The organism is Corynebacterium glyciniphilum AJ 3170, assembly GCF_007673095.1.
Taxonomy (GTDB): domain Bacteria; phylum Actinomycetota; class Actinomycetes; order Mycobacteriales; family Mycobacteriaceae; genus Corynebacterium.
Genome location: NZ_VDYZ01000002.1, coordinates 230,687 through 287,596 on the forward strand (window position 1 = coordinate 230,687; position 56,910 = coordinate 287,596).

General features: G+C 66.4%; 58 protein-coding genes and 1 tRNA gene (2 of these 59 only partly in view). 28 read left to right on the plus strand and 31 right to left on the minus strand.

Annotation, left to right across the window (positions count from 1 at the left end):
• On the plus strand, positions 1-481 hold the 3' portion of the coding sequence (locus FS507_RS03025; protein WP_145941344.1) for a lipase family protein. 827 nt of this gene lie to the left of the window's left edge; 481 of the gene's 1,308 nt are visible here — the last part of the coding sequence; its start codon lies off the left edge, out of view; the stop codon is at positions 479-481.
• Positions 482-488: 7 nt separating this feature from the next.
• Here FS507_RS03025 and FS507_RS03030 read toward each other — a convergent pair whose 3' ends face one another.
• The 7 genes from FS507_RS03030 to FS507_RS03060 form a co-directional block, all read right to left on the minus strand.
• Positions 489-1,400, minus strand: coding sequence for a DUF4352 domain-containing protein (locus tag FS507_RS03030; RefSeq protein ID WP_222121380.1), 912 nt, complete (start codon positions 1,398-1,400; stop codon positions 489-491).
• Between the two features lie 144 nt (positions 1,401-1,544).
• Positions 1,545-1,913, minus strand: coding sequence for an Rv3654c family TadE-like protein (locus tag FS507_RS03035; RefSeq protein ID WP_260853128.1), 369 nt, complete (start codon positions 1,911-1,913; stop codon positions 1,545-1,547).
• Positions 1,888-2,256 (minus strand): TadE family type IV pilus minor pilin, encoded by a 369-nt coding sequence (locus FS507_RS03040; protein WP_145941345.1) that lies wholly within the window; start codon positions 2,254-2,256, stop codon positions 1,888-1,890. The genes FS507_RS03035 and FS507_RS03040 overlap by 26 nt, the downstream gene beginning before the upstream one ends.
• Before the next feature lie 14 nt (positions 2,257-2,270).
• The gene (locus FS507_RS03045) at positions 2,271-2,405 is read right to left on the minus strand and encodes a DUF4244 domain-containing protein (RefSeq protein WP_145941346.1); all 135 of its coding nucleotides are present in this window, start codon (positions 2,403-2,405) and stop codon (positions 2,271-2,273) included.
• Positions 2,406-2,578: 173 nt separating this feature from the next.
• A complete protein-coding gene (locus FS507_RS03050) occupies positions 2,579-3,736 on the minus strand; it encodes a type II secretion system F family protein (protein WP_260853129.1) in 1,158 nt (385 codons plus the stop codon).
• Positions 3,737-3,741: 5 nt separating this feature from the next.
• On the minus strand, positions 3,742-4,911 hold the full coding sequence (locus FS507_RS03055) for a TadA family conjugal transfer-associated ATPase (protein ID WP_145941347.1): 1,170 nt from the start codon (positions 4,909-4,911) through the stop codon (positions 3,742-3,744).
• On the minus strand, positions 4,908-5,891 hold the full coding sequence (locus tag FS507_RS03060; RefSeq protein ID WP_145941348.1) for a hypothetical protein: 984 nt from the start codon (positions 5,889-5,891) through the stop codon (positions 4,908-4,910). The genes FS507_RS03055 and FS507_RS03060 overlap by 4 nt, the downstream gene beginning before the upstream one ends.
• Before the next feature lie 186 nt (positions 5,892-6,077).
• Here FS507_RS03060 and FS507_RS03065 point away from each other — a divergent pair, with 186 nt between their 5' ends.
• From FS507_RS03065 to FS507_RS03075, 3 genes are all read left to right on the plus strand, one after another.
• Positions 6,078-6,974: an HAD family hydrolase gene (locus tag FS507_RS03065; protein WP_260853130.1), complete on the plus strand. Its 897-nt coding sequence runs from the start codon at positions 6,078-6,080 to the stop codon at positions 6,972-6,974.
• Between the two features lie 103 nt (positions 6,975-7,077).
• Entirely contained in the window at positions 7,078-7,584 is a 507-nt protein-coding gene (locus FS507_RS03070; protein ID WP_145941350.1) for a phage holin family protein, read from the plus strand.
• Positions 7,585-7,610: 26 nt separating this feature from the next.
• Positions 7,611-8,534 (plus strand): alpha/beta fold hydrolase, encoded by a 924-nt coding sequence (locus FS507_RS03075; RefSeq protein WP_145941351.1) that lies wholly within the window; start codon positions 7,611-7,613, stop codon positions 8,532-8,534.
• Here FS507_RS03075 and FS507_RS03080 read toward each other — a convergent pair.
• From FS507_RS03080 to nth, 5 genes are read right to left on the minus strand one after another with little or no spacing between them, the layout of a single operon-like run.
• On the minus strand, positions 8,497-9,387 hold the full coding sequence (locus FS507_RS03080; RefSeq protein WP_145941352.1) for an alpha/beta hydrolase: 891 nt from the start codon (positions 9,385-9,387) through the stop codon (positions 8,497-8,499). The two genes, FS507_RS03075 and FS507_RS03080, sit on opposite strands and share 38 nt — an antisense overlap.
• A 34-nt stretch (positions 9,388-9,421) precedes the next feature.
• On the minus strand, positions 9,422-10,618 hold the full coding sequence (locus FS507_RS03085) for a MarP family serine protease (protein ID WP_145941353.1): 1,197 nt from the start codon (positions 10,616-10,618) through the stop codon (positions 9,422-9,424).
• Positions 10,615-11,484, minus strand: coding sequence for an NUDIX hydrolase (locus FS507_RS03090; protein ID WP_145941354.1), 870 nt, complete (start codon positions 11,482-11,484; stop codon positions 10,615-10,617). The genes FS507_RS03085 and FS507_RS03090 overlap by 4 nt, the downstream gene beginning before the upstream one ends.
• Entirely contained in the window at positions 11,481-12,224 is a 744-nt protein-coding gene (locus FS507_RS03095) for a TlpA family protein disulfide reductase (RefSeq protein ID WP_260853131.1), read from the minus strand. The genes FS507_RS03090 and FS507_RS03095 overlap by 4 nt, the downstream gene beginning before the upstream one ends.
• Positions 12,221-12,961, minus strand: coding sequence for an endonuclease III (nth, locus tag FS507_RS03100; RefSeq protein WP_145941356.1), 741 nt, complete (start codon positions 12,959-12,961; stop codon positions 12,221-12,223). The genes FS507_RS03095 and nth overlap by 4 nt, the downstream gene beginning before the upstream one ends.
• Positions 12,962-13,140: 179 nt before the next feature.
• Between nth and glxR the strand changes: the two genes are divergently transcribed.
• The 3 genes from glxR to FS507_RS03115 all read left to right on the plus strand — a co-directional run bounded on the left by glxR (position 13,141) and on the right by FS507_RS03115 (position 15,632).
• On the plus strand, positions 13,141-13,824 hold the full coding sequence (gene glxR, locus FS507_RS03105; RefSeq protein ID WP_075814043.1) for a CRP-like cAMP-activated global transcriptional regulator GlxR: 684 nt from the start codon (positions 13,141-13,143) through the stop codon (positions 13,822-13,824).
• Positions 13,825-14,109: 285 nt separating this feature from the next.
• On the plus strand, positions 14,110-14,721 hold the full coding sequence (locus FS507_RS03110) for a TetR/AcrR family transcriptional regulator (RefSeq protein WP_260853132.1): 612 nt from the start codon (positions 14,110-14,112) through the stop codon (positions 14,719-14,721).
• Positions 14,718-15,632, plus strand: a complete 915-nt coding sequence (locus tag FS507_RS03115) for a DMT family transporter (RefSeq protein ID WP_145941358.1) — start codon at positions 14,718-14,720, stop codon at positions 15,630-15,632. Before FS507_RS03110 ends, FS507_RS03115 begins: the two co-directional genes overlap by 4 nt.
• Before the next feature lie 22 nt (positions 15,633-15,654).
• Here the strand turns inward: FS507_RS03115 and FS507_RS03120 are convergent, their stop codons facing one another.
• From FS507_RS03120 to FS507_RS03135, 4 genes are all read right to left on the minus strand, one after another.
• Positions 15,655-16,479 (minus strand): MBL fold metallo-hydrolase, encoded by an 825-nt coding sequence (locus FS507_RS03120; RefSeq protein WP_145941359.1) that lies wholly within the window; start codon positions 16,477-16,479, stop codon positions 15,655-15,657.
• Between the two features lie 67 nt (positions 16,480-16,546).
• Positions 16,547-17,050 carry a RidA family protein gene (locus FS507_RS03125; protein ID WP_145941360.1) on the minus strand — a complete coding sequence of 168 codons (504 nt, stop codon included), beginning with the start codon at positions 17,048-17,050 and terminating at the stop codon, positions 16,547-16,549.
• Complete coding sequence (locus FS507_RS03130; protein WP_075814027.1) at positions 17,051-17,203, minus strand: DUF4177 domain-containing protein; 153 nt, start codon at positions 17,201-17,203, stop codon at positions 17,051-17,053. It lies immediately after the preceding gene.
• Between the two features lie 70 nt (positions 17,204-17,273).
• Complete coding sequence (locus FS507_RS03135) at positions 17,274-17,687, minus strand: WhiB family transcriptional regulator (protein WP_304032242.1); 414 nt, start codon at positions 17,685-17,687, stop codon at positions 17,274-17,276.
• 530 nt (positions 17,688-18,217) lie between these two features.
• Here FS507_RS03135 and FS507_RS03140 point away from each other — a divergent pair.
• The 8 genes from FS507_RS03140 (at position 18,218) to FS507_RS03175 (ending at position 25,714) form a co-directional block, all read left to right on the plus strand.
• On the plus strand, positions 18,218-20,374 hold the full coding sequence (locus tag FS507_RS03140; RefSeq protein WP_440130330.1) for a transglycosylase domain-containing protein: 2,157 nt from the start codon (positions 18,218-18,220) through the stop codon (positions 20,372-20,374).
• Between the two features lie 113 nt (positions 20,375-20,487).
• Positions 20,488-21,402, plus strand: coding sequence for a metallophosphoesterase (locus tag FS507_RS03145; protein ID WP_145941448.1), 915 nt, complete (start codon positions 20,488-20,490; stop codon positions 21,400-21,402).
• Positions 21,403-21,508: 106 nt separating this feature from the next.
• A tRNA-Pro gene (locus tag FS507_RS03150) sits at positions 21,509-21,582 on the plus strand.
• Between the two features lie 136 nt (positions 21,583-21,718).
• Positions 21,719-22,801, plus strand: a complete 1,083-nt coding sequence (locus FS507_RS03155) for an acyl-CoA dehydrogenase (protein ID WP_145941361.1) — start codon at positions 21,719-21,721, stop codon at positions 22,799-22,801.
• 8 nt (positions 22,802-22,809) lie between these two features.
• Positions 22,810-24,171 (plus strand): bifunctional PIG-L family deacetylase/class I SAM-dependent methyltransferase, encoded by a 1,362-nt coding sequence (locus FS507_RS03160; RefSeq protein WP_260853148.1) that lies wholly within the window; start codon positions 22,810-22,812, stop codon positions 24,169-24,171.
• A complete protein-coding gene (locus tag FS507_RS03165) occupies positions 24,168-24,938 on the plus strand; it encodes a glycosyltransferase (RefSeq protein WP_145941363.1) in 771 nt (256 codons plus the stop codon). The genes FS507_RS03160 and FS507_RS03165 overlap by 4 nt, the downstream gene beginning before the upstream one ends.
• A gap of 221 nt (positions 24,939-25,159) precedes the next feature.
• Positions 25,160-25,357, plus strand: a complete 198-nt coding sequence (locus tag FS507_RS03170; RefSeq protein WP_075814019.1) for a CsbD family protein — start codon at positions 25,160-25,162, stop codon at positions 25,355-25,357.
• A 57-nt stretch (positions 25,358-25,414) separates the two neighbouring features.
• A complete protein-coding gene (locus FS507_RS03175; protein WP_145941364.1) occupies positions 25,415-25,714 on the plus strand; it encodes a GlsB/YeaQ/YmgE family stress response membrane protein in 300 nt (99 codons plus the stop codon).
• Positions 25,715-25,799: 85 nt separating this feature from the next.
• Here FS507_RS03175 and FS507_RS03180 read toward each other — a convergent pair whose 3' ends face one another.
• Entirely contained in the window at positions 25,800-26,501 is a 702-nt protein-coding gene (locus tag FS507_RS03180) for a response regulator transcription factor (protein WP_260853133.1), read from the minus strand.
• Positions 26,502-26,582: 81 nt separating this feature from the next.
• Positions 26,583-27,440 carry an aldo/keto reductase gene (locus FS507_RS03185; protein ID WP_145941365.1) on the minus strand — a complete coding sequence of 286 codons (858 nt, stop codon included), beginning with the start codon at positions 27,438-27,440 and terminating at the stop codon, positions 26,583-26,585.
• A gap of 178 nt (positions 27,441-27,618) precedes the next feature.
• Here FS507_RS03185 and FS507_RS03190 point away from each other — a divergent pair, with 178 nt between their 5' ends.
• From FS507_RS03190 to FS507_RS03215, 6 genes are read left to right on the plus strand one after another with little or no spacing between them, the layout of a single operon-like run.
• Positions 27,619-30,741, plus strand: a complete 3,123-nt coding sequence (locus tag FS507_RS03190; RefSeq protein ID WP_145941366.1) for a DUF4040 family protein — start codon at positions 27,619-27,621, stop codon at positions 30,739-30,741.
• Positions 30,738-31,166: a cation:proton antiporter subunit C gene (locus FS507_RS03195; protein ID WP_145941367.1), complete on the plus strand. Its 429-nt coding sequence runs from the start codon at positions 30,738-30,740 to the stop codon at positions 31,164-31,166. The genes FS507_RS03190 and FS507_RS03195 overlap by 4 nt, the downstream gene beginning before the upstream one ends.
• Positions 31,166-32,827: a monovalent cation/H+ antiporter subunit D family protein gene (locus tag FS507_RS03200; RefSeq protein ID WP_145941368.1), complete on the plus strand. Its 1,662-nt coding sequence runs from the start codon at positions 31,166-31,168 to the stop codon at positions 32,825-32,827. The genes FS507_RS03195 and FS507_RS03200 overlap by 1 nt, the downstream gene beginning before the upstream one ends.
• Positions 32,827-33,966 (plus strand): Na+/H+ antiporter subunit E, encoded by a 1,140-nt coding sequence (locus FS507_RS03205; RefSeq protein WP_145941369.1) that lies wholly within the window; start codon positions 32,827-32,829, stop codon positions 33,964-33,966. Before FS507_RS03200 ends, FS507_RS03205 begins: the two co-directional genes overlap by 1 nt.
• Positions 33,963-34,241 (plus strand): monovalent cation/H+ antiporter complex subunit F, encoded by a 279-nt coding sequence (locus FS507_RS03210; RefSeq protein ID WP_145941370.1) that lies wholly within the window; start codon positions 33,963-33,965, stop codon positions 34,239-34,241. Before FS507_RS03205 ends, FS507_RS03210 begins: the two co-directional genes overlap by 4 nt.
• Positions 34,242-34,249: 8 nt before the next feature.
• Positions 34,250-34,672, plus strand: coding sequence for a Na+/H+ antiporter subunit G (locus FS507_RS03215; protein WP_145941371.1), 423 nt, complete (start codon positions 34,250-34,252; stop codon positions 34,670-34,672).
• A 90-nt stretch (positions 34,673-34,762) separates the two neighbouring features.
• Here the strand turns inward: FS507_RS03215 and FS507_RS03220 are convergent, their stop codons facing one another.
• The 4 genes from FS507_RS03220 to FS507_RS03235 form a co-directional block, all read right to left on the minus strand.
• Positions 34,763-35,653, minus strand: a complete 891-nt coding sequence (locus FS507_RS03220) for a GDSL-type esterase/lipase family protein (RefSeq protein WP_145941372.1) — start codon at positions 35,651-35,653, stop codon at positions 34,763-34,765.
• Positions 35,654-35,745: 92 nt separating this feature from the next.
• A complete protein-coding gene (gene glnA, locus FS507_RS03225; RefSeq protein ID WP_440130333.1) occupies positions 35,746-37,146 on the minus strand; it encodes a type I glutamate--ammonia ligase in 1,401 nt (466 codons plus the stop codon).
• Positions 37,147-37,208: 62 nt separating this feature from the next.
• The gene (locus tag FS507_RS03230; RefSeq protein ID WP_260853134.1) at positions 37,209-38,354 is read right to left on the minus strand and encodes a tyramine oxidase subunit B; all 1,146 of its coding nucleotides are present in this window, start codon (positions 38,352-38,354) and stop codon (positions 37,209-37,211) included.
• A gap of 113 nt (positions 38,355-38,467) precedes the next feature.
• Positions 38,468-40,105, minus strand: a complete 1,638-nt coding sequence (locus tag FS507_RS03235) for a catalase (RefSeq protein WP_145941375.1) — start codon at positions 40,103-40,105, stop codon at positions 38,468-38,470.
• A 291-nt stretch (positions 40,106-40,396) separates the two neighbouring features.
• Between FS507_RS03235 and FS507_RS03240 the strand changes: the two genes are divergently transcribed.
• Genes FS507_RS03240 through FS507_RS03250 form a run of 3 tightly spaced genes read left to right on the plus strand, consistent with a single transcriptional unit; the run spans position 40,397 to position 43,477 of the window.
• On the plus strand, positions 40,397-41,065 hold the full coding sequence (locus FS507_RS03240) for an RNA polymerase sigma factor (protein WP_145941376.1): 669 nt from the start codon (positions 40,397-40,399) through the stop codon (positions 41,063-41,065).
• Positions 41,062-42,429, plus strand: coding sequence for a TIGR01777 family oxidoreductase (locus FS507_RS03245; RefSeq protein WP_145941377.1), 1,368 nt, complete (start codon positions 41,062-41,064; stop codon positions 42,427-42,429). Before FS507_RS03240 ends, FS507_RS03245 begins: the two co-directional genes overlap by 4 nt.
• Positions 42,430-42,439: 10 nt before the next feature.
• Positions 42,440-43,477: a ferrochelatase gene (locus FS507_RS03250; RefSeq protein WP_260853135.1), complete on the plus strand. Its 1,038-nt coding sequence runs from the start codon at positions 42,440-42,442 to the stop codon at positions 43,475-43,477.
• On the opposite strand, the gene FS507_RS03255 is transcribed toward FS507_RS03250, so the two are convergent.
• The 5 genes from FS507_RS03255 to FS507_RS03275 form a co-directional block, all read right to left on the minus strand.
• A complete protein-coding gene (locus FS507_RS03255; RefSeq protein ID WP_145941378.1) occupies positions 43,465-44,811 on the minus strand; it encodes a YkvI family membrane protein in 1,347 nt (448 codons plus the stop codon). The two genes, FS507_RS03250 and FS507_RS03255, sit on opposite strands and share 13 nt — an antisense overlap.
• Positions 44,812-44,991: 180 nt before the next feature.
• Positions 44,992-45,597: an NAD(P)H:quinone oxidoreductase gene (gene wrbA / locus FS507_RS03260; protein ID WP_222121381.1), complete on the minus strand. Its 606-nt coding sequence runs from the start codon at positions 45,595-45,597 to the stop codon at positions 44,992-44,994.
• Positions 45,598-45,630: 33 nt separating this feature from the next.
• Positions 45,631-46,365 (minus strand): SDR family oxidoreductase, encoded by a 735-nt coding sequence (locus FS507_RS03265; protein WP_145941380.1) that lies wholly within the window; start codon positions 46,363-46,365, stop codon positions 45,631-45,633.
• Positions 46,365-47,450 (minus strand): LLM class flavin-dependent oxidoreductase, encoded by a 1,086-nt coding sequence (locus tag FS507_RS03270; protein WP_145941381.1) that lies wholly within the window; start codon positions 47,448-47,450, stop codon positions 46,365-46,367. Before FS507_RS03270 ends, FS507_RS03265 begins: the two co-directional genes overlap by 1 nt.
• Positions 47,451-48,044 carry an NAD(P)H-dependent oxidoreductase gene (locus tag FS507_RS03275; RefSeq protein ID WP_222121382.1) on the minus strand — a complete coding sequence of 198 codons (594 nt, stop codon included), beginning with the start codon at positions 48,042-48,044 and terminating at the stop codon, positions 47,451-47,453.
• Positions 48,045-48,137: 93 nt separating this feature from the next.
• Here FS507_RS03275 and FS507_RS03280 point away from each other — a divergent pair, with 93 nt between their 5' ends.
• Positions 48,138-48,737, plus strand: a complete 600-nt coding sequence (locus FS507_RS03280; RefSeq protein ID WP_145941382.1) for a TetR/AcrR family transcriptional regulator — start codon at positions 48,138-48,140, stop codon at positions 48,735-48,737.
• Between the two features lie 111 nt (positions 48,738-48,848).
• On the opposite strand, the gene FS507_RS03285 is transcribed toward FS507_RS03280, so the two are convergent.
• The 3 genes from FS507_RS03285 to FS507_RS03295 all read right to left on the minus strand — a co-directional run bounded on the left by FS507_RS03285 (position 48,849) and on the right by FS507_RS03295 (position 53,313).
• Positions 48,849-49,889, minus strand: a complete 1,041-nt coding sequence (locus tag FS507_RS03285) for an aspartate-semialdehyde dehydrogenase (protein WP_145941383.1) — start codon at positions 49,887-49,889, stop codon at positions 48,849-48,851.
• A gap of 25 nt (positions 49,890-49,914) precedes the next feature.
• On the minus strand, positions 49,915-51,189 hold the full coding sequence (locus FS507_RS03290; RefSeq protein ID WP_038545932.1) for an aspartate kinase: 1,275 nt from the start codon (positions 51,187-51,189) through the stop codon (positions 49,915-49,917).
• Between the two features lie 177 nt (positions 51,190-51,366).
• Complete coding sequence (locus FS507_RS03295) at positions 51,367-53,313, minus strand: siderophore-interacting protein (RefSeq protein WP_145941384.1); 1,947 nt, start codon at positions 53,311-53,313, stop codon at positions 51,367-51,369.
• Between the two features lie 178 nt (positions 53,314-53,491).
• Here FS507_RS03295 and fepB point away from each other — a divergent pair, with 178 nt between their 5' ends.
• Genes fepB through FS507_RS03310 form a run of 3 tightly spaced genes read left to right on the plus strand, consistent with a single transcriptional unit; the run spans position 53,492 to position 56,322 of the window.
• Complete coding sequence (gene fepB, locus FS507_RS03300; protein ID WP_145941385.1) at positions 53,492-54,571, plus strand: Fe2+-enterobactin ABC transporter substrate-binding protein; 1,080 nt, start codon at positions 53,492-53,494, stop codon at positions 54,569-54,571.
• A gap of 46 nt (positions 54,572-54,617) precedes the next feature.
• Positions 54,618-55,475 (plus strand): DMT family transporter, encoded by an 858-nt coding sequence (locus FS507_RS03305; protein ID WP_145941386.1) that lies wholly within the window; start codon positions 54,618-54,620, stop codon positions 55,473-55,475.
• Between the two features lie 28 nt (positions 55,476-55,503).
• On the plus strand, positions 55,504-56,322 hold the full coding sequence (locus FS507_RS03310) for a trimeric intracellular cation channel family protein (protein ID WP_145941387.1): 819 nt from the start codon (positions 55,504-55,506) through the stop codon (positions 56,320-56,322).
• Between the two features lie 66 nt (positions 56,323-56,388).
• Here FS507_RS03310 and FS507_RS03315 read toward each other — a convergent pair whose 3' ends face one another.
• Positions 56,389-56,910, minus strand: the end of a protein-coding gene (locus FS507_RS03315) for a hypothetical protein (RefSeq protein ID WP_260853136.1). The gene runs 789 nt beyond the window's last position; 522 of the gene's 1,311 nt are visible here — the last part of the coding sequence; the start codon falls outside the window, past its right edge; its stop codon occupies positions 56,389-56,391.

Consider the following 56,910-nt stretch of genomic DNA (forward strand, 5'->3'; position numbering starts at 1 on the left):
CTTCCCTCCGGTCGTGCTTCCGACCGGGTTGAACGTGTACACCGCGTACATCCTCGCCGGATTCCGGGAGGCCCACCCGGAGATCAACCTGGATTCTGTGCTGTCGGACGAAGGACGGCGGATCGCCGACATGGCTGAAACCGCCTGCTATCCCGCGTTGGCTGATGCCCTCGACGGTGTGGGCATGTCCCGTGCCTTCACCGCCCCCATCAACTCGGTGCCTGGTCTCGAGCCTGCACTACGCGCGTACATGGCCACGCCGACTGACGGTTACGACAAACCGGTGTTCGTGGGACATGGTCTCCTGGACATCGACGTGCCCAGTCCCATCGGGCTGATCCTGAACTCGCAGATGTGGATCAATCAGTTCGTCGGTTCCAATGAGCAGGTTGACGTGCACTGGTACCCCGAGGACCACAGCGGGGCGATGGTCGCTTCAATAGCGGATTCCACCCCGTTCCTGCGCTCGCTGTTCGCCTGAGCCGACGTCAGCTCACCGCGACGAAAGTCTTCTGGGAGAACATCCCCGGTTCAACTGCGAGCACACCGTCTGCCGCCGTCTCCGTCGGAACGGTCAGTAGAACATTTCCGGTCGTAGAGCCCCCCTGATAGAGGTCGGACAAGGTGTCGAGACGATCGGGAGTAACCGCGAAGTTACTTCCGTCAACCGAGGAGATCGTGCTGCCGTCGGCCGTGACGTATTCAATCGTGGTCCACGGCATCTCGCCTTCATCCGAATCCCCGATATAGGCGACAGTCGCATTGACCAGTACATACGTCATACCTTCAGGTGCTGGGTCGTTGTACGGGCTCTCCGCCATCACAGCGTCCTGAGCATCGAGGTCGACACTGTTGATCGTCACAGACCAGTCGTCGTCCGAGATCGTCGTCCCGAGCGGGTGCGGGTTCTCACGAGTACCACGATCGTCATCGACATTCGACTGATCACCCTGTGTTCCGGAGTCAGAACCCGGCTCGGAAACCGACACGTCCGTCCCCGACGAGATCTCATCCACGGCATCGTTGAAAGCCGTTCCCACGACTGTGAAGAAAACAACGACTCCCACGAGCGTGCCTACGATCGAGGTCACAAGGCCGGCGATCGCGAAATTCAGCTTCTTGCCCTTGAGACAGAGAGCCACGATCGACAGGATAAACGCGATCGGAAGCAACACCCACCCGACGATGAGTGCGCCCGGGATACATGCGAAAATGAAGCCGACGACAGCGACGATGAAGGCAATCAACCCGAGCGTGTTTTTCTGTTTCTCCGGGGCCGAAGCAAACTGCGGGTTTACGTAACCCGGATGGTACTGGGGGTCGATGTTCGCATTAGCCTGGACACCCTGGCCAGGAATGTTGTCGGGGTCATTCGGCATCTGACCATGAGAATTACTCATACTTGTTATGCACTACGTCTCCGCAGTGCTGTCCTTTCATCTAAATGGACGTTTTTACACATAGTATGGAGAGTTACTCATCAGTAAAAACTTGGTGACCAGAGAACCTTACTTTCATTCTCATGAAGAAAGCAAGACCAGAGATCAGCGGACAGGTCCGGCCTCCGCCGTAGCGGTCCTGCTCGCAATCACCACGGTCACACCGACCCCCTCGACTCCCGCCGGGCCGTAGTCGGTGTCCTCACCGCGTACCAGCTCACATGAGGTGAGCCGGGCGCTGTTCGCCTCGGCGATCTCCTCCGCCGTCCCGCACGCTTCCTCCAGACCTTTGTCCTGCATCACCGTAGCCGCAGACAAGGCGGTCAGGTCCGCTGCGGCGGACGCGCGATGGCCCTGAAGCATGCCCGCCACACCAGTACCGATGACAAGCGCCAACGCCACCACCGCCAGAATGACGGACACGCCGGCGACAGTCACAGAGCCGGCGTCATCGCGGCACATCCTGTGGTTCACCGACGATCACCGCCGTCGCGGACACATCGAACAACCGTCCCGGCACGGTGACATTTACCCGGTACACCAGATGACCGGTCCCTGAATCCGGCGCACCTCCGGGAGAGCCGGTGGACACCGTCACCGACGCCTCCGGTTCACGCTCAGTGACAACAGACCGTGCCGCGGCTGCGTCACCCAGCGCGGCGGCTCTGGCTCCGTCGCGGGCCATGCTCACCGCGCCGAGGTACGTCGCGACGGTGAGAACCCCGGCGATGACGGTGCCGATGACGGCGGTTAAGGCGGTGAAAACAATGGCCGCCTCGACCGTCACGTACCCGTCATCACCGTAGATCCCCCTCACGCTGCCGCCACCGTCTACTGGGTATCCAGCGCGCGTTGGAAGATCGCCGTCAACGCGCCCTCCACCGCGTCGGATGTCACCACGAGATACAGCAGTGCACCCAGCGCCGCGGCCGCGACACATCCGAGTGCGTACTCTATGGTGCTCATCCCCCATAACCGACGTTATCACCCCGTCGTTCCCCGGAGCCTCCGCAGGCTCCGCAGCCTCCGGGGCTTCCGGGGCTTCCGGGGCTTCTTTCCGATCAATGTCCCGCCGGACATCCCGGTCCCTGTCCATGCCGTTTTCTTCCATGTCTTCCCCTCCGTAATTCCGATTGTTGTCACACACCGGCGAACCCGATGACCAGTGGAACCAGTCCCACCACCACGAAGGCGGGGAGAAAGCACAGCGTCAGCGGTGCAGCAACAGCGACGAGCACCCGTTCAGCGCCCGCCCGTGCACTGTCATCGGCCTGTGTCCGTAGACGGTCTGCCTGGGCCGTGACAGCCTCTGACATCCGTCCGCCGTTCCTGACCTGCGACCCGGCCCGACGCGCCACCGGCCCGAAGTTCGGGTCGGAGGCCAGGTGCTGCCATGCACCCGCCCCCGCCCCCAACTCAAGTAGGCCGGCAACGCGCAGCAGGTCGGTTACCGCGTGGTTCATGTCATCGTCACCCCGTGTGCCCTGAGTTGCCCCGTGTACCGCTGCCCGCCACGCCGTCCCGACAGGGAGCCCTGCCTGAATAGCCGCGGCGAAGACATCGAGAACCCGGGCAGCGGCGATCGCGCCGAGACCTGGCTTCGCTGAGACCCCCGGGATGCGAAAACCCCCTGAGACCCCTGCTTTCCCACCGGGCCCGGCGCGACCACCGACCCCGCCGAGCACCGTCACGGTCAGCGACTCCACCCACAGCACGCCGGCACAGGCGAGTCCGGTCCCAAGCAGCAGTACCAGAGCACCCAGAGTGGTCCCGACAAGGAATGCCAGCGGCTCCAGACCCATGGACTGGCCGATGCCGAGCGCCCCTACCGGCAGGAGCAGCAGGATCACCTCCGTCATGCGCGCGCCTGCCAGTGCGCTGGAGACGTGACCGAGGTGGTTCAGGCGGGTGTCCAGGTCCTGCACTGAGCGTCCCATCAGGCTGCCCAGGGCCAGACCGTGACGCTCTGCGGTAGCCCACAGGCGCAGGAGTCTGACAAGCTCCGGATCCTCTCCGTCGCCTGCAGGACGACCCTGGTCAGGGTCACCGGCGATGTCCGCACCGAGCCGGATCCGGTGGATCTGCCGACGTAACCCGTCGCTGATACTGTGCTCCCGGGTGAGCGCCTGCTCCGCCGCCCTTACCGGCCGCGCCCCGACCAGCAGTTCCACTGCGAAGGCATCGGTGAAGTCACGGTATTCCCGGATCCTCCTCCGACTCCCGGACAGTGCCCGGACTGCGCTGATGACACGACCACCGGTGAAGAGCACCATGGCTGCGGTTCCGATCAACGCCATCACCGTCACCATGCCTGGCCCCACACCGGTTCCACCGTCAGGCTGCCGCCCGTGCCGGACAACTGACCGATCTGTGCGAGCCGCCGCTGCCCCTGCTCCCGGTGCAGGTGCACCACGGTGTCCACTCCGTCGACGACCTGACGCGCCACCGACTCCGCCGACATACCGGCCAGGGCACCGAGCGCAAGGAGGCGTCCCGGCACGGCAGACACACTGTTGGCGTGCAGCGTTCCCGCGCTACCCCCGTGCCCGGTGTTGAAGGCCAGCAGCAGTTCCGCGATCTCTGCACCGCGTATCTCCCCGACGATGATGCGGTCCGGGCGCATCCGCAGACTCTGCCGCACGAGCATCCGCATGTCGATGCCACCTGCCCCGTCCGGCCCTTCGTCCCGGGTACGCAACCTCACCGCCTGCGGATGGTCCGGAAGAAGCTCCGGGGTGTCCTCGACGAGCAGCAGCCGCTCGTCGACAGGTACCTCGCTCAACAATGCCGCGAGCAGTGTCGTCTTACCCGCACCCGTGCCCCCACTGACGAGGAAAGAGCGCCGTTGCTCGATGAGCTCACGCAGCAGGCGGGCACCGTCGTCGGGGAACATACCGGTCTCCTGCAGTGCTTCCAGGTTGCGGTGACTGCCGGACAGCGCCCGCAGGCTCACGCAGGCCCCCGCACCGGCAGGAGGATCCAGGACGGCGTGCACACGCACCCCGGCCGCGACCACTCCCTGTGGCAGATCAGTGAGGATGCCGTCGGCGAAGGGACAGGCGTCGTCCAGACGCACACCGCACGCCGCCGCGAGGCGCACGGCAATGTGCCGGCAGGCGTCTTCATCCGGCAGATGCAGGTCCGTCGGTTCGACTCCCCGGCCCCGGTCGATCCACACCGGCCCGGGCCCGTTGATCAGGACATCGGTGACGTTCGGGTCCCCCAATGGAATCGCCAGGTCCCCGAGTCCGGAGAATTCACGGGTGAGTACCCGCACCTGCTCGACCCCGGCACTCTCCGCACCATCCATCATCCCGATGACCCCGGCGATGTCCCCCGGGGACGGGCGGAGCACGGCACGGTCCACCAGTTCGTCCCTCACCCGGTCGAGGAGGGCCGGGGGCGGGGAGTGGACCGCGGAGCCAGTCGACGGGACAGACACCGCTGAACGCACCTTCGTCCGACCGATCACCGGATCTCCTCCAACAACCGGAGGGCCGCGGTCCCGGCGGTCCCCGCAGCGCTTCCCGTGGGCCGGAAGTCACCGCGGTCCACATCCACGGTGAGGAAGGGATCGTCCTCCCAGGTCACCGTGGGCGCCCGTCCCAGCAGGCTCAGCGTCTGGTTCCAGGTCAGACCGGAACGCGGGAGTTCGCGCAACACGACATGGATCCGGCTACAGGTGGCCACGACATGTCGCGCCGCCAGGACCGCCGGGACGGTCTGCGGTACAACCAGGATCCGGCCGGTCACCGTCTCCGGTAGTGCCGACAGGTCACCGCGTCCGCAGTCCCTGACGACCGGACGAGACGGCAGCGCCGTGCACACCACCCCGGTGGACCGCCGGGGCTCGACCACGCCGACATCCTGCACCCAGGTCACCTCCCGGTCGGCAGGATCGTCCTCCCCGTCGCGTTCGGCACCGAGAAGCAGCCGGAACTGCCCCGACCGGGACAGCGGGTCGTCATCCACCAACAGTGCCTGGCCCGGGCCGTCAGTACCGTCCGGTCCCGGATCTGCCACAGCTCCGGCGAGTGCGGCAGCGAAGACACTGGTCCCGGCGCCACCGACCACACCCGCGACAGCGATGTCGAGTGGGTCATGACAGCCGATCGCGGCCGCCAGCTCATTCGCAGCCTCCGGGATCTGCAGGGCCCCGGACCCGACGCCCGGCACACCACTGACCCGGATGACACGCACCGAGGACCGGCCTCCGGCCGTCTCCGGCACATCAGGATCCGGCGAGTCCGTCACCAGGACCAGACCGGGGAGGTCGGCTACCTCGTCCTCCCGGACCATGCGTCTCCCGGTCACTGTGACAATCATGGCGACCTCATCCACCAGCCCGGGATCATCAAGCATCAGCAGCACCGGCGACGCCTTCTCCCGCCGTGGACGGCTGACCCCGGAGTACCTGCCGGACACTCCCCTGACACCTCGTGTTCCCCTCATGGCGGTAGATAGTGGCATCACCGGCCACCCCGACGGTAGAGCCGGACCACCAGGAGGTGAACCTGTGGACAACTTCGGACCGGATTCCGTGTCACTGTCCCCAGGCCCCGTGGACAACGCTCACCACGAGAGGATGATATGAGACGCAGGGTAACGAACATAACTCCTGGGACGTATGGTGTAGATGTGACTACGCCGCAGGGAGAACCACGCGAGCCGGACGACACCCATGCCGAGAACACGCCCGTCGCCGAGCTGATCGAGTCCATCGCCACCGATTCCGGCGCGGACCCCTCAACCGTCCTCGCCGTCTTCGACCTGGACAAGACGATCATCGACACCTCGGCGTCGATGGCCTACCGCAAACCCCTCGCCGAACGTGGACTGATCACCACCACCGACATGCTGCGCATGCTCATGATGCTGGGCAACTACATGATCAGCGGACACGACGACAACTCCCTGAACACCACCCGCGACACCCTGGTGGCCATGATCCGGGGGCGCAGCCAGGCCGATCTCGCCGACGTCGCACACGGCGCCCTGCAGGACGTCATCGTCCCCGTCATCTACTCCGAGGCCCGCACCCTCATCGCCCGGCACCACGCCCTGGGCCACCACGTCGCGATCATCACCGCCTCCGCCCGCGTCCTGGTGACCCCCATCGCCGACGAACTCGGCGCCGACCATCTCATCGCCACCGAACTCGACGTCGACGACGACGGCCGGTTCACCGGCGAGGTCCCGTTCTTCTGCAAGGGTCCGGCCAAGGTGGAAGGGCTCCGCCGTCTCGCCGGGACGGAAGGCTACGACCTCTCCGTCAGCTACGCCTACACCGATTCAGCGACCGACCTCCCCCTGCTCGAAGCCGTCGGCCACCCCACCGCCGTGAACCCCGACCGTACCCTCCGCCGCGAAGCGACCACCCGCGACTGGCCCATCGCCAGGTTCGGACGCACCGAACCGCTGTTCACACTTCCCGAGCACACCGGCGCCATCGCCGGGACATCCGCCGCTGTCGCCCTCGTCGGCACCGTCGCGGCAGGACTGCTGGTCTGGCTCCGGGGACGCGAGGACGAGTAGAAAGAGTACGGCTTCTCCCTCACCATGCAAGAGCCTCTGGCACAATAGCGTGGAGAACCAACCAGTAGGATCCGAGTTAGACCATCGACCAGGAGAGTGCGTAGTGAGCGACAAGAACAGCAACGGCCTGTTCACTGACCAGGACAGCTTCAACCCCAAGGTCAACTCCATCCCGCTGTCCGACGTGGACGCGCAGGCCGCAGGTCGTGGCGGCAGTATCGCCGACCTCGTGAAAGACGCCACCGCCCAGGTGTCCTCCCTGATCCGCTCCGAAGTGGAACTGGCCAAGACCGAGATCTCCGGCACCGCGAAGAAGGCCGGGATCGCCGTCGCCCTGTTCGGTGCCGCCGGCGTCGTGCTGGCCTACAGCTCCTTTTTCTTCTTCTTCTTCCTCGCGGAGCTGCTGGACAACTGGCTGCCCCGCTGGTCGGCGTTCCTCATCGTCTTCGGCATCATGTTCGTCCTGGTGGCGCTCCTGGCACTCGTCGGCGTGAAATTCGTGAAGGGTGTCAAGAAACCACAGGCGACAATCGACTCCATCAACGACCTGAAGTCCGTCGTCCCCTCCGGCAAGAACGACGCCACCGCAGACAACGGGATGTTCACCTAGCCCACTCGGGCGATCCCCTCTCTACGATGACCCCTCCCTCCGACGCGACGCACCGGTACATCCATACCCGGGGCATCCGGTTGCATGTCGTGCTCCAGGGCCCGGCCGATGCCCCGCTGGTTCTGCTCATCCACGGCTTCGCCGGCGGCCACTTCGACTGGCGCGACCTCATGCCTGAGCTCTGCGACCCCACCGCCCCGCCGGTGCGTGTCGCCGCCGTCGACCTGCGTGGCTACGGCCGCTCAGACAAGACACCCCGCGGCTACGACCTGACCACCGCCGCCTCCGACATGTGCGGGGCCATCCGCGCGCTCGGGCACACCGACGCCCTCGTCGTCGGACACGGTGAAGGCGGTCTGATTGCCTGGACGATGGCCGCCCATGAGCCGCAACGTGTCCGCGGTATCGTCACCCTGGCCTCCGCTCACCCCCTGGTGCTCGCCCGGTCTGTCCTCCTGCACCCTGTATCCCAGTGGCCACGGGTGCGCGCCTCGCTCTACGCCCAACTCCCCCGCCTCCCCGAACGTGCACTGCGCAGGAACGGGTCTGCTGCCGTGGCCACCTCCTTCCGCCACCAGGTGGCACCCGGATTCCGTGGTACCGACAGGTGCCGGGACCACGAAGAGCTCCGCCGTGAGGCGATGCAGATCGACAAGGTCGCACACCTGTCCTGTGAATACCGGCGCTGGACCCTGCGCAGCCGGCTGCGGCCCGAGGGCGGCGACTTCAACCGGACGTTCCCCGCCCGTACCGAGGCCCCCGCCGTCTGCGTCGACGGGTCGATGGACCCCGCCTACTCCCGTCGGATCGCGCGGCGCTCGGCTGCCCGGGGCGCTGAGGGGTCGAGATCGGAGCTCCTCTACGGCGTCGGCCACTTCCCCCACATCGAGGATCCCCCGGCTGTGGCGGCGATCATCCGCGCCGTTTCCCGGCGCGATCAGGAGCACTAGGCGGCAGTACCCGGTCGAGCACCTCAGCCTGGGGGAAATCCAGGTGGGCGACTCCGGGCAGGGTGTGGAGCTCGACATCATCGGCACCTGCCGCGCGGTGCCAGGCGGAGCCTTCTGCGGCTGCGCTGAGAGCATCGAAGCCGTCGATGCTGCGCGTTCCGTCATCAAGGTCCCCGACGTACCACCGCAGCGGAACTGTGATCGGTTCGGCACCGGAGTCAGGTGTCTCCTCCGGCGCCCCGCCTCCCGCCATCAGCACCGCCCCGCCGGACACCAGTTCCCGGGCGCTACGCAGAACACCGTAACTGAGCATCTCGGCCCCTCCCGAGTACCCCGACCACCAGACGTTGTCCGGATCCAGCCCGTATTCGCCGTGTACGCGGTCATCGACCAGAGCGGTCAACCAACGGAGATTCCTGTCGAGCGTGCGCCACCACGTTTCCCCGCGACGGTGATCCGGGGTACGGGGCGCGATGAGGACCATGTTGCGGGACGCCGCCACCTGTGCGATCTCGGTCAGCGTGGGCTCTCCCCCGTCGCCACCGTCCCCGTCGAGGTCGAACTCTCCCGCGCCGTCGCCGTGCAGGTGGACGAGCACGCCCCTCGGCGGACCAGAACCGTCAGAACCGTCAGAACCGTCCAGGTCGGCGACCTCTCCGCAGCTGTAGGTGTAGACCTGGCTGCTGCGTCCTTTGTGGCGGAACTCGCTGATGTCGGGATGACAGGTACCGTCATCCCTCCCGTCACGCACCAGCGCGGGTGTGAGCACGGCGGCACCGACTGCCGTGGCAGCCAGGACGGCGGAACCCCGTCTCCACCAGTGACGCTTCTTGCTGTCGGGTTCACGTGTCACGCCGTCAAGTCTAGACAGTCCGCCTGCCCCCGGCTCAGCTGACCACGCACTTCTGCGTGTCCACCGGGCCGCGGTAGGACGCGATGTCCCCGACATGGGAGAGGACTTCATTCTTCGTCAGGGCGTATCCGGTGTCAGAGTCCCCGACGGCGGCACCGAAGACGAGCCCCAGGACACGACCGTCCCTGTCGAGCAGGGGGCCGCCCGAATTACCCTGTACCACGGTCCCGCGCAGCGTGTAGGCTTCACGGTCCACGCGCGTGTCCGCGTAGATGTCGGGTCCGGAGACCGTGAACATCTCCCGGATACGTGCCGGAGTGGCCTGGAAGGGGCCGCCGAGCGGGAATCCCATGACGATGGCGTCGTCATTCTGCGCGGCAGGGCCGTCAGCCCAGTCCAGCGGCGGGAGCGTCGCCCCGTCCGTGATACGGATCAGGGCGATGTCCTCCGACGGGTTGTAGTAGACGACCTCTCCTTCAGCGTCACCGTCCACGGTCTCCAGCGCGACCCGGCCGGTACCGGCGACAACGTGGGCGTTCGTCATGACCAGGTCCGGCTCGACGGCGAAACCGGATCCCTGCAGGATCCGGCTGCACTGCTCGGCCTCACCCAGCACACGCACCAGCGACGGACGGGTCTCTGCGACGACAGGAGTGTCCGCCAGCGCGGTGTCCGGCGCGTCCACCTCGGCAGAGGGGACGTCATCGAACGGATCGGTGATCACGGGGAACCCGGAGTCGCTGAAGAACGACGCCGTCTGCTGCGGGAGCGCCTCCAGCCACGACGGCGCGATGTCGCTGACTCCCGACAGGATCGACGAGCCGCGCACCGACTTGCCCAGGTCACCGGAGTTGTTGCCGGCCACCGGAACGACGATCAGCCAGACCACGACCACCGTGGTGACGACCTGTACAAGCGCCCCGACCACGGAGTCTGCGCGCAGGGCCACCCGGGTGCGGATGAGATCACGCAGGCGTCCACCGATCACCGATCCGAGCGTGTACCCGATCACGACGGACCCGGCGACGACGGCGAGCGCGGCGAGGAACCGCTGGGTGTCGCCGTCGACGTAGCCCATCACCCACGGCAGGATCCGCAGGCCCAGCACACCGCCACCGAGCACGCCGACCAGTGACAGCAGGGCGGAGAAGCCCCCCTGCCGCCAGCCGGACAGCAGGGCGAACAGTGCGATGACGACCAGGGCGACATCGACGATGACCGAACCGCTCATCGGGGTTCCTTCCCGTTCTCGCCGTTGTCGTTCCCGAGTTCACCGCCGAGGCGGTCACCGAGGACCGCCGGGGCGAGGTTCTCACCGTTGCGGGACGCCTCCAGCGCCGCAAACAGGTCACCCACCTCGGGAGGTTGCCCGTCGGTCCACGGATCCTCCCAGACCTGGTCCCATCCGGCTATCTGCAGCAGGGCGTCCACGACGCCACCGGTGAACCCCCACAGGAGATAGCCGTCTACGTCGAAGGCCGGGCCGTGCCAGCCGAGGAACCCGATCCGGCTGCGGAGGGCGGGCTCCGCCAGGCGGGCCACCGGGTACGCCCGCACCCAGTCCGACTCCTGGGTCGCCGGGTGCACCGGGCCCGGAGTCCGCCACCAGGCGATGACGGGGATGACCGCGTGGTTCGTCCGGTCGATGTACAACGGGTCCATCACCGTCACAGGGACAACCGAGGCAGGATCGAGGGCGGTCTCCTCGACCGCTTCGCGCACGGCGGTCTCCACCGGGCCCGCGTCCTGGGGCTCACGACGGCCCCCGGGGAAGGCGATCTGCCCGGAGTGGGTGCGCATCCTGGGGTTACGGTGGGTCAGCAGGACGGTCTTCTCCCCTGTCTCGTCCTCGCCGAGCAGCACGAGCACTGCGGAGTACCGGGGCGGGGTGCCGTCCGGGCCGGTGTCGGGGACGGTCCGTGCCGGCTCGCTGAAGATTCCCGCCGCGGCGTCCTCCCCGGCGTCCGTACGTGCTGCCCTGACAAGGGCGCGGACCCATCCGGGCAGGTCAGCGGGAATCCCCGGCTGTGTCTGGGCGGCATCCAGCCAGTCCTGCAGTGAGTGGTCCCTGTCCGGGGACCCGGTGGGTCGGTTCATGAGTTCCCCATACTACGTGCCATCAGCTCTTCCACCTGCTCCACGGAGGTCAGTTCGCCGGGGTGCATCTCCAGACGCGAACCGTCGGCGCCGTAGATCACCGACAAGGGGACGACGGCCGGCAGCGACGCCGCAGCGGCGACGGCTCCGGTCGAATCCTGGAAACTCGCGATCCGGACGCCCAGGTCAGCCAGGAGATCCACACCAGCCTGCCCACGTTCGTTGGCGTGCACACCGACGATGTTCCACTCCGGATGCTTCTCAGCGACCTCCTGGAGCACCGGCAGTTCCTGTCGGCACGGGCCACACCACCACGCCCAGACATTGACGAGGGTCGGGCGTCCCGAGGCGAGTTCGGCCACCGATGCGGTGGATTCCCCTCCTCCGTCCGTCAGACACGGCAGGACGACGTCGTCGAGCTCGGCGTCCTGTGCCACCGGAACACTGCCGTCCGGCGACGGACAGGACATGCGCTGGCCTGCCGGAACATCGTAGGACGTGTCGGCCGGGTCCGGTGGCGTGGAGTCGTCCGGTGCCGGTTCCACGGATCCGGGCGGGACGGAGGACGTCGGCGCCACCGGGGTCGTCGCGTCGTCCCCACCGGTCAGCGAGATGATCATCGGCACGGCGGCAACTGCCACACCGACGACGACCACCACGACCAGCAGGACCGTGCGCAACCGCGAACCCGCGGCGTCGGGACGGCCTGGAGTCTGACCCGTCTCCTCGGAGCCGGTCACGCCTGCACTCCTGCCCGGTCCCCGGCTCCGGATGACGGGCATTTGGGCGCCAGGACGCAACTGGCGCAGTCGGGTCGGCGGGAATGGCACACACGCCGACCGTGGAAGATCAACCGGTGCGAGAACATCGTCCACTCCTTCTTCTCCACCATCGCGGTGATTTCCCTCTCCACGGCGACGGCGTCGGTCTGCGTGGTCAGTCCCAGCCTGCGGACAACCCGCCCGACGTGGGTGTCCACCGGGAAGCCCGGCACGTTGAAGGCATTGCCCAGCACGACATTCGCCGTCTTGCGGCCCACACCGGGCAGGGCGACGAGTTCCGGCATCGTGCCGGGCACCTCACCGCCGTGTTCGTCGCACAGTGCGGTCCCCAGACCGATGAGACTCGACGCCTTGTTCCGGAAGAAACCCGTCGGGCGGATGAGCTCCTCCAGCCGCTCCCGGTCGGCACCGGCGTAGGCGGCTGCGTCCGGGAATTCCCGGAACAGTTCCGGAGTGACCTGGTTGACGCGTCTGTCCGTGCACTGCGCGGACAACACCGTCGCGACAAGGAGTTCGAGCGGCGTGGAGTAGTCGAGCTCGCAGTGCGCGTCCGGGTACTCCTGCGCCAGGGTCCTGTTGACCCAGCGGGTCCGACGGGTCAACGCCAGCGGACTCTCACCGGACGGACGGTGACGGGCGGCGGAGTGTGAAGACCCTGAGGACCGAGAGGATTGGGAGGAGGATGTGTCGACCATGGTGGAGACAGTCTAACCCGCGTTCCACAGAACATGCCCCCTACGCTGTATTGTGTGGAGTGACCCTTTTCGGGGGCCGGTGTGACCAACCCGTCACCGTCGGCCAGAGCATCGCCAGCACCGCCAGCTTGCCACCGAACAGCAGACAAACAGTACCAAGACCAGGAGTCAGACGAGTAATGGGTGAAGTACCTGAGATCCTGTCTCGCGCCGGAATTTTCCAGGGTGTCGAGGCCACCGCGGTCAACGCACTCATCGAGCAGTTGGAGTCGGTGACGTTCCCACGAGGCACCACCATCTTCGACGAGGGTGAACCGGGCGACCGCCTCTACATCATCATCAGCGGCAAGGTGAAGCTGGCCCGGCACGCGCCGGACGGCCGGGAGAACCTGCTGACGATCATGGGACCGTCCGACATGTTCGGTGAGCTGTCCATCTTCGATCCGGGGCCCCGCACCTCCGCGGCCGTGTGTGTCACCGAGATGACCGCCGCCACGATGGACTCCCAGATGTTGCATGACTGGATTTCGGCCCATCCCGAGATCTCCGAACAGCTGCTCCGGGTACTGGCCCGGCGTCTGCGCCGTACGAACAACACGTTGGCGGACCTGATCTTCACCGACGTCCCGGGGCGCGTGGCCAAGGCACTGCTGCAGCTGGCCAACCGGTTCGGCGTCCAGGAGGGAGGTGCGCTACGTGTCCACCACGACCTGACCCAGGAAGAGATCGCGCAACTCGTCGGCGCGTCGCGGGAGACGGTCAACAAGGCCCTGGCCGAGTTCGCCCACCGCGGCTGGATCCGCCTGGAAGGCAAGTCGGTGCTGATCTCCGACACCGAGCGACTGGCCAAGCGCGCCCGCTGACCCCACCCTTCCCGGCGGCTCCCGTCTCAGCGTGAGTTTCCGTCCCGATTTCCCGCCCCGGTGACACCGGCGCACGGGAAACGGGCCGGAAGCTCACGCTTTTTGCCGTCCACGGGCTACCGGATCCTTGTGAATCAGGTGCCAGAATCCGTCGCCACAGCGCCGTTGAGCCGACCGATCTTGGCACCTGAATGACACTGCCGTACCTCTGGTTCTCAACTCTCCGGAAAAGTAGGTAGACTGATCTGGCTACCTAACTGTCCGTGGACGACCGAGGAGATCAGCGTGCCGGAGACCCGACGCCGCCCTGCCCGCGAGCGAATTCTCGCCGCAGCCACAGAACTGTTCTACGAGCGGGGAATCGCCGCAACGGGCATCGACACCGTCGTCGCCCATGCCGGCGTCGCCCGTAAGAGCCTGTACAACAACTTCTCGTCGAAGGACGACCTCATCGCCGCCTTCATCGACCAACGCCACCACCAGTGGCTCGGCCTCTACCACGACCGTCTCCGGGACGCAGGCCCCACACCGGCAGGCCGGGCCCTCGCCGTGTTCGACGCCTACACCGACCACGCCGAGGCCGACGGTCAGCGCTTCCGCGGCTGCGGGCTCCTCAACAGTGCCGCCGAGTTCCCGGCCGGCTCGCCACCGCGTGTCCAGGTGAGCAGGCACAAGCAGGAGGTCGAAGATCTCCTGCTGGCGGCACTGAAACCGGGCCCCCTGACCGAGGACACCGAAGACGCGGTCGGCGTCACTGCCGGGCACCTCTCCTTCCTGCTGGAGGGCGCCATGACACGCTCGGGGCTGGACGGCACGACAGAGCATCTGCGTCGCGCGCGTGACCTTGCCGAGGAGATCGTCCGGCGGGCGACGACCGGTTCCCCCGACGCCGTATGACGGCCTCCCGCCTTCCTGCACTCCTGGCCGTCACTGTCACCGCCGTGCTCTGGGGGACCACGGGCACCGCCGCCAGTCTGGCCGAGAACGTCGGTCCGCTGGCAATCGGGGCCGTGTCCCTCGGGGTCGGCGGCCTGCTGCAGGCACTGATCGCCGCTCCCGACCTGTGGCGCACCCGCACACTGCTCCGCGAGCAGCGTGGCATGATCCTGCTCGGCGGGCTCGCCGTGTTCGCCTATCCACTGGCGTTCTACAGTTCGATGCACCTGGCCGGGGTCGCCGTGGGCACGGTGATCTCCCTGGCGTCAGCGCCACTGGCCGCCGGCGTCATCGAGAAAGTGACCGGAGGGACCTCGTTGGGCCCCTGGTGGAGCAGCGCAGCCGGGCTCGGGATCACCGGCGCGGTGCTGATCAGTGTGGCCTCCGGCGGGGACGACACGACCGCCGACAATTCAGCGACCCTCGCCGGCATCGCGCTCGGCCTGCTGGCGGGTGTGTCCTATGCGCTGTACGCCTGGGTGGCCTTCCGGCTGATGCTCGCCGGAACGGGACGGGCCGCGGCGATGGGATCGGTTTTCGGCGTCGGCGGGGCCCTGCTGGTACCCGTGCTGCTGGTGACCGGTGGGCCTCTCCTGGACTCCGCCACGACGCTGGGAGTGGCTGCCTACATCTCGCTGGTCCCCATGTTCCTGGGGTACGTGTTGTTCGGTTACGGGCTCACCCGGCTCTCCCCGAGCACGGCGACCACGGTGACACTGCTCGAACCAGCCGTCGCCGCCCTGTTGGCGGTACTTGTCGTCGGGGAACGGCTCGCCCCGTTGGGCTGGGTCGGTCTCGTCCTGATCGGGCTGGTGCTGGTTGTTCTTGCGCTCGCCCCGGACCGGTCTCACTCCCCGACGGAGAGCCGTTGAGTCCGGGAGCCCGGGGATCCGCTTACAGTTTACCGAGATGCCGGAGGGCGACGCGGGTGGACTGTTTGGCTGAGTCCCGCAGCACCGGATCCACGTCGGTGTAGATCTCGTCGACGATCTGACCGACGGTCGCGTCCGGACCCAACGCCTCCACTGCCTCGGTGACCTGCCGTAACCTGTGCTCACGGCGCTGCAGGTACTTGACCGCCAGCTGGGCGGTGTCGTCGCGGTCGGGACCGTGCCCCGGCAGCATCCGCACCCCGGATCCCCGCCGCGCGAGTAGCCGCAGGGACTCCAGGTAGTCCCCCAGGTCGCCGGTGGTCTCCGAGATCATGGTCGTGTGTCGGCCCGCGATCGTGTCCCCGGTGAGGATGCCCTCGAGATCCGTGCTGGACTCTCCACCCTCGGTGTGCACCGCGAAGCATACCGAGTCGTCGGTGTGGCCGGGTGTGGCGAGCACCTCGATGCTCGGGGTCATGCCGTCGCACCGGATGATCTCGCCGTCCACGAGGGGCTCCCCGCCGATGCAGTAGCGTTTGTCGACGGCACGCACAGGGGCCCCGACGAGTTGCCGGAGCCTGCCAGCTCCGTCGGCGTGGTCGGGGTGATGGTGGGTCAGGAGGATCAGCGCCACCTCTGCGCCGCCCTCGGTCGCTTTTCTACGGAGGACGTTGAGGTGACCTTCGTCGTGGGGTCCCGGGTCGACAATGACGCTCGCCATGTCACCTGGGGCCCGGATGACCCACGAGTTGGTGCCCTCGAGGGCCTGGTAGCTGGGGTTGTCACACAGAACCACTCCGACGGAGGGGGTGACGGGACGCAACTGGCTGTACGCGGGGTGCTCCATGTCACCGATCCTACTGTGGGGAACGCCAATCGACAGGCCCGGCGGGGGTGATCCCCGGGCGGGGCAGCTACGACACGCGCACGACCAGTTCGACCTCGACGGGACTCCCCAACGGCAGTTCGGCGACGCCGACGGCACTGCGGGCATGCGCGCCAGCCTCCCCGAAGATCTCGCCGAGCAGGTCGGAGGCGCCGTTGACGACGGCAGGCTGTCCGCCGAAGCCGGGCGCAGAGGCCACGAATCCGACGACCTTGACGATCTGGCGGACACGGTCAATCCCCACGAGGTCGTCGATCGCCGCCAGGGCGTTGAGGGTGGCCGTGCGGGCGTGGGACGCGGCGTCCTGCGGGGACACGGCCGCGTCCTCCCCCACGGCTCCGGTGGTGGGCAGCACACCGTCGGTGAAAGGCAGTTGGCCCGAGGTGAAGACCAGGTCACCGGTCTGGACCGCAGGAACATAGGCGGCGACCGGTGCCGCGACCGGGGGAAGCGTGATCCCCAGCTCAGCGAGACGGTCGGAGACCCTACCGCTACCGCCGGTACCGCCGGTGCCGTCAGTGCCGCCGGTCATCTACTTCTCCCGCTTCAGGTAGGCGACGTGCTGCTCGCCGGTGGGCCCGGGAAGGACGGACACGAGTTCCCAGCCGTCCTCACCCCAGTTGTCGAGGATCTGCTTGGTCGCGTGGGTCAGGAGTGGAACGGTGGCGTATTCCCATTGAGTCATGCCGACGAGTATACAAACGCTCCGGCCGCGTGGAACAGGGCCGGAGCGGGAGTGGTGGAACCGGGCGGAATCAGCCCTGGGACGCCTCGAGCTGGCCGGCGAAGAAATCCGCCCAGCTCTCCACCTCAGGGTGCTTGCGCAGCAGGGCGCGGCGCTGACGCTCGGTCATGCCTCCCCACACGCCGAACTCGACGTCATTGTCGAGGGCGTCCGCGCGGCACTGGAGCACGACCGGGCAGTGGCGGCAGATCGCCACTGCCTTGCGCTGGGCCGCACCGCGGACGAACAGCTCTTCGGGGTCGATGTTGCGGCAGTGCGCCTGGGTGATCCACTCGCCCCGGTTGTTGAAGGACTCGCGGGTGGTCACCTGACCGGCCGTGCGGTGCAGGACGCCCTGGTTACCGCTACGGACCTCGGGGGCGGCACCGTCGTCCGCGCAGGTGGTGCCGGTGGTGCTGTCAGGATGTCGGAGTGATGCGGTCATGATGTCCTTCCGCTGTGGATAGTGGCCGGGAATGACGATCCCCGGCTCCGGAGATCGAGACCCCGGAAGTGATCATCAGCAAACTGGATGTAAGTGTATTCACACAGATTTAGAAGTGTCGAATCGCACATGTTCCGAGAAAGTGTGTGGCACATCACCGGACGACGGTTGGGCCCGTCGGGGAGCATCCCCCGCACCCCGCGCGTTCCCGGCGGACAGCGGTGCGATTTTTCGCCGTCGTACAGCACATCAGGCGGGCGACCGTGGCCGAATGGAGCGAACGTCCCAGAGAATGTGCTGGTCATCACATCCGGGGCGCGATGAGTCGGCAGCATGTGATGTCCGTCACCGATATCCGATTCTGCCGCCGGAATCCACCGACACTGTTATCGGGCACGCGCCGTGGCCCGGACTCACCGCCCTCCGCGGACCCTCGACGTCCCCGTCCTGACGCCACCCCCGAAAACTCCCCCTGCCGGCGATCCCGACGGGAACTCCCCCTCTCCGGCGGCATCCGATACCCTTTGCGTGTGACATACCTCAGGAACGCGGCCACACTCATCCTCGCCATCGTCATGATCGGCGTGCTGACCGCGTTCGCCGCCATCCCGTTGGTCGGGGGTGCGGGTTTCGCCGTCAACGCCGGCTCCGACACCGTGGACAGCGATCTGGCCGACATCGACGACAATGAGTCACTCCCCGAGGTCAGCACCATCACAGACCGTGAGGGGAACACCCTCGCCACCCTCTACGACCAGCGCCGGTACTCGGTCAGCCAGGACGAGATCTCAGACAGCATGAAACAGGCGATCGTCGCGATCGAGGACCGTCGGTTCTACGAACACGACGGTGTCGATGTCCGCGGCACCCTCCGGGCGCTGGCCGCGAACTTCTCCAGTGGTGGCGTGGAGCAGGGCGCCTCCACCATCGACCAGCAGTACATCAAGAACTACCTGCTGCTCATCGACGCCGCCAACGACGAGGAACGCGCCGCAGCGACCGAGACCTCGGCCACCCGCAAGTTGCGGGAGATGAAGATGGCCACCGATCTCGAGAAGCGGTACTCGAAGGACGAGATCCTCACCCGCTATCTCAACCTCATCCCGTTCGGCAACGGCGCCTACGGCGTCGAGGCCGCCGCACGCACATACTTCTCCACGAGCGCCGCGGACCTCACGGTCCCCCAGTCCGCGATGCTGGCCGGCATGGTGCAGTCCACCAGCGCCCATGACCCGTGGGCGAACCCGGAGAGCGCCACGTCACGTCGGAACGACGTCCTCAACGCCATGGCCTCGACCGGTGCCCTCAGCCCCGCTGAACGCGACCGCTTCGCCGAAGAGCCGCTCGGAGTGAACGAGAACCCCGTCGGCCAGGCCAACGGCTGTATCGGAGCCGACAACGCCGGTTTCTTCTGTGACTACGTGCTCTCGTATCTCGAGGACCACGACCTCGACACCGGTGAACTCGCACGCGGCGGATACACGGTGCGCACCACCCTGGATCCCTCGGCACAGGAGGCCGCGGTGAACTCGGTACGTTCCCAGGCCGACGCCTCCACCCCGGGAGTGTCACTGACCTCGAACTTCATCGCCCCCACCGATGACGCCCACGAGGTCGTCGCGATGGCGTCGTCCCGGACCTACGGTCTGGACGCGGACGTCAGCGAGACCGTCCTCCCGGTGACCCACACCTCCGAAGGCAACGGCGCAGGAAGTGTCTTCAAGATCTTCGCGGCCGCCGCGGCGATGGAGAACGGCATGGGGCTGGACACCACCCTGGACGTCCCCTCCCGCGTCGAGGTGTCAGGCATGGGCAGCGGCGGTGCCGCCGGCTGCCCGGAGAACCGCTACTGCGTGGAGAACGCCGGCAGCTTCAAACCCCGGATGAGTCTGCGGGAGGCGCTCGCCACCAGCCCCAACACCCCGTTCGTGGCCATGGCGGAGAAGCTCGGCACGGACCGGATGACCGATATCGCCGTGCAACTCGGCCTGCGGTCCTACGGAGAACCAGGATCATACGACGGGGAAAGCTCGGTCTCGGAGTTCATCAAGGACAGCAACCTCGGCTCCTTCGTCCTGGGCCCCCTGGAGGTCAATCCGCTGGAGCTGGCGAATGTGTCTGCCAGCCTCGCCGACCACGGCCGCTGGTGCGAGCCGTCCCCCGTTCTGTCGGTCAAGGACCGCACCGGGGAAGAGGTCGCGCTGGACACTCCACCCTGTGAACAGGCCCTCTCCCGGGGCGTCGCGGATGCCCTGGCCAACGGGATGGGCGGCGACGTGCGTAACGGTACGGCGTCCGGCGCTGCGGACGCGTCCGGGTGGAGCGGCCCGATCTCCGCGAAGACCGGCACAACGGAGACCAGCCTCTCCGCCGGATTCCTCGGCTTCACCCCCGGCCTGGCCGGTGCCACCTACGCCTTCAACGACGGTTCCCAGGCCTCCCCGCTGTGCACCTCTCCCCTGCGTCAGTGCGGAAACGGTGACCTGTACGGCGGCAATGAGCCGGCGCGGGCGTTCTTCGCCGCCGCGAACTCGATCATCGACAGCTACGGCGGCACCGGCCTGCCGCGGTACAACCGCGACTACGACCGCGGCAACCCCACCCGGTACCGCAATGCGGCGGACTCCTCCACGACGCAGCAGCAGGCCACGACCGACTGGGACATGACACTCGACGAGGTCGGGTAGAGCGCCGGGTACCCGCCGTTACACTGGGCAGGGTGAGTAACCGACGCAGTCCAGAACATCCGCCCGCTGCCCGCCGCCAGACCGTGACCCGAGAGGGACGGAGCAGGGGCGCGTTGTCCCGGATCGCTTCGACGGCACTCTCCGCCACAGGTACGTTGGCGGTGGTCGGTGCCGCCACCGCGGCGGCGGCTGTCCTCGAGACCCGTGCCTTCGTCCTGCACGAGGTGACTGTCCCGGTGCTGGATCCCGGCACGCTGGGCGACGGTCGGGACGCTTTCACGATCCTGCATGTCTCTGACCTGCACATGCTGGCGGGTCAGCGACTCAAGCAGAACTGGGTCGCCGGGCTCGACGCCCTGGAACCCGACCTCGTGGTCAACACCGGCGACAATCTGGGAGAGGAGCAGGCCGTCCCCGCCGTCCTACGCGCCCTCGGCCCCCTGCTGCGACGACCGGGGGTGTTCATCTTCGGCAGCAACGACTACTACGCGCCCCACCCGGTCAATCCCGTCAACTACCTGCTGGGCAAGCGCAACAAACCGAGTGACGTCGAACTGCCGTGGCGCGGCATGCGTGCGGCCTTCGTCGAGCACGGGTGGGAGGACGCCACCCACCGTCGCGTCGACTTCGCCACCGCCGGGGTGAAGCTGGCGGTCGGCGGGGTGGACGACCCGCACCTCGACAGGGACGACTACGCCGCCCTCGGAGGCACTCCCAACCCGGAGGCCGATCTCGCCATCGGCCTGTCGCACTCCCCCGAGCCCCGTGTCCTCGACGAGTTCGCCGCGGACGGCTACCAGCTGATGATGTCGGGCCACACGCACGGCGGCCAACTGTGTCTCCCCGGCGGACGGGCGGTCGTCACCAACTGCGGGATCGACCGTTCGCGGGTGTCGGGACTCTCCCGCTGGTCCGAGCGCATGTGGTTGCACGTGACCAACGGCCTGGGGACATCGAAGTACGTCCCGTTCCGCACATTCTGCCGCCCGTCGGCGACGCTCCTCAGGATCGTGGAACGCCCGTCCTGACACCGGCGTGTGCAGCTGTTTTGCCAGTGGGCCGGATGTCGGTCTATAGTGCTTATCTGTTGCGACACAGTGATTCCCGTGAGGGATGAGGTGTGCCGTTCCAGACCGGGGTATGGCGCAGCTTGGCAGCGCGCTTCGTTCGGGACGAAGAGGTCGTGGGTTCAAATCCCGCTACCCCGACAGCCAGAGGTACACCCTCCGACCTGCACAGGCAGGACGGAGGGTGTTTTTCTCATCCATATGCCGCTGTAAGCCTCACACGATCCCACCCTCAGGGGTGTGTCCTGCACCTCAGCGCTCTCCTAGCGTTGGACGGATGACGCGCTTCACTCCGTACGGCGAACACCACGTCCTTCCGGTGTCGCTCCAGTCCAAGATCCGTTGGGCACGGGGAGACGCGCGCAAGGCCCTGGACCTGGCGCCCGCGATCCGGACATCTCTCGGACTGCAGTCGCCCGGCAACGTCCGACGGCTGTGGCAGGGTCTGGCGGAACTCGGTGCCCTCGATCTCACGGTCGCCCGGGCCGTGGAGCCACACCTCGACGCACTCGGAATCCTCGATCAGGCACGCGAATTCAATCCGGTGATCTTCGTCCCTGAACGGTCGACCTGGGGTGTCTTCGCCGCCGAAGGAGGAGATGCCCCGCTGCGCGCCGAGCGCGCCCCCGAGGGCGGTTGGCGCCTCACGGGCCGGAAACCGTGGTGCTCGCTGGCAGGATCACTGAGCCACGCACTCGTCAGTGCCTGGACCTCGGAGACGGGACGCACCCTTTTCGCCGTGCGTCTCGACGAGGACGGGGTGACTGTCTCCGATGCGCCGTGGGTCTCCCGCGGGCTGCGCGACGTCGAGACAGTCACCCTGGACTTCGACACGGTCCACGCACACGACGTCGGTCCTGAAGACTGGTACCTGACGCGCCCCGGATTCGCCCTCGGCGGCGTCGGCGTCGCGGCGGTGTGGTGGGGAGCCGCCACCGCCCTGGCCCAGGCTCTGCACATGAATCTGTCCCACCGCGCCGAGACTGCTGATCCGGACGTACCCGGCACCGGTGTGGACCAGATCAGCCTGTGGCAGCTGGGACGCTGCGACTCAGTGCTGTCCGCAGCCGGTGCCGTCCTCGACCAGACCGCCGGACGCGCCGACCGGGAGGACGACGACCACGGTCCCGAATGGGCCGAGGTGCTCCGCATCCGCGGAATCGCCCATGACGCCTGCGAAACGACCCTCACCAGTGTCCTGCATGCACTCGGTCCCGCCCCGCTGACCGGTGACGACGACTATGCGCGCCGTGTCGCCGATCTCCAGGTCTACCTGCGTCAGCACAAACCGCAGAAGGATCTCGCCACCGTGGGTTCGCGCGCCCTCGACGGCCTTCCCACGGTGTGGGGTGGACGGTAGTGGCGAAGATGACGGCGTTCGACCACCGTGACCGCGGCACCGAGGAGGCAGTGTGGCGAGAGCTGAATGTGGTGAGCTGCGAAACCCCGGCCCCTCTGGACCTGTCGGAGTTCGACCGTCTGGTGGTGCTGGCCGCGCACCCGGACGATGAGACCCTCATGTGCGGTGGCCTGATCTCGATGGCCGCCGCGCAGGGTATGCCCGTCGACGTTCTCGTGGCCACCGACGGGGAAGCCTCCCACCCCGACTCCCCCACGCACACCCCGGACGACCTCGCCACCGTCCGTCGCCGCGAATGCGCTTCCGCGGTGACACGCCTCGCACCGCAGGCACACCTCCGTTTCCTGCGTCTTCCCGACGGGGCGACCTCGCAGCATACCGAGTCGATGACCACCGCCACCGTCGAGACCGTCGGCGACGGCTCCGGTTGCCTGCTGGTCTCCACCTGGCGCGGCGACCGTCATCCGGACCACCGCGCAGCCGCGCTCTCCGCATCGGCGGCAGCCTGGCGTACCGACGCCGTTCACCTGGAGACCCCGCTGTGGTTCTGGCACTGGGCGTCTCCGTCCGACCTTCCCATGCTCTCCCGGGACGGACGTCTCCTCACCCTGGGGCTGGACCAGGCCGCCAGGTCAGCCAAACAGTCCGCGGTCACCACCCATGAGTCCCAGGTGAAACCGCTCGGCCCGGAACCCGGCAACGAGGCACTTCTGCACCACGGCGTCCTCACGCATTTCTCCCGCGCCACAGAGACGTTCATCCGGACCGTGCCTGACCGGCACTCGCCTCTCGATGATCTGCACCGTCACTCCCCTGATCCCTGGTCGACCAGGACAAGGTGGTACGAGACCCGTAAACGGGCGCTCACCACGGCGGCGCTGCCCCACAGCTGCACCGGCACGATTCTCGAGATCGGATGCTCGGTCGGCACCCTCGCCGCCGAACTCGCCGACCGTTGTGACCGGGTCGTCGCAGTCGACGAGAGCCCGGCCGCCCTGGCCGCAGCCCGCCGCACGATCCAGGATCCACGGGTGGATTTCCGGCAGTGCCGGGTACCGGAGCAGTGGCCCTCCGACCCGGACTCGGCCGACGGTGAACTTCACCCCGACGTGGTCGTGCTCTCGGAGACCGGGTACTTCCTCAGCCCGCGACGGATGCTGGCCCTCGCAGGCAGGATCCGGGACTCCGGCGCCCCGGTCGTCCTGGCCTGTCACTGGCGGCATCCGCTCGTCGGCTGGCCACTGGACGCGACGGCAGTCCATGCCGCGCTCGCCGAGACACTCGAACTACCGGAGTCGCTACGGATCGAGGACCCGGATTTCGAGGTCATCATGTGGTCCGTCCCCACCGACGGGGAGGATGCCCGGTGACCTCTGCAACGGAAAACTCGCGCCGTGTCGCGGCGATGTCCGTCATCATGCCGGTGCACAATGAGGCCGGCACCGTCGGCTCCGCCGTCCGCGCCGTCGCGGACGCAGCTCGGCAGGTTGATCTCCCGGTCTCGTTGACCGTGGTCTTCGACCGGTGCACCGACTCCAGCGAGGAGCAGGTCGAGGACGTGCGGGGCTACTGCGCCGGCCTGGAGATCCGGACACTGTCCGGCTACTTCGCCCACATCGGTGCGGTACGCAATGCCGGGGTGGCGGACGCCACGACCTGGGGTGCCGCCTCCGGTATCGCACTTGAGCGTCACTGGACCGCGCACACCGACGCCGACTCCCTTGTCCCGCCCCAGTGGCTGTCGTGTCAACGCGATGACGCCGATGCCGGCCTTGACCTGGTCATCGGGACCGTGACCCCTGACGAAGCCCCGGACTCGGAGACCGTCCGGCTGTGGTCGGCCCGGCACACCCTGGACGAGGGGCACTCCTCCGTACACGGCGCGAACCTCGGCGTGCGACTCGACAGGCTGCTTGCCGTCGGAGGGTTCGCCGGAATCGCGGTGGGTGAGGACGTCGCGACGGTTCGTCTGCTCAAGGACATCGGCGTCCCGTGGACAGCGACGGACCGTGGCCGAGTTCTGACCTCGGCCCGCCGGACGAGCCGGGTATCGGGTGGGTTCGCCGACTATCTGCGCGACATGGACACCAGGGCGTCCCGCACGGACCCAGCCGAGGAACCCACGGTCGGAACCTAGACAAGGAGAGCACATCAACGCCACCTGGTTACTGTAATTCACCTCACTCCCCCAGTCGATCCGTTTTACCGAAATTCGGCTCGGCGATTTTCGCATGCATTAACGCAAACGAGCAATGGTAATGGACGAGAAATTTCCGTCTTCCATTTCCCACGATGGGACATTATTCACGTACAGTCGGGCACTGACATAGTTTCCGACGGTCGAAAGGAGAACCCCTCATGGGACTCGACGACAAGATCAAGAACAAGGCAGAGGACGCCACCGGAAAGGCCAAGGAAGCCGCCGGTGACGCCACTGACAATGATCGCCTCAAGGGCGACGGCAAAACCGATCAGGCAAAATCCAGCGTCAAGGACGCTGCAGAGAATGCCAAGGACAAGGTTTCTGAGGGAATCAACAAGATCACCGGAAACTAGAGCACCGCGGACCGCTGTCCGTGGGCACCATACAACGCTTCATGAACGGAGAATGACATGGACTCCACAACGCTAATCCTCGCAGCCGAATCGGCACCGCCGCTCGGCTTCATCGGATGGATCATCGTCGGCGGGCTCGCCGGCTGGATCGGCTCAAAGATCATGGGCACCGACGCATCCATGGGGATCATCCTCAACATCGTCGTCGGCGTGATCGGCGGCTTCCTCGGAGGCTGGCTGTTGACCTTGTTCGGCGTGGATGTCGCCGGCGGGGGAATCATCTTCAGCTTCATCACCTGTTTGGTCGGTGCGGTGATCCTGCTGGCGATCGTCGGCCTCCTCACCCGCAAGAGGTAGCCACAGCTCCCGACTGCTGCAATGCACAGGAACCCCGCTCCCGGACACGCTGTGTCCGGGAGCGGGGTTCCTTCGCTTTCGGGGCCTACTGCGGGAGCTTTTCCTTCCGCGGCGGGACCATACCGTGCTCCATCCCCCACCGGACCGCCTGCGACCGCCGCTCCACGCCCATCTTCCGGTAGGCGGAACGGATGCACGACTTCAGTGAGTTGATGGTGATGTAGCTGCGCGTGGCGATCTCGGCGTTCGTGAGACCGCGGGTGATCAGCGCGACGATCTCCGCTTCCCTGGCGGTCAGCCCCTCTGCCTGGCCGGGCCAGGCCCCCCGGGCGAGCGCGGGGTCAGCCGTCGTCGGGCCGGAGACACCCACAGCGCCTGCCGGGTCCACGATCTCTGCGGTGTCGGAGACCAGCACCTCCCCCGCACCGATCGCCTCAAGGCACTCCACCAGCACACCGGCGCCCATGGACTTGTCGATGTACCCCCGGCACCCCTTGTTCAGGGCGGTCTGGATCAGGTCCGCCTGCATGTTCCAGCTGTAGATCACCACGTGACCCGCCTCCGGATCGCGGAGGACCTCGTCGATCTCGCTGCCGTCGGCCTGAGTCAGCCCGAACGTGTCATAGAGAGTCAGGTCCACCGCACGGTCACCGGTGGTGCCGACGTCCGTCTCGACGATGCGGATCCTGTCCTGGTAGGGCATGAGCATCGTCCTGAGCCCCGCGACCACGACCTCGTAGTCGTTGAGCAGACGGAGCCGGTAGGGAGGCGAAGAAGGTGTAGACACGCCACTGAGTCTACTGTGTCTGCTGTGTCCGCTGCGTCCGCCTGTCGTTCTCCCCTACCATCGGGAAAGTCGCGCGGAGCCTCAGAACTCCTCGTATGTTGCAGGGTCCTGCCCCTTCAGACGACCGTCGGGCGTGCCCAGCGAGGTGATCGCCTCGACTTCATCCGCGGTGAGGTCCAGTGTCAGGGAATCCAGGTTCTCCTGCTGCCTCTCCCGGCTCGACGCCTTCGGGATAGCGAGCGACCCGACCGCACGGTGCCACGCCAGGACCACCTGGCCTGCGGTGGCGTCATGCGCCCGCGCAGCGTCGCGCACCGGCGCGCTGTCCAGGGCCGCTCCACGCCCGAGAGGACTCCAACCTTCGGTGATGATGCCGCGCGAGGTATTCCACTCCAGTGCTCCGACCTGTGGGAACGCGGGATGGAGCTCAATCTGGTTGACGTCCGGCAGTTCACCGGTCTCCTTCTCCAGGACCTCCAGGTGCTCGGGAAGGAAGTTGCACACGCCGATGTGCTTGACCAGCCCGCGTTCACGCGCCTCGATCAGCGCCTTCCACGCCTCAACATAGTGGCCCTGTTTCGGGTTGGGCCAGTGAATCAGGTACAGGTCGATCGGGCCGATACCGGAACGGTAGTAGGACTCCTCCACCGTGGCGAGGGCCGCCGACCTCTCGTGGTACCTGCCGGGGAGCTTGCTGGTGTAGATGATCTCCTCACGGGACGCGTGCCCGCGGTCGACCGCTGCACGGATGCCCGCCCCCACGGTGCCCTCATTCTCGTAGTTGTAGGCCGAGTCGATGAGCCGGTACCCGAGCTCAACCGCCCCGGCGACGGCCTCGCTGCCGTCGGTCCCCCGTAACTTGTAGGTCCCGAAACCGAGCGCGGGAAGCTCCAGGGACGTTTCCGGTGACGTCGGTGTGGATGATGCTGTATGCGACATCCTCCCGATGATAACAACCCTCCCTGGCTGCCACTACTGCAAAGTCCCGCCGGAACCTGTGTGCGACACGCCTGATAAACTGGCTCCGTCGCATGAGGGTTACCGGGGTCCAGGCCGGATCCGCAGGAGCCACGGGGCGGCTGCCGAGTCAGAACAACTGTGAGGTGTTGATGAGACCGTGACCTTGATCGTCGTTCCTGTGGTGCTTGCCATAGCTCTCGCACTGACCCCGGTCCTGGTCAAGGCTCTCGACCGTAACGCCGGTTGGCCGTTGGCCGCGGTGTTCCTCGGGGTGGCCGCCTACGTCCTGTCCCACGCCGGGGACATCATCGACGGGGAGGACGCGGTCTTCTCCGCCACCTGGGTGGAAGGCATCGTCCCCGGTGCCAGCGGAGACGGAGCCAACCTCGACTTCGCCCTGCGCATGGACTCCCTGGGGATGTTCTTCACGCTGCTTGCCCTGTTGATCGGTTCAGCGGTCTTCGCCTACTCCGCGCGGTATCTCCACCGCGGGGAGCACATCATGAATTTCTACGTCCTGATGACCGGGTTCATGCTCTCGGTGGTGCTGCTGTTCCTCGCCGACGATGTCTCAGTCCTGTTCATCGGGTGGGAACTCGTCTCCCTGGCCTCCTTCTTCCTCATCGCCCGCGCCGGGCACACCGGCGAGCCCGGTGCCGTCCGGACGCTCATCCTGACCTTCACCGGCGGTCTGAGCCTCCTGGTCGCCCTGGGCATCTCCGTCGTGGCCACGGGCACGACGAGCATCTCCGGGATCATCGCCAGCGATGTCTGGGGCCAGAACGCCTCACTCACCACCATCGTCGCGGTCCTGGTGGCTCTCGCCGGATTCTCCAAGGCCGCGCAGCTGCCGTTCCACGTCTGGTTGCCCGAGGCCATGGCCGCGGCGACCCCGGTCTCGGCGTTCCTGCACGCCGCTGCCGTGGTCAAGGCCGGCATCTACCTCCTGCTCCGGTTCTCCGGAATCTTCTCGGACGTGCTGGTCTGGAACCTGATGCTGATCATCGCCGGCATGGCGACGGCAGTGATGGCCGCCGTCTTCGCGTACCAGCAGACCGATCTCAAGCGCCTCACCGCCTACTCCACGGTGTCGCAGCTCGGCTGGATCGTGGCCACCATCGGAATCGGAACGCCCTACGCCCTCGCTGCCGCAGTCGTCCACACCGCTGCCCACGCGATGTTCAAGTCCTCACTGTTCATGGTCATCGGTGTCGTCGACCACCAGAACGGCTCCCGTGACATCCGCGAACTCGGTTCGATCTGGCGCCGGATGCCCGCGACCTTCACCGCCGCGGCCATTGCCGCGGCAAGTATGGCGGGCATCCCCCCGACCCTCGGTTTCGTGTCGAAGGAGGGCATGCTCGAGTCCTTCACCGAGTCCCCGCTTGTGCCGTCCTGGGAGATCGTCCTGCTCATCGCGGCCGGCATCGGTGCCGTGGCGACGTTCATGTACTCCGCGAAGTACCTGATCGGGGCCTTCATCGATTCCGGGTCCGCCGTGGACACCGCCGACGTGGTCCCGGTCGACGAGGTCAAGGAGGCTCCCGTCTCCTTCTGGCTCCCCGCAGCCATCCCCGGCGTCCTCTCCCTTCCGGTCGTGCTTTTCCTCACGACGATGGACTCCCCGCTGGATTCGGTCGTCGGCTCAATCGGTGCTGGTGAGTCCCACTCACACCTGGCGTTGTGGCACGGTTTCGGGATCCCGCTGTACATCACGATCGCGGTCATCGTCCTCGGTGTCGTTCTCGTGGCTCTGCGCCACCGTGCCTACACCGACTGGATGGAGGACCACCGGCTGTTCCCTGTCACCGGCAACGAACTCATCGCCTTCACCCTGCGCATGGCCAGCAGGTGGGGCCGTCTCGTCAGCCGCCTCGGGAATACGCTCAGCCCGAACGCACACCTGCTGTGGATCTTCGTGATGATCCTGGTGCTCACCGTCGCCGCCTTCTTCGGCCCCGGTGGCCTCGAGCATCTCGGCGAGCTGCCCCCACGTGTCGACGGCATCGACAACCTCACCGACATGGCCGGACTCCTCATCATGTTCCTCGTGACCATGGCGATCATCTCCACACGGTCCAGGATGGGTTCCGTCGTCCTGGTCGGTGTGGCCGGCGCAGGCGTCTCCTGGATCATGCTGACCCTCGGTGCACCGGACGTGGCGATGACCAACCTCATGGTCGAGTTCATCGTGACCGTGTTCCTCATGCTGGTCGTGCGACACCAGCCGCGGCTCTACCTCAGGGAGGGCGAGAACCGCACGAAGTTCGCTGTCACCCTTGCCGCCATCGTCGGCCTCGTGGTCTTCGTCGGGGTCTGGCTGCTCATCGGGCGCCACGACCGCCCCGAGCTCGCCATGTGGTACATCAATGAATCACCGGAGGTCTCCGGTGCCAACAACACCGTGGCAGCAATCCTGGTGGAGTTCCGTGCACTGGATACGCTCGGTGAGCTGTCCGTCCTCGGTATGGCGGGAATCGTCATCGCCGCGATCGTCTCGTCGGTGCCGAAGTCCCCGGTGCCGGGATACGGCCCCGGTTCCACGGCAGAACTCTTCCGGAAAGAAGGGTCCACCAAGTTCCCGGACGTCCACAAGATCCCGGAGCTGGCTCCGTTCTACTCGAAGTACCTGCGCAGCACACACCTCAACTCGATCCTGGGACGTCAGGTCGTGTGGCCTTTCCTCGCTGTGCTCGTCGTCTACTCCGCGGTCACCCTCTACCGCGGTCACCAGGCACCCGGTGGCGGCTTCCTCGCTGCCCTGATGCTCGCCCTCGGGCTGGTGTTCTGGTACCTCGTCCAGCCGAATGCGAAGCGCATCGGAGGCGCGGACCTGGGTTACCAGTTCGTCGGCGGAGGTATCATCCTGGCGTTGCTCACCGGCCTCGTCGGTTTCTTCGAGGGCAGCTTCCTCGCCCCGATCCACTTCTACATCGGGTCCGAGCACTTCAGTTCCTCACTCTTCTTCGACGGCGGTGTCTACCTCGCTGTGATCGGCATCGTCACCATCGTGCTCAACTCCCTGGGCGGCAGGGACCGCCCCGGAGCACAGGCCGGTAAACCGTCCAAGGCGAGCCCTGTCGAGTCGTCGAAACCGATGGCAGAGCGTCCCGAACTCCAGGCGATTTCAGGATCGAAGGTCGCAGTCACCGCGGGAGGATCCGCCGTGCCCTTGAACCCCTCGGCAGTCGCCGAGGAGCAACGGAGAACACAGCAGGAACACAACGAAAACGGTCAACCGGCCGACGAGAACAACGGGAAGGACGGTGACAACCGATGATCATCGCGGCAATCATCGCCCTCCTCGTCGCAGCGGGTGTCTACATGGTGATGCAACGCGGAATGGTCCGCGTCATCATCGGTGCCACGCTGATGAGCCACGGAGTCAACCTGCTTCTCCTCGCGGCAGGTATCGGGGCCTGGCGTTCTGATCCTCTCGCAGACAAGACGCTGCCTGCAGAGTCCGCTGATCCTCTCCCCCAGGCCTTTGTGCTGACCGCCATCGTCATCTCGATGGCGACCACAGCCGTCCTGCTCGCTCTCGCCGCCCTCGGCCGCGACGACGACACCCGCTCCGGTGAGGATGTCCAGCGTGCCCGCCGTGAATTCCGCTCACTGGACACGGTGGGGCGGCGCTCGGCCCACCGGATCGACGAAGACTCAGCCCAGGCGCAGCGCCGCCGCGACCGAGAGGTGGACTACTGATGAACCCCGAGACCCTCGGACCGCTTCTCGCCCTGTTCGTCGTTGTCCCCCTGATGGCGTCCGGCATCGCCGCGATCCTCCCCTGGAGCTTCCCTCGCCGTGCCCTCGGCCTCCTCGTTCCCGCGGCAGGTGTCGTCGGCGGCGTACTCCTGCTGACCCAGGTGTCCGGCGGCGGGGAGACCACCGTCGTCGCGGACAATATCGGCTCCTTCGTCGGCGGTGTCTCGATTCCCCTGGCCGCCGACACACTCTCGGCCGTGATGATCGTGGCCACCTCCGTCGTCGCCGTCACCGCGAACTGGTTCGCCGAGGTCGTCGGAGAATCCCGGGCCCGGTTCTATCCGGCGATGACACTCATGCTCCTGTCCGGAGTCTGGGGCGCGTTCCTCACCGCCGACCTGTTCAATCTCTTCGTCTTCATCGAAGTCATGCTGATGCCGTCCTTCGGGCTGCTGGCCATGACCGGCACATGGGCGCGACTCGCCGCAGGACGGACATTCGTCCTGGTCAACCTGATCACCTCACTGACTCTGCTCTCCGGCGTCGCCCTCGTCTACGCCGTCGTGGGCACCACGAACATGGCCGCTCTCGCGGGGGCTGCCGGGGAGCGTGGTGCCGGCGGTTTCGGCGACGGTGTCTTCGGCACCCAGTGGCAGCTGTGGCTCGCACTTGGCATCGTACTGATCGCGCTGGCAGTCAAAGCCGGTGCCGCACCGGTGCACACCTGGCTCCCCCGCTCCTACGGGTCCACGTCACCCTCGGTAATGGCGCTCTTCTCCGGCCTGCACACCAAGGTCGGCGTCTACGCCATCCTGCGGGTCTACATGACCATCTTCGAAGGCGACCAGCGGTGGGCCCTGCCGATCCTGGTGTTCGCCGTGATCGGCATGATGATCGGTGGTTTCGCCGCACTCGGCGAGACCACGCTGCGGGGCGTGGTCTCCTACCAGATGGTCAACGGCATCCCGTTCATCCTCGTAGCCCTGGCCTTCCTCGGCGGCAGTGCCGAACTGATGTTGTCCGCCGCGATCTTCTACATGCTCCACCACATGATCACCGCGGGCGCGATGATCATGGCCTCCGGCGCCATCGAGGAGACCTACGGTACCGGTCGGCTCCGACGACTGTCCGGTCTGATGCGTCGGGACCCGATGATCTCCGTCGTCTTCGCTGCGGCGGCCATGTCGTTGATCGGGTTCCCACCGTTCTCCGGCCTCTGGGGCAAACTCATGCTGATCTTCGCCATGGTGCGCGACTCCGGGCCCACGGTCTGGGTCGGAGTAGGAGCAGTCATCGTAGCGTCCATCGGTGCACTGCTGAGCATGCTGCACGTCTGGCGGAAATGCTTCTGGGGCAAGCCGATGGACAGACAGGACATGGACCCCAGTCTCGCCGTCAGCGTGCGGCTCACGCTCCCGAGCGCGACGATGATGGTGATCAGCGTGGGCATGTTCCTGTTCATCGGGGTACTCACCCAGGTCACCGGGGACGCTGCTGCATCCCTGACCGACACCACGGACTACGTCCACTCGGTGATCGGTGACCCGGATGAGGCCGTGGGTGTCGTGCTCCCCTCCGAGGAGTACGGGCTGGCGCACACAGATTCCGGATCAACCACCGCTGCACCTGATGCGGCGACCGCCACGGAAGGAGCGCGGTGATGGGGCTAAAGAATGTTCTCCACCAGATCGGTCACGGGACCTCCTACTCAGTCTGGCTGATCGGCCAGATCGTCAAAGAGTCCACGATCATGGCCTACGACACCTTCACCACCGGACGCCATATCGCACCGGTGATGATCTACTACCCGCTGCGACTGACCCGGGAACGGGACATCGCGGTGTTCATCGCCTCCATCACGATGACTCCGGGCACCCTCTCCCTCGGGGTGACCGGCCCCAAGGAGGTCGACGAGGATGCCGCGGCCGGCAAGCGGAACCTCAACGACGCAGGTTCCGTCGCAACATCGGAATTCCGGACCCACGGACTCACCAGGGTGCAGCGCTTCCTCGCGGTCCACGCCATGTACGGTGCCGACCCGCAGGAACTGCTGCACTCCCTGGCGGTCATGGAGGCGAAGATCTCCCCGTCGGTGCGCAAACGCAAGATCGAGTTCGACGTGGAGCACCTGGTGGAGCGAGGCGTCCCCGGACCCCGTGGCTACCGCGGCAACCGGGGTGGTCGTGCCAGCGAGGACGGTGTCTTCGACATCGAGAAGGTTGACTCGACCCCGCACGCCGCCGCTTTCGTCGCCGCGATCATGCGGCAGGACGACAATCTCGATGAGAAGGACCTCGACGGCCTCTCCCGCGAGCAACGGGAGAAGATCGCCAAGACCCACGCCCGCAAAGCAGCGGAGGAGAAACGGCGCAGGATCGAGGAGGAGGAGAAACGGCGGCGCCGGAAACTCGAGGAAGAGCTCAGTCCCCCCGACCTCGACCTCGATGACGAGGATCTCGACGCCGAAGACTCCGAAGAGGGTATCGACCCTGCCCGTGTGGCCCCGTCCCAGGACGGCGGTATTTCCGCCCTGTCCGACACGGAGGAGCCGACCCCCACGACCGGCGGCGCCAAGGCGTCCCGGAGCGGACGACGCACCTCCCCGATCGCTTCCCTGGTCAACGCACTCGAAGTCCGCTCCCGCCTGCCGCAACCCGATCTGGATCTCAGCGGACGTCGGGGGCTTCCGGGCACACCGTTGTCGCGTCTGAGAGGCCGGCACGGGACTCCTCGAACTGACCCTGCACCGGGAGAGACACCACAGGCCGAGAACGACACGAGAGAGGATGAGTCGAAGTGACCCCCACACAATTCCTGTGGATCTTCGCCGGGATAGCCGCGGTGATCATCGCGGCTGCCATGGCGCTGGTCCTGTGGCGGGCGGTGTCGACCCGCAACGACGCCCGTCGTGCCGTCCTGGCCGACATGGTGTTCCTCACGATCATCGCCGGGTTCCTGGTGTACTGCCTGTTCTACAGTTCGTCCATCACCTATGACGTCGTGCTTCTCGCCGGTCTCGGCGGCGCGATCAGTACCATGGCCTTCGCCCGGATCATCACCCGGGGACGGAGATAGGAGAAACGATGCTTACACAGACACACTCCACCGTGCACCTTCTCGCGGCCGAAGGAAGCGTCGTCCAGAAAACCAGCGACATCGGATGGATTCCGGCCATCATCGTCAGCATCCTGGCCGTTGTCGGTGCCCTCTACGTCCTCGTCTCCGCTGTCGCCATGTACCTGGCTCCTGACGCCCTGAGTCAAGTCAACATGCTCGGCCCCGCCCTCGGTATGGGCCTTCCGTTGCTCGTCGCCGCTGACTTCGTGAACTCCTGGGCGACAGAAGGATTCGTGGTCGGCTACCTGGTCCGCGGCATTGTCGCCATCCTGGCGCTGCTCGTGGTCCAGGCGGTGGGCTCCTATGTGATGGGACGTGCGCTGCACGCCACCCTCTGGGACCACACCGTGCCCTTGTCCGGTGGTGAACGCGCCAAAGAAACGAACTAGGAACGGCCCCCGGCAGTGACATGAAGTACCCCCGGCAGAAGAATCGTGGTGATCTCTCCGCCGGGGGTTCTGTCATGCAGGAGCCTGGACTCAGACGTGCGGCGCTACCGTGTCTGCAAGGTACCGGGACCCGTTCTCCGAGGGGTGGAACATCATGTTGTAGTTCGGTGTGGTGGTGTCGATGATCCCGGCGACATAACGGTCATCGTCGGCGGCACACGTGTCATGCCCGCGGGCTCCGTCCATGACCTCGACGTAGGTCGCGTCGATGTCATCTGCGGCGGCACGCTGGTTGTCGCGGTTCCAGTTCTCCACGTCACGCAGGAGCGGCACCGGCACGCCCATCGGGAAGTCGGGAACGACGTTGAGTGCACAGAACGTGGTGTTCTTACGGTCGACCGTCGGCAGGGCCCCGGGCACGACGATCCGCGCCTCCGGAGCGACGGAGCGGATCCGGTCCGCCGCTTTCTGCATGTTGGACCGGTAGGCGGCGGCGACGTTACCCGGGTCGAGGATATTGGTGCCGTTGTCGAAGGCGCCGAAGAGACCGTAGTCGTTCATGCCGACGGCGAGGACCACAGTCGAGTCGTTGCGGACAGCTCCGGCATCGATCGCCTGGTTGATCCGGTGCATCATCGATCCGGAGGTCATGGCTGTACAGGAGTAGTCGTCGACAGGGCGGTCGGTGGCCTGCGACAGCTTCGCCGGGAAGTTGTTCGGCGCCTGCAGACAACCGGCGGTCTGCGGATAGTCGTCCGCCCAGTCCCCGATCGGTCCGGGGACGCCACGCAAGGTGTTGCGGACCTGGTCCGGGTTGGAGGAGAACGAGTCGCCGAGCGCCACGATATTGCGGGTGTCCGCCTGAGCGGCAGGGACGGCGGTAGCCCCGAGACCGAAGACGCTCAGCACGGCGGTCCCGGCCGCCAGAACGCGGCTCCGAAGTGAACGGGTACGGGCAGGGGTATCTCGGTGGCGGCTCATGGCGCTCTCCTCACGGCGTGGTGATTGACGTGGTTAAGGGGTCACATGCACCGTAACTCACATCAGGACACCACGAGAAGTTCAGGTAACCCTCAGCAGTCGTAGTACAGTTCGTACTCCAGTGTCGTGGGACGTAACCGGGCGGGGGTTATCTCGTTGTCGACCTTCTCGGCGATGTAGCTCTCGATCAGGTCCTCAGTGAACACTCCGCCCGCGGTGAGGAAGTCATGGTCCTCCCTCAGCGCCTCCAGCGTCTGCTCCAACGACGTCGGTGTGGTGGGTATCCCGTCCGCCTCCTCGGGCGGCAGCTCATAGAGGTCCTTGTCCACCGGGGCAGCGGGCTCGGTGCGGTTGAGCACGCCGTCGAGCCCCGCCATCATCACGGCCGCGAACGCGAGATAGGGGTTGCCGGACGGGTCCGGCGCCCGGAACTCGATCCGCTTGGCCTTGGGGCTGGTCCCCGTGGCCGGGATCCGGATCGCGGCGGAGCGGTTCTCCGCCGAATACACCAGGTTGGTCGGCGCCTCGAAGCCCGGAACCAGCCGGTGGTACGAGTTCATCGTCGGGTTGGTGAAGGCCAGGACGGCCGGCGCATGCGCCAGGACCCCGCCGATGTAGTGCCGTGCCATGTCCGACAGACCGCCGTACCCGGACTCGTCGTAGAACAGCGGGCGACCGTCCTTCCACAACGACTGATGAATGTGCATTCCCGACCCACCGTCGTCCGCCAGCGGTTTCGGCATGAAGGTCGCCGATTTACCGTTCGCCTTCGCGGTGTTCTTCACCACGTACTTGAAGGTCTGCAGTGCATCAGCTGCATGCAGCAGGGTGTTGAACCGGTAGTTGATCTCCTGCTGGCCCCCGCTACCCATCTCGTGGTGGGCACGCTCCACCTCGAAACCGAGGTCGATGAGATTGTCGGCGATCTCGTTACGCAGGTTCTGGAGATGGTCATAGGGCGCGGTCGGGAAGTAACCCCGCTTCTGCCGGACCTTGTGCCCCAGGTTGGTGGTGCCGTCCGGATCCTTCTCCGCGCCGGTGCTCCACCAGCCCTCCTCGGAATCCACGACATGGAAGGAGGAGTTGGATGCCGAGTCGAAGCGGACCGAATCGAAGATGTAGAACTCCGCTTCCGCCCCGAAGTAGCATTCATCAGCCACACCGGTCGACATGAGGTACTCCTCGGCACTACGGGCGACATTACGTGGATCGCGTGAAAACGGTTGCCGGGTACGGGGGTCGTGGACGAAGAACTGGATGTTCAACGTACGGGAGTCGACGAAGGGGTCGACGTACGCTGTCTTCAGATCGGGCAACAGCAGCATGTCGGACTTCTCGACGCTGGTGAACCCGCTGATCGAGGACCCGTCGAAGGCGAGTCCCTCCTCCATCGCCTCGGCGTTGAACGAGGACGCGGGGACGGACAGGTGCTGCTCGGTGCCGGGAACGTCGGTGAACCGCACGTCGATCCAGCGGATCCCCCGGTCCTCGATGAACTGGGAGAGGCTCTGCGGGTCAGCACTGTCGGGTGATGTGGTTGCCACTTCCACTGCTCCTATCTGAGCTCCGGGACGTCCCAGAGGTTGAGCGTTGTTCCGATGTCTTTCTCCACCGCGTTGTCATAGACGTCAGAGGCCCAGGCGACGTCCTCGACCGGCATACCACCGATCGAGTAGCAGAAGATCTGCTCGTCATCGGTGCGGCCCGGTGCACGTCCAGCGGCGATGTCGCCGATGTTCGTGAGACGGTCACCGTCGAGGGAGCCGTCCTTGTACATGTCCCACCAACGGTTGCCTGGGATACCGAGGAGCTGCTCGTAGGTCACGTCAGGACCGTTCTCCTCGTACCACTCAGCGTAGAGGCCGGTGTAGTCGACGACGAGGTTCGCCCGATCGCTCCGGATGAAGTCGTCATCCAACCTCGCGGCCGCCGGCATCAGCAGCAGAGCCCCGGGCTTGAGCCACTCCGTGGCGAAGTAGGGGAATCCCTCGGGTCCCTCAGGCGACGTCGATGTTCCGGCGATGAGGATGTCACTTCCTTCGACAGCCTCCTGTTCACTGTCGACGACCCGGACCTCGTCCAGCTGGGGGTGGTGGTCGCGGAACCACTGGGCGGCCCGTTCCGTGGACGCCGTCGACCTGCCCTTGATTTTCAGTCGGCGGATCGACGGACGCTGGCTCACGGCCGCTGAAAAAATCGTGCGGCTCATGACACCGGGGCCGATGATGCCGACGCTCTCCGCATCCTGGACAGCCAGGTGTTTGACTCCGACGCCGGGGACGGATCCGGTACGGTACGCCGAGAGCAGGTTGGCGGACATCACCGCACGTGGTGCGCCGGTGACGGCGTCGTTGAGGATGAACAGGTGGATCGACCTGGGCAGGTCGTGGTCGCGGTTCTCGGTGTTGGACCCGTACCATTTCACTCCCGACGCACGGAAACGCCCGCCGAGGTAGGCCGGCATCGCCATGAAGCGACGATCCGGCCCGTCGGCGGGCATTCCGTCATGACCGGGTTTCTCGGGGAAGTTGACCTGTGCACCGTGGGAGTTGGCCGACTGCCCGGCCATACGGTAGTCACCGTCGGCCAGGAGAATCAGTGTCTCCTCCATGGTGTCGACGCATGCTGCGACGTCGGTGACGCCGGCGTCGATCATCTCCTGCTCGTTGAGGTAGCGAAAATCGATACGGGTTTCTGCCATGCCGACCTTTCTCATGTTTTATGCGATTTCTGTCAGGAAACCACGGTACATGAGTCCCGTCGACAGGCCCGGCCGCCCTCCCCGAGCCCGGGGGTGACGGTACGTCTCAGGTTCTACCCGTTCTTGAGTTCGGTGTAGATCTCCTTGACCCGGTCGCGCAGGTTCTCGTCGACCCTGCCCCAGTAGGTCCAGCACTGCCCTTCGACCTGCTCCGACACACCCTGCATGGCACGGGCGATATTGCCTGCCAGACGCTCACGGGCCGCATCGTCCAGGACCTCGCGCACCAGGTTCCCGGGCTGGATGAAGTCATCGTCCTCCGCATGCCGGACGTAGGCACCGCGGGTCAGATCACCGCCGTAGTTGTTGTCGAAGAGACCGAGTTCATCAGCGGGTCCCGTGGCGGACTCCTGTCCACGTCCGAATCCGTAGGTGGATTCACCGGGCTCCACGCCCTTCTCGACAGCACCGGAACCGTCGGAGACGTCCGCGATGCCTTCGCCACGCTCGAACCGGTTCGGTGAGTACACCGGGGTACCGTCGGCAGGGAACTCGTAGGCTGCCGCGCCGTCCTTCATGGTGTAGAAGTTCCGCTCCTCCACCACAGGCCGGTTGACGGGGAGCTGCGGGTAGTTCGCGCCCAGGCGGTAGCGCTGGGTGTCTGCGTAGGCGAAGGCACGGGCCATCAGCATCTTGTCCGGGGAGAACCCCACACCGGGAACGATATTGGACGGGGCGAACGCGGCCTGTTCGATCTGCGCGAAGAAGTTCTGCGGGTTCGCGTTGAGGGTGAAGTGACCCACGTCGATCAGCGGGTAGTCCTTCTGCGACCAGGTCTTGGTGAGGTCGAAGGGGTTGAAGCGGTATCCCTCGGCCTCGTCGAGAGGCATGATCTGCACCTTGACGTCCCAGGTCGGGTAGTCACCCCGCTCGATGGCCTCGTAGAGATCGGAACGGGAGTGGTCGAAGTCGCCGGAGCCGACAAGTTCACCGGCTTCGTCGTCGGTGAAGAAGTCCCAGCCCTGACGGGTCTTGAAGTGGTACTTCACCCAGAAACGCTCACCGTCGGCGTTGATCCACTGGTAGGTGTGCGAGCTGAAGCCGTCCATGTGGCGGAAGTCCTTGGGGATTCCGCGGTCGCCCATGAGGTAGGTGACCTGGTGGGCCGACTCCGGGCTGCGGGTCCAGAAGTCCCACTGCATGTCAGCGCTGCGCAGGCCGTTGGTCAGCCGCTTCTGGGAGCGGATGAAGTCCGGGAACTTCATGCCGTCGCGGACGAAGAACACCGGGGTGTTGTTGCCCACGATGTCGTAGTTTCCGTCCTGCGTGTAGAACTTCAGCGAGAACCCGCGGACGTCGCGGACGGTGTCCGGGAATCCCTGCTCACCTGCCACGGTGGAGAACCGGGCGAGCATCGGGGTCACGCGCCCCTTCTGGAAGAGGTCGGCACGGGTGTACTGCGAGACGTCCTCGGTGACGGTGAGTTCACCGAAGGCGCCGGAGCCCTTGGCGTGGACGTTGCGCTCGGGGATGCGCTCACGGTTGAAGTGGGCGTGCTTCTCGACGAGGTGGACGTCCGTCAGGGCGATCGGGCCCTGTTCGCCGACAGTGACCGAGTGCTCCTCGGTGGTGACGGGCGAACCGTTGGCGTTGGTGGAATGCCCGGAGTAGGGGCAGACGCCGCGGTTGGCGATGTCCTCAGAGCTGGGGGAGCTGCCCGCTCCGGTAGTGCGGTTTTCGTCGGTGCTCATGTGTAAACCCTCCTGGAGGCTGCCGTGTAGTGCACGGATCGCGCACATGTCAGTCGTGGATGACGGCGGGCGCACGGCGGTCGTGATCGTCAGTCACGGAGGCGCTGTGCCGTCAATTCCCGTTATACACGTCAATCTTCAGGTTCGCACTATCAATTTTCCGATATTGAATGGTTACAGCTATTTGTAGCCGATCTGCGATAGTAATAGCGACAGAATCAATGGTCATCAGGGGTCATCAGGGGTCACAGGGGTCACAGGGCCCCGTCCACGGTGCTAGACTTCAGAACCGTGCGAAGAAGATCCCCGCAGTCGGCGCGCGACGGCGGCCGTGCGGATGACACGGCGGACAAGGCCGTCACCGACCTCGCCCTGCGTGCAGCCGGCGGCGACCGGAAAGCCCTCAACGACTTCATCGAGGCCACCCACGGTGATGTCTGGCGTCTCCTCGCCCATCTCGCCGACGCTGACCGTGCGGACGACCTCACCCAGGAGACCTACCTCCGGGCACTCAGCGGACTCCCCCGGTTCGCTGCCCGGTCGTCAGCGCGGACGTGGATCCTCGCACTCGCACGCCACACCTGGGTCGACAGCGTACGCCACGACATGGCCCGGCCACGGAAGTCCGCCGAGCAGTGGGAGGACGCGACCGAACTCACCACGTCCCCGGACACCACGGGTGGACAGACCTGGGCGGAGCTGGTCGACGCCCGCGCCATGCTCGATGACCTTGCCCCGGACCGGCGGGAGGCGCTGATCCTCACCCAGATCCTCGGCCACACCTACGCCGAGGCAGCCGACATCTGCGGCGTGAGGGTGGGCACGATCCGCTCCCGGGTCGCGCGGGCACGGGCGGACCTGCTCGAAGCCTCAGGACGTGGCCGCCTGCAGAACGACACTGGGGACACTCAGGACACTCAGGACACAGACTCCGGACCGGCCCTACACTGGGGTCCGTGACCCACCGCTACCACCAACACCTCCCCTTTCCCCGCCAGGATGTCTGGGACTGGCACACCCGTCCCGGCGCGGTGACGCGCCTGACGCCCGGGTTCTCACTGCTCAGTGTCGCCGCTGAGGCATCCTCGCTGAAGGACGGCACCACCGTGCTCTCCCTCCCCGGCAGGATCCCGGGGCTGCGGGAGTGGCAGGCCCGGCACCAGTCTGATGACTTTGTCGACGGGCACCTCTTCGTCGATGAGTGTGTCAACTTTCCGCTCCGGCAGCTCATCCACTGGAGACACACCCACTCCTTCCGTGACGACGACACTGCCACCACCCGCGGCGCAGTGCTCACCGACGCGGTGGAGGGTACCGCACCGGCGGCGCTTCTCGACCGGGTCTTCCATTACCGTCACCGTCAGCTCGCCGCCGATCTGGACCACAGGGCACGGGTGGGGGACGCATCGGCCACGGGCCACCACACTGTCGCCGTGACAGGAGCAACCGGGCTTGTCGGGACCCGTCTCGTCGCTCTTCTCCGGTCGCTGGGACACACGGTCGTGCCGCTGTCACGCTCCCGTCTCCCCCACGAACCGGACTCCCGGGTATGGAACCCTGACGACCCCTCACCGGATCTTCTCGTCGGCGTGGACACAGTCGTCCACCTCGCTGGCGCGGGCATAGCGGGACGCTTCACAGAGAAACACAAGGCAGCGGTCCGCGACTCCCGCATCGGTCCGACCCGACGGCTCGCCGAACTCGCGGCTGCCACCGAAGGTGTCCGGACGTTCATCTGTGCGTCCGCAGTCGGCTTCTACGGACACCGTCGTGCAGGACGGGTCAACGAACGCGCCGGTGCCGGTGAAGGGTTCCTCGCGGACGTCGTCTCCGAGTGGGAGGACGCCTGCGGACCCGCCGCCAACGCCGACCGCCGCGTGGTGAACGTGCGCACCGGTCTGGTCATGGCCGGTGGGTCACCGCTGCTCACCGCGCTGGGGGCCTCGAGTCGTCTCGGAGGCGGAGTCCTGGGCTCAGGGCGCCAGCACTTCCCCTGGATCTCGGTGGACGACCTGGTGGACGTCTATGTGCGGGCCGTGCTGGACGACGGGATGACGGGGCCGGTCAACGCAGTCGGCCCCCAGATGATCACCAATGCCGAGTTCACCGCTGCCCTCGCGGAGCTGCAGCGCATCCGGGTACCACTGAGTCTTCCGGTTCCCGCCGCCGCCCCGGCACTGCTCCTCGGGGTCCAGGGCGCCGAAGAGCTCGCCCTGGCGGACCAGAACGTCGCCCCCTCCGTCCTCGAAACACTCGGCCACACCTTCCGCCACCCCACCCTGCGTGCCGCCCTGGTCCACGAGTTGGGGCTCCCCGACGAGTAGGATCAGGGGCATGGCTGAGTCTGGCATGTCTGGCACCACCGCCCGCAGGGCACTGCTCGTCCTCTCTTTCGGAGGACCGGAGAAGGAAGAGGATGTGGTTCCCTTCCTCGAGAACGTCACCCGGGGGCGGGGCATCCCCCGGGAGAGACTCGTCGAGGTCGGCGAGCACTACTACCGCTTCGGGGGTAAGAGCCCCATCAACGACCAGAACCTCGAGATCATCGACCATCTCCGCACCGAGATCGAGTCACGTGGACTGGACCTCCCGGTGTACTTCGGCAACCGCAACTGGGAACCGTATGTCGAGGACACCACGAAGCAGATGGTGGCCGACGGCATCACGGAGGTCATCGTCTTCGCCACGTCGGCCTGGGGCGGTTACTCCGGGGACATCCAGTACCGCGAGGACATCGAGCGGGCTATGCAGTCCTGTCGAGACGCCGGCATCACCCCGCCGTCGATGACGAAGATCCGCCCCTTCCACGATCATCCGTTGTTCCTGTCGACGTTCGCCCGGCTCGTGGACGAGGCACGGCAGTCACTTCCCGCCGAACAGCAGGACGACGCGCGTCTCCTGTTCACGGCCCACTCCGTACCCCTGTCCGCCGACGAGGCGTCCTCTGTCGACGCCACCCACCGCTACTCAGGTCAGGTCCTGACCGCGGCCCGGGAGATCCGCGCATTGAGCAGTTTCGCCTCCGACGGCGACGACGGAACCGATGTCGAACTGGTGTGGCAGTCCCGGTCGGGCCCCCCGCACATCCCCTGGCTCGAGCCGGACATCTGCGACCACCTGGAAGCCACCGTCGGCGGAGAGGACGGTGACGCCCGCCCCATCGTGCTGGTTCCCGTCGGTTTCATCTCGGACCACATGGAGGTGATGTGGGACCTCGACAATGAAGCTGCGGACACCGCGGCAGACCTGGGGGTCACGATGGTCCGCGCTGCCACGCCCGGCCCGACCCCGGAGTTCACTGAACTGGTGCTCGACCTGGTGGACCAGGTGTCAGGCGTGGCTGTCTCCACGACCGCCCGTCAGCGTTCCTGACCCTCCTGGCCCTCCTGGCCCTTGCCCCGGTGTTCCTCCACGGTCTCCTCCCAGAACTCCTCGGAATCGAAGTCCTCGGCTGAGAATTCGCTCTCGTCGTCACTGTCCAGTTCCTGGACCACGTCCTCGGTGACGTCATCCCGCAGCTGCCCCACGGTGACGCTGGATTCCTTGAACGACTTCTGGAGCGTCGCCCAGTCCTTACGGGTGAACTTCCCCCTCGGGTCGACGAGGCGGAGAATCAGCGTACGGATCCGGTCGCGACGCAGGACCTCCTTGCCGATGCGCTTGCGCCCGTTCGCCACCCACGTCCCCAGCAGCACGGCGACCAGCGCGATACCGAGCCAGCCGAGGATCGGGAACACCTTGTTGACCAGCAGGGCGAAGTCGAAGAAGCTGAGGCCGAAGGCGGCGAGCGTCAGCACGATGAACACCGGACGGTACCCCGTCGCACGGTTCACCGTCAGCCGCTTGCCCAGGGAGTACAACACGCCGAGCGTGGTGCTGAAGATCATCAGGTACGTCGCGATGGACGCCACGATGCCGATACCGGGGTTCATCTGGTTGATCAGCTCGAGGGTGGGCAGGTCCTTGTCTGCGACATCCGTAATCCGGAACAGCAGCGCGACGGTGATGAGGACCAGGATGCCGGCAAAGAGGCTGCCGCCGAGGAATCCGCCCCATCCGGCGGTCTTGGTGTTCCAGTGGCTTCCACCGATGAGAATCGCCATGGAGATACCGCTGAACATCGCCAGGCCGACGTAGTTCAGCGTCGACAGGAACCAGCCGGGCAACGGGGAGGACACGTTGGCGATCGCGAAGTCACTCACTGCCTGCAGCGACTCCGGTGGGTTCGTCAGCGCGTAGATTCCGGCAGCGACCAACAGGAGGATCATCACCGGTGTGATCAACGCGATGACGTTGGTGACACGGTCGACGTCGAGCATCCCGGTGACCAGGACGAGAACCGCCATCAGGGCCGAACCGACCCAGAGGGGCAGACCGAACTGCTGGTTGAGGTTGGACCCTGCCCCGGCCATCATCACGAAACCGATGCAGAACTGGGCTGCGGACAGCGAATAGTCCAGGAACACCGCGACCGGTTTCGAGGTGACCCCGGTGAAGACCTTTTCGTGGGACTGCGCCCGGAAGTAACTCCCGTACTGCAGAATCACCATCGCGGTGACCGGCATGAGCACCACCACCACGGCCGCGCCCGCGATCCCCCAGAATCCGTAGGACGCGTAGTACTGCAGTAGTTCCTGACCTGACGCGAAACCTGCGCCCACTGTCACCCCGAAGTAGGCGAGGGCGATGACCAGTGCTTTCTTCACCAGAGCTCTCCTGTTCCAGCGCCGGGGCGCTGGCTACAGGAGCCTGGCCGACAGCTCGGCGATGTGCTGGAGCCTGTGCGCCCCAGGTTTGGCGTCCCGACACTTCATGAAATCTGTGATCACAAATAGTCGATGACCGAAACAGTAGCACGGATCACATTAGCCGGTGAATGGTGTACGTCAGGCGTTCACCGGTGTGAGGGCGTCCGAGATCGCGGCGACACGCTTACCCTGGAACTTCGCGAGTGCCAGGACGTGCTCGTCCGGGGCCCCGTTCCCGGTGACAGCGCTGACACCGTAGGGGTTCCCGCCGGCCGCGTGCGACAGCGGGTAGTCCACGTAGCCGGTCGGGACAATGGTCGCACCCCAGTGGAAGAGGGTGTGGTGAAGCGACAGCAGGGTCGCTTCCTGGCCCCCGTGCTCCTCAGTCGTCGTGGTGAAGACAGACGCCGGTTTACCGGCGAGTTCCCCGGCCGCCCACGGCCCGCTGGTCGTGTCGATGAACTGCTTGAGCTGCGAGGCAGGCTGACCGAAACGGGTCGGGGACCCCAGGATGAACCCGTCCGCCCACACGAGGTCGTCCGGGGTGGCGACCTCGACGTCGCTGGTCGCGGCGAGGTGCTCAGCCCAGGCGGGGTTGTTGTTGATGACCTGCTCCGGGGCGAGCTCGCCGGCACGACGCAGCCGAACCTCCGCACCCGCTTCCTCAGCGCCCTCGACGAAGGCCTTCGCGATGGAGTAGGTGAATCCGGTGGACGAGTAGTAGATCACTGCGATGCGTGACATGATGTTTCTCCTTCTGATGGTTCGTGTTGTTGTTCAGGCGTGCCGTGAGCCGCCGTCGACGTGGATCGTCTCACCCGAGACGTAGTCGGCCGCCAGCAACCACACGGCGGCGTCGGCGATGTCGTCAGTGGTGCCGACCCGGCCTGCGAGACTTCCCGCTGCCGCGCCGTCGTACATGCCGGTGCGGGCCTGCTCGTCAAGGCCGTCCCACGTGCCGGAGTCGGTGATTCCCGGCGAGATGGCGTTGACCCGCAACGGGGCCAGTTCGTGCGCGAGCTGGCTGGCGATGAAGGACACCGCCCCGTTGGTCACGCCCATCACGGTCAGGCCTGCCGACGGGTTCCACGCGGCTGTCCCCGAGAACAGCAGGAAAGACCCGGTCGACGGCATCCGCGGAGCGAAGTGTTTGGCGAGGAGCATCGGACCGATGATCTTCGCCTCGACGGCGTTGAGGATGCCGTCGTGTTCCAGGTCGGCGACCGGAACGTTGTGGTGCGCGGACGCGGTGATGACGACGTGGTCCACCTCGCCGAGTGACTGGGCGGCGGCGAGGATGGACGGCTCGTCGGCCACGTCCAGGTGGATCGCCGAATGGTCCTGGGCGTGGTCACCACCGAGTTCAGCGACGACGGACCAGGCCAACTTCTCGTCGCGCGCACCGAGCACCACGACGGCACCTTCGTCCGCAGCTGCCCGGGCGACGGACGTGCCGAGGTACTTCGCGCCACCGATGACGAGGACGCGCTTCCCGTGAAGTCGTGTACCCATTACTCTCCTCCTTCTCCGGTGGTTCCTGTGGCACCGGCCCGTTGTCCGAGGAGCTCCCGGACCCTCGGCGCCACCTCCGTTCCGTACAGTTCAATGGACCTCAGCGACTGTTCGTGGGGCATGTGGCCGCTGGAGTACTTCAACGAGAACCGCGACGCACCGAGCGTGGTCAGTGTGTCGGCGATCCGCGGTGCGACGGTCTCCGGTGAGCCGACCATCAGCGCACCCCGGGTGGCGTCCCGGTCGAACTGTGCCCGGCTGTAGCCGGTACCGCCGCGTCCCTTGGAGAACTTCTCCATCGCCTCGGCGAAGTAGGGGAAGAACTCGTCGCGGGCCTGTTCGTCCGTCTCCGCGATGTAGCCGGGCGAGTGGACCCCCAACGGCTGCGGGGCGTGTCCGAACTCCGCGAGGGCACGCCGGTGCAGGTCGGCGAACTGCGCGAAGCGGGCCGGCTGGCCTCCCACGATCGCCAGTATGACGGGCATGCCGTAGCGCGCGGCTCGCACGACCGACTGCGGAGTGCCGCCCACGGCCACCCAGGCCGGCAACGGGGACTCCGGAGCGGGATGCACCAGCTGGTTCTCCAGCGGGGCACGGGTGGTGCCCTGCCAGGTGACCGGCTCACCGGTGATCAGCCTGCTGAACAGGTCGAGACGGTCGTCGAAGAGTTCCTCGTACTGGTCCAGGGAGTAGCCGAACAGCGGGAACGACTCGATGTAGGAACCGCGCCCGACGATGATCTCGGCACGCCCTGAAGTGAGTCCCTGCAGCGCGGAGAACCGTTCGTACACCCGCACCGGGTCATCGGAGCTCAGCACGGTGACCGCGCTGGTCAGGTGAATGTTATCGGTCTTCGCACCGATGGCGGACAGCACCATTTCCGGTGACGACACAGCGTAGTCGGCGCGGTGGTGTTCACCGATACCGAAGAAGTCCAGGCCGACCCGGTCAGCCAGCACCGCCTCGTCGACGATGGCGCGCAGTGTCTGTGCCGGTGTCAGGACGATGCCGCTCTCCAGGGAGGACACGTCTCCGAAGGTGTCCACCCCGATCTCGACGGCGGTGGGGTTCTCAGGTGTGCTCATCTAGGACACCGTCACTTTCACGCGGGAGTTGGCGACCGCGTCGACGACAGCGTCCACGGTCTCCTCGAGACGACCCGCGACGCCCTCCGGTGCGCTGTGCAGGAGGTGGGACGAGACCAGGGGCGAGCCGGCGAACTCGAAGATGCCGTGTTCGACACCGGTGCGCATCGCGTCGCGGTAGCCGTGCTTGTCGTAGGTTTCCGGCGAGCTGCCGCCGACACGGACGAGGTGGACGTCCCGGTCCGCCAGACCGGTGGCGTCCTCGGTGCCGAAAGCCCACCCGAAGGTCAGGACGCGGTCGAACCATCCCTTCATCAGACCTGGCATGGCCCACCAGTAGACCGGGTGGACGATGACGACGGCGTCGGCGCGTTCCACGCGCTCCTGCTCACGTACAACGTCGGCGGGTGGGGTACCGATCCCCCGGACGACGTCGAGATCGGCGCTGCTCTGACGGGAATCGAATCCCTCAGCGGCGATATCGGCGATTTCAGTCGTCCATCCCTGCTGGTCGAGCCGGTCGGTGACCTGCCGCGCGACCGATGCGGTCAGGGAGTCGGTTTCCGGGTGGGCGAAGAGAACGAGGGCATGCATCTGCTGCACCTTTCGGTTAGACTGCGGTGTATTCACGGAGTTACGAACTGTAACTTACTGTTCGTAACTTAGCGCATCGTTGAAAGGTTCGCAATGCCCCCTGCCACAACCGGCTCCCGCCGCCGGATGTCCTACGACGACCGTCATGCCCAACTGCTGGAGGCCGCACGTGATTTCCTGGGCCGCGAAGGAGTCGACGCACTGACCCCTGCCCGCCTCGCCGAGCACGCGGGCGTGACGAAACCGTTGGTCTACCAGCACTTCGGAACGAAGGCCGGCATCCTGGTGGAGCTGTACCGGGAGTTCAAGGGCCGCACCTACGACAAGCTGGACGCGGCGGCGGATGCTGCCGCCGCCGAGGGGTCGGCCGCGACCCTGGCATCGACGGCGCAGGTCGTCGCGGACTCCTACCTGGACTGCGTGGACGAGGAGAGCGCCGCCCTCCCGGGAGTCAGCGGTGCGTTGTCGGGTTCGGCGGAGCTGGAACAGCTGCGGCAGGAGGCGGACGTGGCCTTCAGCGCGCGGTGCAGGGCGGCGCTGCTGCCTTTCGCCACGACGGGGGACGTCACCGAAGCCGCGATGCAGGCGATCCTCGGGGCGGCGGACGGTATCGCCCGCGCCTATATCCTCGGGACGGTGTCCCTGGAGGACGGCAGGACGACGCTGGCCCGGGTGGTCGCCGCGGTCGTGTGAGATGACACGCCACGCAAACCACAGGGGCGGTTTACGAGTCTGGCCGCGCCGAGTCGGGCAACTCGGCGCGGCCAGACTCGCAAACCGCCCCACATCCGGGACGTCGGGGAGCTACAGCAGCAGCTCGGCGATCTGGATGGTGTTCAGGGCCGCGCCCTTACGCAGGTTGTCTCCGGAGACGACGAGCACGAGGCCACGGCCGTCCTCCACCGACTGGTCCTGGCGGATACGGCCCACGAGCGACGGATCCACACCGGCCGCCGCCAGCGGAGTCGGGACATCGGAGAGCTGGACGCCCGGGGTCCCGGACAGGATCTCCTCGGCCTGAGCCGGTGTGATCGCGGTGTCGAACTCCGCGTGCACCGTCATGGTGTGGCCGGTGAACACCGGCACACGCACGCACGTACCGGCCACCGGCAGATCAGGAAGGTGCAGGATCTTGCGCGACTCATTGCGCAGCTTCTGCTCTTCGTCGGTCTCCCCGGAGCCGTCGTCGACGATACTTCCCGCCATCGGCAGCGCGTTGAACGCGATCGGGGCGACATACGGGCCGAAGTCGTCGACCTGCAGGGCCGAGCCGTCGGTCGCGAGGTTCTCCAGGACCTCCAGATTCGCTCGGACCTGGTCCGCCAGTGCCTTCACACCGGCCAGGCCGGAACCGGAGACAGCCTGGTAGCTGGACACATGCAGGCGCTTCAGACCTGCCTCGCCGTGCAGTGCCCCGAGCACCGGCATGGCCGCCATGGTGGTGCAGTTCGGGTTGGCGATGATGCCCTTGGGCACGTCCTTCGCGTCCTCCGGGTTCACCTCGGAGACGATCAGCGGGACGTCCGGGTCCTTGCGCCACGCCGACGAGTTGTCGACCACGGTTGCGCCGGCCTCGACGAAACGGGGGGCCTGTGCCTTGGACGTGGCACCGCCGGCGGAGAACAGGGCGACGTCGATGCCGCGCAGGTCCTCGGTGGAGGTCGCCTCGACGTCCTCGACGACGACGGTGCCGCCGTTGAACTCGATACCGGTGCCGGCGGAACGTGCCGAAGCGAAAAACCGCACCGTGTCGATCTTCTCGAGGACAGAAGGACGGTGTTCGAGGATGTCACGCATCACGCGGCCGACCTGGCCGGTGGCGCCGACGATGGCGAGGGTGGTCATGACTGGTGTCCTTTCGTCCGTGACGTTACCGGCCGGTGCCGGCGTACACGGTGGCGGTCTCTTCGCCACCGAGCTGGAAGCGCTCGTGCAGTGCGGCGACGGCCGCGTCGAGATCGGTGTCCCGGATCAGCACGGAGATGCGGATCTCAGAGGTGGAGATCAGCTCGATGTTGATCCCGGCGTCCCGCAGTGCCTCGCAGAAGTCTGCGGTCACGCCCGGGTGCGACTTCATCCCCGCGCCGACCAGCGAAACCTTGCCCACCTGGTCGTCGAAGAGCAGCTGACCGAACTTCTGGTGGTCCTCGGTGCCCTGCAGTCCCTTGAGCAGTTCCACTGCACGCGGGGCGTCCTCGCGCGGGCAGGTGAAGGTGATGTCGGTGAGGTTGTCAGCGAGTGAGGAGACGTTCTGCAGCACCATGTCGATGTTGATCTCGGCGTCCGCCAGGGTGCGGAAGACCCGTGCCGCCTCGCCCGGCTTGTCCGGGATGCCGAGGACGGTGACCTTCGCCTCGGAACGGTCGTGGGCGACACCGGTCAGGACTGCTTCTTCCACGGGGATATCCTCCAATGAGCCGGACACGAGCGTGCCGGTTTCGTTGCTGAATGATGAACGGACACGGATCGGGACGTTGAACGCGCGGGCGTATTCCACGCACCTCAACATCAGGATCTTCGCACCGACCGCGGCCATCTCGAGCATCTCCTCGAAGGAGATGTTGTCCAGCCGCTTGGCGTTCGGGACGATACGTGGGTCGGCGGTGTACACCCCGTCGACGTCGGAGTAGATCTCGCACACGTCGGCGTGGAGCGCCGCGGCGAGGGCGACGGCGGTCGTGTCCGAACCGCCACGGCCGAGCGTGGTGATGTCCCGTGTCTCGCGGTTGACACCCTGGAAACCGGCGACAAGGCAGATCTTCCCCGCATCCAACGCCTCACGTACGCGCCCGGGGGTCACGTCGACGATGCGGGCGTTTCCGTGACGCTCGGTGGTGATCACACCGGCCTGCGAACCGGTGAACGACTGCGCCTCGGCGCCGAAGGAGTCGATGGCCATGGCGACCAGCGAGTTGGAGATCCGCTCACCGGCGGTGAGGAGCATGTCCATCTCACGGCCCGGGGGCACCGGATTGACCTGGTTGGCGAGATCGAGCAGTTCGTCGGTGGTGTCACCCATCGCGGAGCACACCACGACGACGTCGTGGCCCTGTTTCTTGGTTTCCACGATCCGCTGTGCGACGCGCCGGATACGTTCGGCGCTCTCCAACGACGATCCGCCGTACTTCTGGACGATCAGGGCCACAGTTCCCAGCTCCACCTTCCCGTGTTGACGGGATAACTCGATATTATTGCTCAGACCTTAGACAGAGTACCTGAGTGGACGGCCCGGCCGGTACCCGCGGTTATCCCCCGCGTACTGCACACATCCCAGGCACATCCCAGGCACATCCCAGGCGCATCCTGGGCACATCACTGCACATCATGCACCGATGACGACTGCGTGACTGCCCCAACCGACCGGTATGTCTGCCACCCCGCGCAATCCCGCCTGTGCGACCGCCTCGGAAAGGTCACGCGCAGTGGGCAGACTCCGTCCGGAGACGAGCATGCGGGTGAGATCCTCCTCGTAGTCGTGGTCCTCGTCACCGCTCACGGCAAGCAACCGGGTGATCACGAGGATCCGTCCCGTCCCACCGGTCGCCGCCGCTGCGGACGCCAACAGCCCGGGTAGGTCGTCGGGGACGCACAACGCGAAAGGATCCACCAGCAGCACGAGATCTGCCCCGACTCCTCCACCGGACCAGTCCCTGACCTCGACCCGACCGCGGCGCTGTTCGCCGACCTCGGCGAGCAGCCGCTCATGTGGGCAGCGTGGGTTCCCCTGCCCGTCGGGCATCACCAGGACGGTGACCTGCAGGTCACTGTTGCGGCGCAGCAGTTCGTCGGCGTAGACGGCGGCGGCGACACCTTCCGCCCCGCCGAGCACGGCGACACCGGCAGGAGCTCCCCCCGGCAGATCGTCCAGCCGGGTGGCCAGCGCCGGGGCGACCCACTGTGCCCGGGTGGCCTCGCTGTCCGCCAGCGACTCCCCCCACGACGGATCCTGACGACGCAGCCCGTCCCAGTCGCTCCCGGTGGCCCCCACCTGCACCGGCGCACCGCCGCGCAGTCCTTCCGCCAGGTGCAGCCAGGTCAGCGACTGCAGCGCGCCGGGGCCGGTGAGGCCGGCGACGAGCCCCTCCGGGTCAGCGAGTTCTGTGCCCAGGGTAGTCAGACTGACGAGGGGCTCCCCGCCAAAGGACTCCGCATGCAGCGTGAGCAGGCCGACTGACTCCAGGTACCGCAGGAACCTCACCAGACGGTCCTGCGGGACGCCCACCGCCTCGGCGACCGTCCCCACGGGTGCCCCGTCGGCGGACGCAGCATCAGCTGCCGTGTCGACTGCCTCGAACAGTCCGAGCTGCGCCGCGGCCTGCAGGGCGAATCCTGGAGCAGTCTCGCTGAGTTCGTGCAGCTGCATCAGCGGCGAAATACTGGAGGTCCCCGCGCCTGCGTCCGCCCCGGCGGCATCACCGGCATCCGCCTCAGCGGGGACGGCGTCATTCCGACGCCAGTAACCGGTGATCTGCACATGCTCGCGGGGGACCCCGAACTCCTTGACGAAGCGGCGCACAGCTTTCAGCCGCCCGGCCTCTCCCCCCGCCCAGACGAACGGCGTGCCCTGGGGCAGCGCATCTTCCTCATCCCTCAGCGCGGCAACCACCTCGGTGAAATCCCCACCTTCGGCACGCACGACCCAGCGCAGGTCGAGTGACGCCGCGCAGGCGACCTCGGTGAGGTCAGACTGGATGTCAGCACGCTCAGCCACCTCGACCACCGCCACCACCCGGTGCCCCGCGGGTGTCTCCTCCAGGCAGCGTCCGATGGCCGGCAAGGCGGTTTCGTCACCGATGAGAAGCAGCCAGTCCGTGTGCACCGGCAGTGACGCACAGTTTTTCGGCCCGGCGGCGAAGACCCGGTCTCCGACGGAGGCGGCCGCCGACCATCCCTCGGCGAGACCTGCACCGTGGCGGGCGAAGTCGACGACCAGTTCCCCGAAGTCACCGGCGTCCGGATCCCATTTCCGTACGGTGTACGTGCGGAAGAGCTCATTGACTTCTGCAGTCCAGTCCAGGCGCCCGTCACCGAGGGACACCGGGTAGGGGCGCTCTCCGGTGACCGGGTGGGGGAAGATCATCCGCATGTCGTCGTCGAAGCCGTCGGAGACGATCGCCGGCACCTCCTCTCCGTCGCGGGTATGGGCCCGCAGGCCCGCGCCTCCGAACACGACGCGCCGCATTCCGGGGGTGACGTCCTCGATACGCAGCACCTCCAGCTCGCGCATGGTGATGGGGTAGATGTCGGTGTCTCGGCTGATACGTGGCACGTCGGGGAGGTCCTCACTGTTGATGGCGGCGGGGGCGGGCGGAGAGTAACGACACCGAGGTTAGCATCACCTGAACTACCCCCTACCCCACACGGGCCGCGGTGGCTAATATGTTCCCCGCACAACCTGCGCGACGGTCGTTTCGCCGTCGTCCTGTTCATTTCAAGGGAGAGAACCCATGACCCACCTGCCTACCATGCGTCGCCGGATCGTCGGCGCGCTCCTCGCCTCCGGCGTCGCCGTCAGCCTCGCCGCCTGCTCCAGCGACGACGACAGTTCGTCCTCCGACGAGACCGGCTCCGCCACTGGATCAGCGTCCGAGTCTGCCTCGGAATCCCAGGGCGAGTGGCCGCGTACCGTCGACTCGATCGCGGTGGACAACGGCAGCCCCACGGACGAGACCGAGGAGGTCGAGATCCCGGCCCAGCCCGAGAAGATCGTCTCCACCTCGGTGACTCTCACCGGCAGCCTGCTCTCCATCGACGCCCCTGTCATCGCCTCCGGCGCCGCAACGCCGGGTCCGACCTCGGACGACAAGGGCTTCTTCAAGCAGTGGGCCGACGTCGCCGACGAGCGTGACGTGAAGGAGATCGGCCAGCTGGAGCCGGACTTCGAGAGGATCGCCGCCGAGGACCCCGACCTCATCATCGTGTCCGCGTTCGGACAGGACGCCGCTCCGGATCTTGCCGAACGGCTCCAGGAGCTTGCCCCGACGGTCGTCCTGGACTACTCCGACAAGGACTGGACCGAGGTCACCACCCAGCTCGGCGAGATCACCGGCCATGAGGCGGAGGCCGAGGACGCCATCCAGGAGTTCAAGGACCGCGCGTCCGAGGTCACCGAGAACATCGAGGAGCCGGAGCAGCCCGTCCAGTTCATCCTGCCCGCACAGGACGGCGGCGTGAACTTCATGACCGGTGAGTCCGCCCAGGGCCGCATCCTCGAAGAACTCGGATGGGACCTGGATGTCCCCGGAGACGATGTGATCCGCAAGGACGGTAATTTCGCCGGCCGTACCGATGTGGTGCAGGTGACCGATGAGAACCTGGACAAGGGCCTCACCGGCAAGACGATCTTCGCCACCAATGCGGACGCGGGAAGCCCGATCAAGGAGCTGTTGGAGGAGAAGCCCACCGCCCGCAACGCCTACGCTGTGGAGAACGACCGCATCTTCGAGTTCGGCGCCGAGACCTTCCGCATCGACTTCTACAGCGCGATGCTGATGCTCGACCAGATCGAGGAGTACTTCAAGAAGTAAGGCCGCTGACACGTCGCTGTGAATCGGCGACTAGTCTGAGGTGCTGATGATGCACAGCAACCTGCTCGCTGTCGTCTTCGCCCTCCTGTCAGCCCTCACCGTCGCCTGGGGAACCATCCTCCGGCACCAGGTCGCCGAACAGACGTCAGGCGATCGCGACAACGCCCACGGAACCCCGGTTCTCGCCGCCGTCGCCCGTCCGGAGTGGTGGGCGGGCGTCTTTTGCGCGATGTCTGCCTACGGGCTGCAGATCATCGCCCTCGGATTCGGGACGCTGCTGGTCGTCCAGCCGATCCTCGTCCTGTCCCTGATGTTCACCCTGCCGTTGGCCGCCCGGTTCGACGGACGTCGCGTCTCCCGGGCCGAAATGGCGTGGGCCGCCCTGCTCACCGTCGCTGTCGGCGTCGTCGTGGTATGGGGGCGCCCCTTACCGGGGAACGACTTCCCCACGTTGAGCACATGGATGGTGACCCTCGGAGTCGGCGTCGTCATCCTCGTCGGCCTGATGTGGCTGGCCACCCGACTCCGGTTACGCACCCGCGCACTGATTCTGGGGGCGGTGACCGGCGCAATCATGGGGTACCTCGCCGTCCTCTCGAAGTCGGTCGTCAACGTCTTCAACCAGGAGGGCGTCCCAGCCCTGTTGACCAGCTGGGAAACCTATGGCCTGGTCGCATGCGCCGTCATCGGCACCCTGGTCCAACAGGCCAGCTTCAACGCCGGCGCACTGAAGAACTCCCTGCCGGCGATGACGATCACCGAGCCGATCGTCGCGTTCGTCCTGGGATACCTCGTCCTCGGCGAGCGCTTCCAGGTGGAGGGGACGCAGTGGCTGATCATGGCCGGCGCGCTGGTCGTGATGATCGTGTCCACGGTCGTGCTGTCGCGACGCGGCGTGGAGTAGTTTCCCCAGAGAGGATATTCTCGTCGGCATGGACTTTGTCGACCCGTCGATCAGGACGGTCTACGAGACCCTCGACCTGATCGGGGTGGTGCTCTACGGGATGATCGGGGCGATCATCGCCCGCGCCCGCAACCTGGACTTCATCGGAATCGTCTTCCTCTCCATCATCACCGCTTTGGGCGGTGGGATGATCCGGGACGTCCTCATCGACAACGGACCTCCGGCAGCCATGCAGGACATGCGTTACTTCGGTATGGCACTGGTAGGCGCGGTGGTGTCGACGATGATCCACATGAACTCACGTGGGTGGGAGATCTTCCGTGTGCACGGCGACGCCGTCGTCCTCGGCGTCTGGGCCGCGACCGGTTCAACGAAAGCACTGGCCAACGGCCTGCCGTGGTCATCCGCCCTCTTCCTCGGCGTGCTGACCGTCGTCGGCGGCGGCATGATCCGCGACGTGATGACCGGTTCGGTTCCCGCCATCTTCGGCGGGGCGACGCTCTACGCCACACCGGCCGTCCTCACCGCCGCCGTCATGGTCGGGATCTACTCCCTCGACGCGTCCGGGGTGGCGGGCGACTTCCCGGTGCTCCTCGTCGGCCTGATCGTCGCACCCTTCCTCGGCTCCGGCCTGATGATCACCGCCTACTGGCGGGGGTGGGTACTCCCCGGCATGCAGGACCTGTCCTGGGCGACGCAGAAGAAACTGCGGCAGCCGATGACCCTGGCCCGCGACATGAGCAGGAGACGGTGGCGACTGCGGCGGCGTGCGGAACGTCAGGAGCAGGAAGAGCGCGATCGGACAGACGAGACGGCAAGAGAAGATGAGGACACTCCCGGTCGCTAGAAGTGGCGTCCCTCGTGGGCCTCCTCGTGGCCCGTACAGCCGCCTTCACGGGAAGCCCGGCCCCGTTCAGATCGCGTACTCGAAGCCGATGAGCATCTCGCCGGACACCCAGAAGCCGAGCACACACCACAAGACCGCACCGGCACCGAGTGCCACGCCCGCCGTGGCGGTGGTCCTCGGCCGCGTGGCAGTCCTCCACGTCCGCACCAGCTCGACAAGCAGGGGAAGTGTGAGCAGCAGCACCGGCACCAGCAGGAGCCGCGGACGGGAGTGCATGATCCCGTCCGACCCCAGGACGATGCCGGCCAGGATGACCGCGGGCAGCCACACCTGCCACGGAATACGTCCGGTCCACAGCATCCAGACCGACACCGCGCACAGCAGGGACACCAGGACCATCGACCAGCTGGAGATCGTGTATCCGGTCAGTTCGCCAGGGAAGTTGCCCGTCACCCACCGCAGCGTCGCCGCCCCCAGGTCGACCCCGGAATGCCAGCCCCGTTCCTGGGCGGCGAAGTACCCGCCGATATCCGCGACCTTGCTGTCGGCCCACGCCAGATAGGCCACGATCCCGAGGGACCCGACCAC

Bases quoted from the DNA above. Each gene is read 5' to 3' on its own strand.
- FS507_RS03030 (WP_222121380.1), bottom strand. From the start codon at position 1,400: ATGAGTAATTCTCATGGTCAGATGCCGAATGACCCCGACAACATTCCT.
- FS507_RS03045 (WP_145941346.1), bottom strand. From the start codon at position 2,405: ATGAGCACCATAGAGTACGCACTCGGATGTGTCGCGGCCGCGGCGCTG.
- FS507_RS03050 (WP_260853129.1), bottom strand. From the start codon at position 3,736: ATGGCGTTGATCGGAACCGCAGCCATGGTGCTCTTCACCGGTGGTCGT.
- FS507_RS03060 (WP_145941348.1), bottom strand. From the start codon at position 5,891: ATGAGGGGAACACGAGGTGTCAGGGGAGTGTCCGGCAGGTACTCCGGG.
- FS507_RS03075 (WP_145941351.1), top strand. From the start codon at position 7,611: ATGACCCCTCCCTCCGACGCGACGCACCGGTACATCCATACCCGGGGC.
- FS507_RS03085 (WP_145941353.1), bottom strand. From the start codon at position 10,618: ATGAGCGGTTCGGTCATCGTCGATGTCGCCCTGGTCGTCATCGCACTG.
- FS507_RS03090 (WP_145941354.1), bottom strand. From the start codon at position 11,484: ATGAACCGACCCACCGGGTCCCCGGACAGGGACCACTCACTGCAGGAC.
- nth (WP_145941356.1), bottom strand. From the start codon at position 12,961: ATGGTCGACACATCCTCCTCCCAATCCTCTCGGTCCTCAGGGTCTTCA.
- glxR (WP_075814043.1), top strand. From the start codon at position 13,141: ATGGGTGAAGTACCTGAGATCCTGTCTCGCGCCGGAATTTTCCAGGGT.
- FS507_RS03115 (WP_145941358.1), top strand. From the start codon at position 14,718: ATGACGGCCTCCCGCCTTCCTGCACTCCTGGCCGTCACTGTCACCGCC.
- FS507_RS03120 (WP_145941359.1), bottom strand. From the start codon at position 16,479: ATGGAGCACCCCGCGTACAGCCAGTTGCGTCCCGTCACCCCCTCCGTC.
- FS507_RS03125 (WP_145941360.1), bottom strand. From the start codon at position 17,050: ATGACCGGCGGCACTGACGGCACCGGCGGTACCGGCGGTAGCGGTAGG.
- FS507_RS03130 (WP_075814027.1), bottom strand. From the start codon at position 17,203: ATGACTCAATGGGAATACGCCACCGTTCCACTCCTGACCCACGCGACC.
- FS507_RS03135 (WP_304032242.1), bottom strand. From the start codon at position 17,687: ATGACCGCATCACTCCGACATCCTGACAGCACCACCGGCACCACCTGC.
- FS507_RS03155 (WP_145941361.1), top strand. From the start codon at position 21,719: ATGACGCGCTTCACTCCGTACGGCGAACACCACGTCCTTCCGGTGTCG.
- FS507_RS03160 (WP_260853148.1), top strand. From the start codon at position 22,810: ATGACGGCGTTCGACCACCGTGACCGCGGCACCGAGGAGGCAGTGTGG.
- FS507_RS03170 (WP_075814019.1), top strand. From the start codon at position 25,160: ATGGGACTCGACGACAAGATCAAGAACAAGGCAGAGGACGCCACCGGA.
- FS507_RS03175 (WP_145941364.1), top strand. From the start codon at position 25,415: ATGGACTCCACAACGCTAATCCTCGCAGCCGAATCGGCACCGCCGCTC.
- FS507_RS03185 (WP_145941365.1), bottom strand. From the start codon at position 27,440: ATGTCGCATACAGCATCATCCACACCGACGTCACCGGAAACGTCCCTG.
- FS507_RS03195 (WP_145941367.1), top strand. From the start codon at position 30,738: ATGATCATCGCGGCAATCATCGCCCTCCTCGTCGCAGCGGGTGTCTAC.
- FS507_RS03200 (WP_145941368.1), top strand. From the start codon at position 31,166: ATGAACCCCGAGACCCTCGGACCGCTTCTCGCCCTGTTCGTCGTTGTC.
- FS507_RS03205 (WP_145941369.1), top strand. From the start codon at position 32,827: ATGGGGCTAAAGAATGTTCTCCACCAGATCGGTCACGGGACCTCCTAC.
- FS507_RS03215 (WP_145941371.1), top strand. From the start codon at position 34,250: ATGCTTACACAGACACACTCCACCGTGCACCTTCTCGCGGCCGAAGGA.
- FS507_RS03220 (WP_145941372.1), bottom strand. From the start codon at position 35,653: ATGAGCCGCCACCGAGATACCCCTGCCCGTACCCGTTCACTTCGGAGC.
- FS507_RS03230 (WP_260853134.1), bottom strand. From the start codon at position 38,354: ATGGCAGAAACCCGTATCGATTTTCGCTACCTCAACGAGCAGGAGATG.
- FS507_RS03235 (WP_145941375.1), bottom strand. From the start codon at position 40,105: ATGAGCACCGACGAAAACCGCACTACCGGAGCGGGCAGCTCCCCCAGC.
- FS507_RS03250 (WP_260853135.1), top strand. From the start codon at position 42,440: ATGGCTGAGTCTGGCATGTCTGGCACCACCGCCCGCAGGGCACTGCTC.
- wrbA (WP_222121381.1), bottom strand. From the start codon at position 45,597: ATGTCACGCATCGCAGTGATCTACTACTCGTCCACCGGATTCACCTAC.
- FS507_RS03265 (WP_145941380.1), bottom strand. From the start codon at position 46,365: ATGGGTACACGACTTCACGGGAAGCGCGTCCTCGTCATCGGTGGCGCG.
- FS507_RS03270 (WP_145941381.1), bottom strand. From the start codon at position 47,450: ATGAGCACACCTGAGAACCCCACCGCCGTCGAGATCGGGGTGGACACC.
- FS507_RS03275 (WP_222121382.1), bottom strand. From the start codon at position 48,044: ATGCATGCCCTCGTTCTCTTCGCCCACCCGGAAACCGACTCCCTGACC.
- FS507_RS03280 (WP_145941382.1), top strand. From the start codon at position 48,138: ATGCCCCCTGCCACAACCGGCTCCCGCCGCCGGATGTCCTACGACGAC.
- FS507_RS03285 (WP_145941383.1), bottom strand. From the start codon at position 49,889: ATGACCACCCTCGCCATCGTCGGCGCCACCGGCCAGGTCGGCCGCGTG.
- fepB (WP_145941385.1), top strand. From the start codon at position 53,492: ATGACCCACCTGCCTACCATGCGTCGCCGGATCGTCGGCGCGCTCCTC.
- FS507_RS03305 (WP_145941386.1), top strand. From the start codon at position 54,618: ATGATGCACAGCAACCTGCTCGCTGTCGTCTTCGCCCTCCTGTCAGCC.
- FS507_RS03310 (WP_145941387.1), top strand. From the start codon at position 55,504: ATGGACTTTGTCGACCCGTCGATCAGGACGGTCTACGAGACCCTCGAC.